The 57,671-nt window shown below is 72.7% G+C and carries 41 protein-coding genes and 1 tRNA gene (1 of these 42 running past the window's edge); 18 read left to right on the forward strand and 24 right to left on the reverse strand.

Features of this window, described 5'->3' with window-relative positions; genetic code table 11:
• The gene (gene dnaA, locus WMF43_RS00005; protein WP_437676414.1) at positions 1-1,419 is read left to right on the forward strand and encodes a chromosomal replication initiator protein DnaA; all 1,419 of its coding nucleotides are present in this window, start codon (positions 1-3) and stop codon (positions 1,417-1,419) included.
• Between the two features lie 96 nt (positions 1,420-1,515).
• On the opposite strand, the gene WMF43_RS00010 is transcribed toward dnaA, so the two are convergent.
• The 3 genes from WMF43_RS00010 to grpE form a co-directional block, all read right to left on the reverse strand.
• On the reverse strand, positions 1,516-5,445 hold the full coding sequence (locus WMF43_RS00010) for a serine/threonine-protein kinase (protein ID WP_437676416.1): 3,930 nt from the start codon (positions 5,443-5,445) through the stop codon (positions 1,516-1,518).
• A 123-nt stretch (positions 5,446-5,568) separates the two neighbouring features.
• On the reverse strand, positions 5,569-7,434 hold the full coding sequence (gene dnaK / locus WMF43_RS00015; protein ID WP_437676418.1) for a molecular chaperone DnaK: 1,866 nt from the start codon (positions 7,432-7,434) through the stop codon (positions 5,569-5,571).
• Positions 7,435-7,634: 200 nt separating this feature from the next.
• Entirely contained in the window at positions 7,635-8,219 is a 585-nt protein-coding gene (gene grpE / locus WMF43_RS00020) for a nucleotide exchange factor GrpE (RefSeq protein WP_437676420.1), read from the reverse strand.
• A gap of 194 nt (positions 8,220-8,413) precedes the next feature.
• Here grpE and WMF43_RS00025 point away from each other — a divergent pair, with 194 nt between their 5' ends.
• Positions 8,414-9,676 carry an aspartate aminotransferase family protein gene (locus WMF43_RS00025; RefSeq protein WP_437676422.1) on the forward strand — a complete coding sequence of 421 codons (1,263 nt, stop codon included), beginning with the start codon at positions 8,414-8,416 and terminating at the stop codon, positions 9,674-9,676.
• A gap of 1 nt (position 9,677) precedes the next feature.
• Entirely contained in the window at positions 9,678-12,092 is a 2,415-nt protein-coding gene (locus tag WMF43_RS00030; protein WP_437676424.1) for an HAD-IC family P-type ATPase, read from the forward strand.
• A gap of 45 nt (positions 12,093-12,137) precedes the next feature.
• On the opposite strand, the gene WMF43_RS00035 is transcribed toward WMF43_RS00030, so the two are convergent.
• The 3 genes from WMF43_RS00035 to WMF43_RS00045 all read right to left on the reverse strand — a co-directional run bounded on the left by WMF43_RS00035 (position 12,138) and on the right by WMF43_RS00045 (position 14,696).
• A complete protein-coding gene (locus WMF43_RS00035) occupies positions 12,138-12,653 on the reverse strand; it encodes a Fur family transcriptional regulator (RefSeq protein ID WP_437676426.1) in 516 nt (171 codons plus the stop codon).
• 110 nt (positions 12,654-12,763) lie between these two features.
• The gene (locus WMF43_RS00040; RefSeq protein WP_437676428.1) at positions 12,764-13,825 is read right to left on the reverse strand and encodes a hypothetical protein; all 1,062 of its coding nucleotides are present in this window, start codon (positions 13,823-13,825) and stop codon (positions 12,764-12,766) included.
• A gap of 70 nt (positions 13,826-13,895) precedes the next feature.
• The gene (locus WMF43_RS00045) at positions 13,896-14,696 is read right to left on the reverse strand and encodes a hypothetical protein (protein ID WP_437676429.1); all 801 of its coding nucleotides are present in this window, start codon (positions 14,694-14,696) and stop codon (positions 13,896-13,898) included.
• A gap of 396 nt (positions 14,697-15,092) precedes the next feature.
• On the opposite strand from WMF43_RS00045, the gene hrcA reads away from it, so the two are divergent.
• Complete coding sequence (hrcA, locus tag WMF43_RS00050) at positions 15,093-16,136, forward strand: heat-inducible transcriptional repressor HrcA (protein WP_437676431.1); 1,044 nt, start codon at positions 15,093-15,095, stop codon at positions 16,134-16,136.
• Here hrcA and WMF43_RS00055 read toward each other — a convergent pair.
• Positions 16,129-17,118 carry an RluA family pseudouridine synthase gene (locus WMF43_RS00055; protein WP_437676433.1) on the reverse strand — a complete coding sequence of 330 codons (990 nt, stop codon included), beginning with the start codon at positions 17,116-17,118 and terminating at the stop codon, positions 16,129-16,131. The genes hrcA and WMF43_RS00055 overlap by 8 nt on opposite strands.
• A gap of 279 nt (positions 17,119-17,397) precedes the next feature.
• Between WMF43_RS00055 and WMF43_RS00060 the strand changes: the two genes are divergently transcribed.
• Both WMF43_RS00060 and WMF43_RS00065 read left to right on the forward strand, forming a co-directional pair.
• Positions 17,398-18,294, forward strand: a complete 897-nt coding sequence (locus WMF43_RS00060; RefSeq protein WP_437676435.1) for a response regulator transcription factor — start codon at positions 17,398-17,400, stop codon at positions 18,292-18,294.
• Between the two features lie 106 nt (positions 18,295-18,400).
• Complete coding sequence (locus WMF43_RS00065; protein WP_437676437.1) at positions 18,401-21,166, forward strand: glycosyltransferase family 39 protein; 2,766 nt, start codon at positions 18,401-18,403, stop codon at positions 21,164-21,166.
• 427 nt (positions 21,167-21,593) lie between these two features.
• Here the strand turns inward: WMF43_RS00065 and cobA are convergent, their stop codons facing one another.
• Positions 21,594-23,285: a uroporphyrinogen-III C-methyltransferase gene (cobA, locus tag WMF43_RS00070; RefSeq protein ID WP_437676438.1), complete on the reverse strand. Its 1,692-nt coding sequence runs from the start codon at positions 23,283-23,285 to the stop codon at positions 21,594-21,596.
• Between the two features lie 110 nt (positions 23,286-23,395).
• On the opposite strand from cobA, the gene WMF43_RS00075 reads away from it, so the two are divergent.
• From WMF43_RS00075 to WMF43_RS00085, 3 genes are all read left to right on the forward strand, one after another.
• Positions 23,396-23,764: a DUF4339 domain-containing protein gene (locus WMF43_RS00075; RefSeq protein WP_437676440.1), complete on the forward strand. Its 369-nt coding sequence runs from the start codon at positions 23,396-23,398 to the stop codon at positions 23,762-23,764.
• 251 nt (positions 23,765-24,015) lie between these two features.
• Entirely contained in the window at positions 24,016-24,999 is a 984-nt protein-coding gene (gene hemB, locus WMF43_RS00080; protein ID WP_437676442.1) for a porphobilinogen synthase, read from the forward strand.
• A 141-nt stretch (positions 25,000-25,140) separates the two neighbouring features.
• A complete protein-coding gene (locus WMF43_RS00085) occupies positions 25,141-25,548 on the forward strand; it encodes a hypothetical protein (RefSeq protein WP_437676444.1) in 408 nt (135 codons plus the stop codon).
• Between the two features lie 43 nt (positions 25,549-25,591).
• Here WMF43_RS00085 and WMF43_RS00090 read toward each other — a convergent pair whose 3' ends face one another.
• Genes WMF43_RS00090 through WMF43_RS00100 form a run of 3 tightly spaced genes read right to left on the reverse strand, consistent with a single transcriptional unit; the run spans position 25,592 to position 30,847 of the window.
• On the reverse strand, positions 25,592-27,565 hold the full coding sequence (locus WMF43_RS00090) for an ABC transporter ATP-binding protein (protein WP_437676446.1): 1,974 nt from the start codon (positions 27,563-27,565) through the stop codon (positions 25,592-25,594).
• A 47-nt stretch (positions 27,566-27,612) separates the two neighbouring features.
• A complete protein-coding gene (locus tag WMF43_RS00095) occupies positions 27,613-29,409 on the reverse strand; it encodes an ABC transporter ATP-binding protein (RefSeq protein WP_437676447.1) in 1,797 nt (598 codons plus the stop codon).
• A 25-nt stretch (positions 29,410-29,434) separates the two neighbouring features.
• On the reverse strand, positions 29,435-30,847 hold the full coding sequence (locus WMF43_RS00100) for a hypothetical protein (RefSeq protein WP_437676448.1): 1,413 nt from the start codon (positions 30,845-30,847) through the stop codon (positions 29,435-29,437).
• A 398-nt stretch (positions 30,848-31,245) separates the two neighbouring features.
• Between WMF43_RS00100 and WMF43_RS00105 the strand changes: the two genes are divergently transcribed.
• Positions 31,246-31,851 (forward strand): zinc-ribbon domain containing protein, encoded by a 606-nt coding sequence (locus WMF43_RS00105; RefSeq protein ID WP_437676450.1) that lies wholly within the window; start codon positions 31,246-31,248, stop codon positions 31,849-31,851.
• A gap of 68 nt (positions 31,852-31,919) precedes the next feature.
• On the opposite strand, the gene WMF43_RS00110 is transcribed toward WMF43_RS00105, so the two are convergent.
• The 3 genes from WMF43_RS00110 to WMF43_RS00120 all read right to left on the reverse strand — a co-directional run bounded on the left by WMF43_RS00110 (position 31,920) and on the right by WMF43_RS00120 (position 36,071).
• A complete protein-coding gene (locus WMF43_RS00110; RefSeq protein WP_437676451.1) occupies positions 31,920-33,809 on the reverse strand; it encodes a serine/threonine-protein kinase in 1,890 nt (629 codons plus the stop codon).
• Positions 33,810-33,991: 182 nt separating this feature from the next.
• Positions 33,992-34,852 (reverse strand): HAD family hydrolase, encoded by an 861-nt coding sequence (locus WMF43_RS00115; RefSeq protein ID WP_437676453.1) that lies wholly within the window; start codon positions 34,850-34,852, stop codon positions 33,992-33,994.
• A gap of 19 nt (positions 34,853-34,871) precedes the next feature.
• Entirely contained in the window at positions 34,872-36,071 is a 1,200-nt protein-coding gene (locus WMF43_RS00120; RefSeq protein ID WP_437676455.1) for a class I SAM-dependent rRNA methyltransferase, read from the reverse strand.
• Positions 36,072-36,307: 236 nt separating this feature from the next.
• On the opposite strand from WMF43_RS00120, the gene WMF43_RS00125 reads away from it, so the two are divergent.
• The gene (locus WMF43_RS00125; RefSeq protein ID WP_437676456.1) at positions 36,308-37,240 is read left to right on the forward strand and encodes an outer membrane beta-barrel protein; all 933 of its coding nucleotides are present in this window, start codon (positions 36,308-36,310) and stop codon (positions 37,238-37,240) included.
• Between the two features lie 111 nt (positions 37,241-37,351).
• The gene (gene lnt, locus WMF43_RS00130) at positions 37,352-39,133 is read left to right on the forward strand and encodes an apolipoprotein N-acyltransferase (protein ID WP_437676458.1); all 1,782 of its coding nucleotides are present in this window, start codon (positions 37,352-37,354) and stop codon (positions 39,131-39,133) included.
• Here the strand turns inward: lnt and WMF43_RS00135 are convergent.
• From WMF43_RS00135 to WMF43_RS00155, 5 genes are all read right to left on the reverse strand, one after another.
• Positions 39,120-39,428 carry an HU family DNA-binding protein gene (locus WMF43_RS00135; protein WP_437676459.1) on the reverse strand — a complete coding sequence of 103 codons (309 nt, stop codon included), beginning with the start codon at positions 39,426-39,428 and terminating at the stop codon, positions 39,120-39,122. The genes lnt and WMF43_RS00135 overlap by 14 nt on opposite strands.
• 64 nt (positions 39,429-39,492) lie before the next feature.
• Positions 39,493-40,101, reverse strand: coding sequence for an rRNA maturation RNase YbeY (ybeY, locus tag WMF43_RS00140; RefSeq protein WP_437676461.1), 609 nt, complete (start codon positions 40,099-40,101; stop codon positions 39,493-39,495).
• Entirely contained in the window at positions 40,098-40,760 is a 663-nt protein-coding gene (gene fsa / locus WMF43_RS00145) for a fructose-6-phosphate aldolase (RefSeq protein WP_437676463.1), read from the reverse strand. Before fsa ends, ybeY begins: the two co-directional genes overlap by 4 nt.
• Positions 40,761-40,982: 222 nt before the next feature.
• Positions 40,983-44,018, reverse strand: a complete 3,036-nt coding sequence (secA, locus tag WMF43_RS00150; protein WP_437676465.1) for a preprotein translocase subunit SecA — start codon at positions 44,016-44,018, stop codon at positions 40,983-40,985.
• 354 nt (positions 44,019-44,372) lie between these two features.
• Positions 44,373-44,457, reverse strand: a tRNA-Leu gene (locus WMF43_RS00155).
• A 460-nt stretch (positions 44,458-44,917) separates the two neighbouring features.
• Between WMF43_RS00155 and WMF43_RS00160 the strand changes: the two genes are divergently transcribed.
• Positions 44,918-45,646 carry a response regulator gene (locus WMF43_RS00160; RefSeq protein WP_437676467.1) on the forward strand — a complete coding sequence of 243 codons (729 nt, stop codon included), beginning with the start codon at positions 44,918-44,920 and terminating at the stop codon, positions 45,644-45,646.
• On the opposite strand, the gene WMF43_RS00165 is transcribed toward WMF43_RS00160, so the two are convergent.
• The gene (locus tag WMF43_RS00165) at positions 45,600-46,349 is read right to left on the reverse strand and encodes a Crp/Fnr family transcriptional regulator (RefSeq protein WP_437676468.1); all 750 of its coding nucleotides are present in this window, start codon (positions 46,347-46,349) and stop codon (positions 45,600-45,602) included. The two genes, WMF43_RS00160 and WMF43_RS00165, sit on opposite strands and share 47 nt — an antisense overlap.
• 345 nt (positions 46,350-46,694) lie before the next feature.
• Between WMF43_RS00165 and rpoN the strand changes: the two genes are divergently transcribed.
• The 3 genes from rpoN (at position 46,695) to WMF43_RS00180 (ending at position 50,375) form a co-directional block, all read left to right on the forward strand.
• Positions 46,695-48,215, forward strand: a complete 1,521-nt coding sequence (gene rpoN / locus WMF43_RS00170) for an RNA polymerase factor sigma-54 (RefSeq protein WP_437676470.1) — start codon at positions 46,695-46,697, stop codon at positions 48,213-48,215.
• A gap of 109 nt (positions 48,216-48,324) precedes the next feature.
• Positions 48,325-49,299, forward strand: a complete 975-nt coding sequence (locus WMF43_RS00175; RefSeq protein ID WP_437676472.1) for a hypothetical protein — start codon at positions 48,325-48,327, stop codon at positions 49,297-49,299.
• Positions 49,300-49,367: 68 nt separating this feature from the next.
• Complete coding sequence (locus WMF43_RS00180) at positions 49,368-50,375, forward strand: hypothetical protein (protein ID WP_437676473.1); 1,008 nt, start codon at positions 49,368-49,370, stop codon at positions 50,373-50,375.
• 56 nt (positions 50,376-50,431) lie between these two features.
• Here the strand turns inward: WMF43_RS00180 and WMF43_RS00185 are convergent, their stop codons facing one another.
• Together WMF43_RS00185 and pgeF are read right to left on the reverse strand one after the other, a co-directional pair.
• The gene (locus WMF43_RS00185) at positions 50,432-51,694 is read right to left on the reverse strand and encodes a bifunctional nucleoside/nucleotide kinase/histidine phosphatase family protein (protein ID WP_437676475.1); all 1,263 of its coding nucleotides are present in this window, start codon (positions 51,692-51,694) and stop codon (positions 50,432-50,434) included.
• Positions 51,695-51,703: 9 nt separating this feature from the next.
• On the reverse strand, positions 51,704-52,519 hold the full coding sequence (gene pgeF / locus WMF43_RS00190) for a peptidoglycan editing factor PgeF (protein WP_437676477.1): 816 nt from the start codon (positions 52,517-52,519) through the stop codon (positions 51,704-51,706).
• 87 nt (positions 52,520-52,606) lie between these two features.
• Between pgeF and WMF43_RS00195 the strand changes: the two genes are divergently transcribed.
• On the forward strand, positions 52,607-53,806 hold the full coding sequence (locus WMF43_RS00195) for a serine/threonine-protein kinase (RefSeq protein ID WP_437676479.1): 1,200 nt from the start codon (positions 52,607-52,609) through the stop codon (positions 53,804-53,806).
• A 121-nt stretch (positions 53,807-53,927) separates the two neighbouring features.
• Positions 53,928-56,744, forward strand: coding sequence for a PBP1A family penicillin-binding protein (locus WMF43_RS00200; RefSeq protein WP_437676480.1), 2,817 nt, complete (start codon positions 53,928-53,930; stop codon positions 56,742-56,744).
• A gap of 18 nt (positions 56,745-56,762) precedes the next feature.
• Here WMF43_RS00200 and WMF43_RS00205 read toward each other — a convergent pair whose 3' ends face one another.
• Positions 56,763-57,482 carry a hypothetical protein gene (locus WMF43_RS00205; protein ID WP_437676482.1) on the reverse strand — a complete coding sequence of 240 codons (720 nt, stop codon included), beginning with the start codon at positions 57,480-57,482 and terminating at the stop codon, positions 56,763-56,765.
• Positions 57,483-57,568: 86 nt separating this feature from the next.
• Positions 57,569-57,671, reverse strand: partial view of a tetratricopeptide repeat protein gene (locus tag WMF43_RS00210; RefSeq protein WP_437676484.1) — the 3' end only. It continues 914 nt past the right edge of the window; only the last 103 of its 1,017 coding nucleotides appear in the window; its start codon lies beyond the right edge, outside the window — the gene reads right to left on this strand; the stop codon is at positions 57,569-57,571.

The raw sequence follows: 57,671 nt of genomic DNA on the forward strand, positions 1-57,671 counted from the left end.
ATGACGATTCCGAAACACGAGCCGCGCGCAATTTTCGATCAGGCGATCGAGCATACGCGGACGCTCTCCCCGGCGACGTTCGACCAGTGGTTCGGGGGGGTTCAGTTCGATGATCTGACCGACGGCGTGCTCACGCTGCGTGTCCAGAACGAGTTTGTCCTGGAGTGGGTCAGGGACAATTTCCTGCCGGCGCTGACGGACAAGATCCGCGAGCTCACCGGCTGGTCGGTCCAGGTGGCGTGGACGATCGATCAGAACCTCGAGTCCCCGATCGCGCGGCGTGTCGAGCTCACCCCGGTGCGTCCGCGGGCGCTCGTGGTGCGTCCGACGAGCGCGGCGCCGCCGGCCCCGCCGCCGCGCCCCGAGCCGTCGCTGCGGCGCATCCCGTCGCTGCCGGACGACCTCAACCCGAAGCACACCTTCGCGAGCTTCGTCGTGGGCCCGTCGAACCAGCTGGCGCACGCGGCCGCGATCGCGGCCGCGGGCGGCGGCGGCCGCCGGTACAACCCGCTCTTCATCTGCGGCGGCACCGGGCTCGGCAAGACCCACCTGATGCACGCGATCGCGCACCGGGTCTACGAGGGCCGTCCGGACGCGCGGATCATCTACGTCTCGGCGGAGAAGTTCACGAACGACTTCATCACGGCCATCCAGCACCACCGGATGGACGATTTCCGCGCGAGGTACCGGTCGAACTGCGACGTGCTGCTCGTGGACGACATCCAGTTCCTGGCCGGGCGCGAGCAGACGCAGGAGGAGTTCTTCCACACGTTCAACGCGCTCCACACGCTCGACCGGCAGATCGTGGTCACGAGCGACAAGTACCCCCAGAACCTCGAGCGCATGGAGGAGCGCCTCGTCTCGAGGTTCTCGTGGGGGCTCGTCGCCGACATCCAGGTCCCGGAGCTGGAGACGCGCGTCGCCATCGTGCGGAACAAGGCGGCGCTCGAGGGGATCGCGCTCACGGACGACGTGGCGCTCTACCTCGCGCAGATGGTCCGCTCCAACGTCCGGGAGCTCGAGGGGACGTTGATCCGCCTCGCCGCCAAGAGCTCGCTCACGGGCCGCCCCGTGGATCTGCCGTTCGCGCGCGCGGAGATCACGGCGACGTCGCCGCCGCGGGCGCAGATGATGAGCGTCGAGGACATCCAGCGCGCGGTGTGTCACCACTTCCACCTGCGCTCGATCGACCTCACCTCGAAGGACCGCCACAAGAGCGTGGCGTTCGCGCGGCACGTCGCGATGTACCTCTGCAAGCAGCGGCTGAAGTGCAGCTTCCCGGAGATCGGGCGCGCCTTCGGCAACCGCGATCACACGACCGTGATGAGCGCCGTCCGCAAGATCGAGGCGCAGCGGGACTCCGATCCCCAGGTCCGCGCGCACCTCGAGGCGCTCGAGAAGAAGCTCGCCGACGAGTAAGCCGAGCGGGACGAGCGGGACGAGCGGGACGAGCGGGACGAGCGGGACGAGCGGGACGAGCGGGACGAAGAAGGAGCGCGGGAGGCGGCCGGGCGATCAGAGCTCGGCGAGCGCGGCGCGGGCGTCGTCGGCGACGAGCTTGTTGCCGTACGCGGTGGCGAGCGTGAGCACCTCCGCGAGCGTGAGCCGCGCCTCCGCGCGTTGCCCCCGGTGCTTCAGGAGGGCGCCGAGCAGGTAACGGCTCTCCAGGGCGTCCGTCCGGTAGGAGCGCGCGTCGGCGTACCGCGCGAGCTCGCGCAGGAGGTCGCCGGCGCCGCTCGCGCCGCTCAGGCCGTCGAGGTAGGCGAGGTGCGCGCGGTTGATCGAGGCGAGGCGCTCGTGGCCGCTCTCCTCCGCGAGCTCCTTCGACTCGGTCAGCGAGGCGTAGGCGCGCGGCAGATCGCCGAGCCGCCGGCTCGCGTCGCCGAGGTTGTGCAGCGCGGCGGCGGTCTCGAAGCGCAGGCCCGCGGACCGGGCGAGATCGACCGCGCGGGCGGAGGCCTTCACGGCCGCATCGAAGTCGCGCAGGAAGACGTGCACGAGGACGCGCTGCTTCTCGCGCTCGCTCGCCGCCGCGAGATCGTCCGGATCGCCGAGCCGCTCGGCCCGATCGAGCGCGCGGAGCGCCGCGTCGACGTCGCCCATCGCCGCGCGGGTGTGGGCGATCGCGAGCAGCAGCCGGGCGTCGTCGACGTCGCCCATCGCGGCGAGCTGCTCAATGGCGCGGACCGCGCGGGCGAAGTCGCCGGTGCGCGCGCCGATCTCCGTCTCGCACGCGAGCGCCTTCCGGCGGAGGTCCTCGCGATCGCCGGTGAGGGCGTAGGCCTGCTCGAGCCGCGCGTAGGCCTCCTCGAACAGGTCGACCGCGCCGAGCGCGCGCGCCACGTCGACGCGGGCGGAGAGCTTCTCCTCGACGGTGCCGGCCTCGTCGATGCGCCGGAACGCGCGGGCCACGACGTCGCCGAGATCCGGGGCGGAGCGCACGCGCACCACGACGTCCGCGAGCGCGCCGAGCCACGCGGACAGCTCGGCGGGCGAGCGGCGGTCGTGATCGCCGAGATCGAGCGCCTGGAAGATGAGGCGGAGCGCCGGCTCGAGCTGGCTCGCGCGGATCTTGTGGAGCGCCGCCCGCGCGTAGAACGAGGCCGCGCGGTCGCGATCGCCGGCCTGGTAGAAGTGCTGGCCGATGCGCTCGGCGTGCTCGGCGCCGTCCTCGCCGACGACCGCCACGTAGGCCGCCGCGGCCGCGCCGTGCAGCTCGCGGCGGAGCTCGGGCGGGATCGCGTCGAGGACGATCTCGCCGTGCATGGGCGACGCGAAGCTCGCCTGCGCCGGGCCCTTGAGGCGCAAGAGATCGCGCGTGGCGAGGCCGGAGATCGCCCGGTTCACCTGCGAGAGCTTCTGCTGGAGCAGCGCCGCGAGCACCTCGGTCGGCACCGGATCGCCGAGGATCGCGGCCGCCTGGAGCACGGCGCGGTCGCTCGGGTCGAGCCGCCGCACCCGGGTGGCGATGAGCGTGCGCAGCGAGCGCGGCACCGCGGAGGCGCCGTCGAGGCGGGCCCTCACGGCGCCGCTGACGACGCTGAGCGCGCCGGAGTCGCTGAGCTCCTTGATGAGCTCCTCGAGGAAGAGCGGGTGACCGCCGGCGCGCTCGCGGCAGAAGGCGAGCAGCTCGGGCGGCAAGAGGCTCGCGCCGACGCGCGCCGAGATGAGGCGCGAGCTGTCGTTGTCCGAGAGCTCTCCGACCTCCAGCCGGTGGAAGTGGGGGTGCGCCGCGAGCAGCGGCGGCGGGTCGCTGCGCGTCGCCAGGATCAGCACGGCGCGCAGCCCGGCCGCGCGGCCGGCGGTGGCGGCGGTGGAGAGGAGCGTCTCGGCGGTGAGCTGGTCCATCGCCTGCGCGTCGTCCCAGGCGAAGCAGTGGAGCCGGTCCTCGCAGAGGCTCTGCACCATCCGCGGGAAGGCCGTGCGCAGGATCGCGGTCGTCCCCTGCGGCGCGCGCTGGTCGACGAGCGCGGCGCCGAGCTGCCCGAGCACCGCCGCCGACTCGTCCTCGCGCAGGCCGAGCGCGCGGAGGCGCGGCAGGACGGCGCGGATGCGCTCCTCGTCGTCGCCCTCCTGGATGCCGCAGAGCACCTGGAGCATCGCGGTCAGGCCGCTCCACGGCACGTCGGCGCCGTTGTGCGGGCACGAGGCGACGTAGAAGCCGACGTTGTAGTCGCCCTTCGAGAGCCGCCGATCCATCTCGGCGAGCAGCCGCGTCTTGCCGATGCCGCGCTCGCCCTGGATGACGACGATCTGCGCGCGCTTGCGCGTGGCGGCGGCGAGGATGTCGCCGAGCTGCCTGAGCTCGTCGCGGCGGCCGACGAAGCGGCCGTACGCGCCGGCCGGCGGGTGCGCGGACGTGATCACGCGCCCGCCCTCGGGCGCGGTGCGGCCCGCGCCGGGCAGCTCCTCGGTCGTGAACGCGCCGCGGAGGATGCGCCCGGTGACGTGCGAGACCGCGACCTGGGACTCGGTCGCGCGGGCGAGCGCCTGGGCGGAGGCGATGAGCGAGGCGAGCCGCTCGTCCCGGACGGGGACGCCGGCGTTGTCGACAAGGATGCGGGCGAGGTGGATGCCGGCGGAGACCGCCGCGCCGCCGCCGCGCGAGCGCAGGATCACGAGCGCGGCGCGCGCCGCGGCCTCCGTGTCGCGGCCGTCGGCGTCGCCGAGCCCGAAGACGGCGACGAGCTGCGACGCCTCCTCCTCGAGCAGCAGCGCGCCGTAACGCGCCAGCACCTCGCGGGCCTGCCCGATGCGCTTCGCCGCCTCCGCGGCGGGCCCCGTGAAGATGAGCACGAGCGCCGTGACCTCGCGCCGCTCGCCGAGCCCGCGCGCGGCCGGGCTGCTGTCGGCCTTCTCGAGCAGCTGGAGGAGCCCCGAGGCGGTGCGGCCGCGCGCGCTCGCGGCGTGCGGCACCTCGACGGGCGTGCGCTCGTTGGCCCCGAGCGGCTCCTCGTCGAGCACGGCGCTCCCCTCGAGCACGGCGCCCGCCTTCTCCTCGTGGAACGGCGCCAGGAACTCGGCGAGGTCGTTCGCCCCGAACCGCTCGCCGGTCGCGTAGAAGTAGCCGAGGAGCGCCTCGTGCAGCCGCCCGGCGTCGGGGTACCGATCCTCGGCGCTGCGCGCGAGCATCGTGCTCACGATGTCGACGAGCGGCCGGGGCACGTCCGGCCGCACGAGCGCGAGCGGCGGGTACTCGCTCGCCTGCAGCCGCCGCATCACCTCGAACGCGGTCGGCGCCGCGAACGGGTTCGAGCCGGCGAGCATCTCGTAGAGCACCGTGCCGAGCGAGAAGAGGTCGCTCCTGCCGTCGATCGCGCCGGCGCGCGACTGCTCGGGGCTCATGTAGGCGAGCTTCCCGCGGATCCTCCCCGCGCGCTTCTCGCCGACCTCCTCGTCGGTCATCGACTGCGTCGCCTTCGCGATGCCGAAGTCGGTGACCTTCACCTCGCCCTCCCAGGAGAGCAGGATGTTCTGGGGCGAGATGTCGCGGTGGACGATGCCGAGGGGGCGCGACTGCTCGTCGCGCCGCCGGTGGGCGTGGTCGAGCGCCTTCGCGATCTCGGCGGTCAGGAAGACGGCCATGCCGAGCGGGATCGGCCGCTTGGCGCGGCGGCAGCGGGCGAGCAGCGTCGCCAGGTCGAGCCCGGGGACGTACTCCATCGCGATGAAGTAGCTCGTGGGGTCGCCGTTCGGGTGGTCGACGCGGCCGAGGTCGAACACCTGCACGATGTTGGCGTGCGACAGGCGCACCGCGAGCTTGGCCTCGTGCACGAACATGTCGACGAAGCGCCCCTGCTCGGCGAGCTTCGGGAGGATGCGCTTGATGACGAGGACCTTCTCGAACCCCTCGACGCCGAAGCTCTTGGCCTTGAAGACCTCGGCCATGCCGCCTTCGCCCAAGCGCTCGAGCAAGCGATAGCGTCCGAAGGTCTCGTTCAGCATCGTCCCGCCTAAGCCCCGAGCAGCCCGACGTCTAGGTCGCGCGCGGCGCGCGCGGCGGGCCGGCGTGGCGCGCGTGCCGCGCGCGCCGGTCCTTCCTCCCGCGGCGAGCCGCCCGGCCGCGCGTCACGTCTCGACGGCCTTGGTGTCCGCGCCGGCGTCATCGTCGCCTCCATACATCGACTCCGCGATCCGGAAGGCCGCCCCCTCGAGGCGCGCGTACGCGGCGCGGAGCGCCTCGAGATCGCCGCCGCCGTCGAGCAGCTTCCGCAGCGCGGCGCACTCGGCGTGGACCTCGCCGAGGAGCTCGGCGTCGAGCAGATCCCCGTAGCCGTCGAGGGCCTGCTCGGTCGTGTAGCAGAGGGTCTCGGCCTGGTTGCGGAGCTCGGCGAGCTCGCGGCGGAGCGCGTCGGTCTCCTTGAACCGCTCGCCCTCGGAGACGAGCCGGTCGACCTCGTCCGGGGTGAGGCCGCTCGTGGGCGTCACGCGGACCTCCTGCACCCGCCCCGTCCCGAGATCCCGCGCCTCGACGCGGACGATCCCGTTCTCGTCGATGCGGAAGGTGACCTGGATCTTCGGCAGGCCGCGGGGCGCGGGCGGGATGCCGGTGAGCTCGAAGCGGGCGAGGCTCCGGCAGTCCGCGGCCATCTCGCGCTCGCCCTGGAGCACGTGCACGGGGACGAAGCTTTGGTTGTCGACGCTCGTCGTGAAGATCTCGCTCCGCTCGGTCGGGATCGTGGTGTTCCTCGGGATGAGCTTGAACATCACGCCGCCGCCGGTCTCGACGCCGATCGACAGCGGCGTCACGTCGAGGAGCAGCACCTCGTCGACGTGCCCCGAGAGGGCGGCGCCCTGCAGCGCCGCGCCGACCGCGACGACCTCGTCGGGGTTCACGCCCTTGTTCGGCTCCCGGCCGAAGAACTCGCGCACCGCCGCCTGCACGGCGGGCATCCGCGTCATGCCCCCGACGAGGACGACCGTGTTGACCGCGGAGACGGGGAGCTTGGCGTCGGCGAGCGTCGCGCGGCAGACGTCGACGGTGCGCCGGATGAGGCTCTCGCAGAGCATCTCCAGCTCGTTGCGCCGCATCGTCCGCTCGAGGTGGAGCGGCCCGCCGCCCGGGCCGACGGCGATGAAGGGGATGTTGATCTCGGTCTCGAGCGACGACGAGAGCTCGTGCTTCGCCTTCTCCGCCGCCTCCTTGAGGCGCTGGAGGGCCATGCGGTCGCGGCGCAGATCGATGCGGTGCTTACCCTCGAACTCGTCGGCGAGCAGATCGATGAGCCGCTGGTCGAAATCCTCGCCGCCGAGGTGGGTGTCGCCCCCGGTCGCCTTGACGCTGAAGACCCCGTTCGCGATCTCGAGGATCGAGATGTCGAACGTCCCGCCGCCGAGGTCGTAGACCGCGATCGTCTCGGCCTTCGACTTGTCGAGGCCGTACGCGAGCGCCGCGGCGGTCGGCTCGTTGATGATCCGGCGCACCTCCAGCCCGGCGATGCGCCCCGCGTCCTTCGTGGCCTGCCGCTGGGCGTCGTCGAAGTAGGCCGGGACGGTGACCACCGCCTCGGTCACCGGCTCGCCGAGGAACCGCTCGGCGACCTGCTTCATCTGGCCGAGGATCATCGCCGAGATCTCGGGGGGCGAGTAGCTGCGCCCCTTGACCTCGACCCACGCGTCGCTGTTCGGCGCCTCGACGATCTTGTACGGGGCGAGGTGGATCTGCTTGCTCACCTCGGGCGCGTTGAACTTGCGGCCCATCAGCCGCTTCACCGCGTAGATGGTGTTCTGCGGGTTCGTGACCGCCTGGCGCCGGGCGACCTGGCCGACCAGGCGCTCGCCGCTCGCCGGGAACCCGACCACGGAGGGGGTCGTGCGCGCGCCCTCGGCGTTCGGGATCACCCGCACGTCGCTCGCCGAGCCGGCGCCTGTCCCTTCGACGACAGCCACGCACGAGTTGGTCGTCCCGAGATCGATGCCGATCACCTTCCCCATATGCGGCGAAAGATACTACAGGCCTCGATGCGCGCTGGGTGGGGAGACGACCTCGACGTCCGCGATATTTGGGGAGGGCGTGCGACCAGGTGGCGGGGCGCAGCAGATCCCGGAGGGGTCCGCCGCCATGATGCGCAGGAGGCAGCGCGTGTGCGCCCGGGGGCGACGTGGCGCGACAGCGCGCGACGCCGCGAGCGGGCTCAGTTCGCCTCGGGCGCCTGCGCGCCGGGCGAGCCCTTCGAGACGACGACCATGGCCGCGCGGATGAGGTAGTCGCCGAGCATGTAGCCCGGCTGGACCTCCGCGATCACGACGCCGGCCGGGTGCTCGGTCGAGTCGATCTGCTGGATGGCCTCGTGGACGCTGGGATCGAACGGCTTGCCGACCGCGGCGATGCGCTTGATGCCCATCCGCTCGAGCGTGTCGACGAACTGCTTCAGCACGATCCGGATGCCGTCGGCGACCGACTTCACGTCGGGCGCGCCCTCGGCGTGGCTGGCCGCGCGCTCGAGGTTGTCGAAGACGGGGAGGAGATCCTTCAGGATCGTCTCCCGGCCGCGGCGCTGCGCGTCCTCGGCCTCGCGCCGCGAGCGCTTGCGGAAGTTGTCGAAATCCGCGGCGGTGCGCAGCAGCTGCTCGCGGAGCCGCGCGGCCTCCGCCTGCGCCTCGCCGAGCTTGTCTTCGGGGGTGGGGGCGCGCGCCGCTGCGGGCGCCGCCTGCTCCGCCGGCGTCTCCGCCGTCTCCCCGGCCTGGTAGTTCGACCCATTCTGTTCCGAATCGCTCATAGGACGGCGGCACTATAACCAGCCGTGATCTCCTGGCAATCTCCAGTCCTGGCAATCTCCAGGCCGACGGTCCCGGCCGGGTGCCGCGCTCGGGCGGCCCGACCGGACGCATTTCGTCCGGGTCTCCGGGATCCGCGCCCCGCGGCGCATGGACCGTTTGCTATGGCCCCCTGCCCGGCGTTAGATCCGGCCCCATGAGCATCGCCACCAGCCCCGCCGGCGAGACCCCGACGGCGAACGCCTCCGCCTCCTCCAGCGCGCCCCTCCTCGCGGCGCAGAAGCACCTGCTCGGCAACTACCGCCAGCCTCCGTTCGTCCTCGACCGCGGCAGGGGGTGCGAGCTCTTCGACACCGAGGGGCGCCGGTATCTCGACATGTTCGCCGGGGTCGCCGTGGCCTCGCTCGGCCACGCCCACCCGCGGCTCGTGGCGACCATCGCCGAGCAGGCGGGGCGGCTCATGCACGTCTCGAACTACTTCTTCAACGCGGAGAACCTCCGCCTCGCCGAGGAGCTCTGCGCGAAGACCGGCTTCGACCGCGCCTTCTTCTGCAACTCGGGCGCCGAGGCGAACGAGGCGATGCTCAAGCTCGCGCGCCGCCACTTCTTCAACCGCGGCGAGGCGTCGCGCTACCGGATCATCGCCTTCCACAACGCGTTCCACGGCCGCACCCTCGGCGCGGTCGCCCTGACCGGGACGCCGAAGTACCGCGAGGGCTTCGGCCCCTCGCTCGAGGGCGTGACCCACGTCCCCTACGGCGACGCGGCCGCCGTGCGCGCCGCCATGGGCCCGGACGTCGCGGGGATCCTCGTCGAGCCGGTGCAGGGGGAGGGCGGCGTCCTGCCGCCGCCGGCCGGGTTCCTCGCCGAGCTGCGGCGCATCGCGGACGAGCACGGCGCGCTGCTGCTCCTCGACGAGGTGCAGACCGGCATCGGGCGCACGGGGCGCTGGCTCGGATCGACGCACGACGGCGTCGAGGGCGACGCGGCGGCGCTCGCCAAGGGGCTCGGCGGCGGGTTCCCGATCGGCGCGCTCGTGCTGCGCGAGCGGCTCAACGGCGCGCTGCCCCCGGGCTCGCACGGCTCGACCTACGGCGGCAACGCGCTCGCGTCCGCCACGGCGCGCACCGTGCTCGCCGTGATCGAGGAGGAGAAGCTCTGCGAGGCCGCAGAGAAGCGGGGCGAGCAGCTCGGCCGCGGCCTCGCCGCGATCGCCGAGCGGCTGCCGAACGTGTGCGTCGGCGAGCGCGGGCGCGGCCTGCTCCGCGGGCTGATCCTCGCGCCGGGCGTCGATCCGCGCGTCGCGCTCGGCCGCGTGCGGGATCGGGGCGTGCTGCTCACCGTCGCGGGCAGCAACGTGCTCCGGTTCACGCCGCCGCTGATCATCTCCGAGGCCGAGATCCAGGAGGCCCTCGCCGAGGTCGAGGCCGCGCTCGCCGAGATCCCGGCTGCAGGTTGAGGTGGCCGCCTCGCGCGCAGCCGGCCCGGCCGTCGACCCGCTCCCGTGCTCGGGCTGCAGCAAGCTCATCGATCCGCTCCGCGCGGGGCACGTCGCGATCTTCGACCAGCGCTTCCATTACTTCTGCAACGCCCGTTGCCGCCGCACCTTCCTCGGTGAAACCCCGCCGGCGCCCGGCGAGGTCCGGCCTCTAGGCCTCGCCGGAGCGGGCGCGCCGATCCTCGGCGCGCCGATCCGGGGAGGGCGCTCGTCGACGCCGCCGCCCGGCGCGGCCGGGTCGACGCGGCCGGGCGGCGGCGCCGACGAGGGCGCGGCGCGCCTCGCCGAGCTCGACGCGCCGATCGTCGACGCCTTCCCGCCCGCGCCGCTCGACGAGCGGCTCCCGGAGCTGCCCAACCTCGACGACGATCGCGCGCTGCTCGAGCCCATCGGGAACACCATCCTCACCGAGGAGCCGCAGCGCTACGAGGCGGTCGAGCCGCGGGACATCGGCGCGCTGCTGCTCGTGCTCGCGATCATCGCGGGCACGCTCGCGGTCGCGCTGACCCTCGCCGGGGACGCGAAGCTCGTCATCGGCGCCCGCATCGTGCTCGCCACCGTGAGCGCGGGGATGCTCCTCGGCCGCGCCGCCACGACCCCGCGCGACGCCACGGATCCGCACCCGGCGCCGATGCTCGCCCCCGTCCTCGGCGGGCTCGTGGCCGCCGTGTGGGCCCTCTTCGGCGACGACCGCGCGCTGGCCGCGGAGGCGGCGTCGCTCGCGGGCGTCATCGCCACGGCCAGCGCCGTGAGCGCGTGGCTCATCGAGAGCGCGCGCCACCGCGTGTTCGCGGAGCGGTCCTGGATCGCGGCCGTGCTCTCGACGCCGGCGCGGCGCCCGCCCGGCGGCGCCTGGGCGCCCGGCGATCGGGGCGCCCCTCGGGGTGACGCCGGCGACGTCGGCGACGCCGGCGACGGGGAAGAGCTCTACGAGCTGCGGCCGGGGGAGCTCGTCCAGGTGGACGCAGGGGAGGTCGTCCCCGTCGACCTCACGGTCACGGGCGGCGACGTCGAGGTGCTCCCCTGGATCGGCGCGACCACGCCGGCCCGGCGCCGCGACGGCGACCCGGTCGTCGCGGGCGCCACCGTGGTCCGGGGCCGCCTGCTCGGCGCCTGCACCTTCGCCGGCGGCGACCGCGCGGTCGCGCGCGTGCTGCTCGATCCTCGCCGCCGCGCGGACGCCCTCGCGCCGATCGCGCAGGCCTCCCGCGCCCTGACCGAGCGCTGGGCGCTCGTCGCCGCGGCGATCGCCGCGCTGTCCGCCTTCGTCGCCGGGCGGGCGCCCGTCGAGATCGCGATGACCGCGGCCGCCGTGCTCGCCGCGCTCTCCACCGCGATCACGGCCGCCATCGCCTCGGTCCACGTCGCGCGGGGCATCCTGCTCGGGCTGCGCCGGGGCATCGTCTACAAGAGCGCCGACGCCTGGGACCGCGCCGGCCGGGTCTCGATCGCCGTGTTCTGCGCCCGCGGCACGCTGCTGCTCGGCGAGCCCGAGCTCGCGGAGCTCGAGGCGACCGGCCAGAAGCTCACCCCGAGCGACGTGCTCGCGCTCGCGGCCGGGGCGGAGCGCACCGAGGAGCACCCCGTCGCGACGGCGATCGTGCGCGCCGCGCGCGCCCGCGGCCTGCGCCCCGACGGCGTGCGCAACCCCAACTTCCACCCCGGCCTCGGCGTGACCGCCGTCACCTCGTCCGGCGAGGAGCTCTGCGTCGGCAACCGCGCGCTCATGCTCGAGCAGCGGATCTCGATCGCCGCGGCGGAGAGCCGCGTCGCGGAGCTCGAGGCGCTCGGCCGCACCGTGGTGCTCGTCGCCGTGGGCGCTCGCCTGGTCGGCCTCATCGGCCTGCAGGACGGGCTCCGCCCCGGGGCGCGGGCCGCGATCCAGCACCTGCTCGACGCGCAGATCGAGCCCGTGCTGATGTCGGGCGACGCGCGCGAGACGTGCGAGGCGATCGGCCGCTCGCTCGACATCGATCACATCCGCCCCGAGATCCTCCCTGCGGAGCGGGGCGCGGAGGTGCGCCGCCTGATCGACGCGGGGACGAGCGTCGCCGTGCTCGGCCACGCGGGCGTCGACGACGCCGCGCTCGGCGCGGCGGACGTCTCCGTGGCGCTCGGCGCCGCCGGCTCCGCGCCCGCCGATTTCGCCGTCGTGCTCGCGTCGGACGACGTCCGCGACGCCGCCCTCTCCCTCGCGCTCGCGCACCGCACGCGCCTGGAGGCGCGCGTCGGCCTGGCGCTGAGCGTCGCCCCGGCGCTCGTCGGCGCCGCGGTCATCTCCGCGTTCGTGCTCCCGCCGGCCTACGCGCCGATCGCCTCGCTGCTCGGCGGCATGATGGCCGTCGTCCACGCGCGCGCGCTCGACGCGAAGAGCTGACCGAGGTGGCCGCGGCGCCGCGCTGCGCGGCGGCCGCGCGCCTCGTCACGAGACGTCGGCGACCGAGCTCTCCTTGCTGTCGCGGCACTCCGTGCAGACGCCGTACATCTCGTGCTTGTGCGAGGTCACCTCGAACCCGTACTTCGCGGCGATCTCGTCCTGGAGCGCCTCGATGCGCGGCTCCTCGAACTCGATGATCTTCCCGCAGCTCAGGCAGATGAGGTGGTCGTGGTGCGTGCTGGCGTCGTCCGCCAGCTCGTAGCGGCTGAGCCCGTCGCCGAACCGGCGCTCGGAGGCCACGCCGCACTCGGCGAGCAGCTTGAGCGTCCGGTACACCGTGGCGTACCCGATGCCTCGATCCCGCGCGCGCACCTCGGTGAGCAGGTCCTCGATGGTCATGTGCGGGGCGCCCGAGAAGAACGTGTCGACGATGAGCCGGCGCTGCGCCGTCGACCGCAGCCCCTTCTTGGCCATGTAGGCCTGCAGGCGCGCGCGCAGCCGCTCGAGGGCAGCTTTGTCGACGTGGGTCACGCTGTCCCCCTCTCTCTCGGCCACGACCATGCGGAGTTTATCCCGTTCGCGGCGAACCGCGTCAAGGCCGGCGGCCACGCCCCCCGGCGCGCCCTGATCCGCGGAGCCGCCGGCGCGCGCGCGCCGCGCCCGCCGGCGGGTCACTCGCCGATCTGCGCCAGGTAGCTGACCTGCGCGGCCGAGCCCCCGAGGGGGCTGAGCAGCGTGACGGGCGGCGCGACGAGCCCAGCCGCCGCCGTGTTGTCGACGACGACGTAGTACAGGCCCGGGCGCAGCGCGTAGCGCCGCGTGTCGACCATGCCGGGCTGGAGAGGTCCGCCCGCCTGCACCGGGCCGGGCGGCAGGCCGAGCGGCTTGCCGGTCTGGTACGCCTCTCGCCACGCGTCGCCCGTCGGCTTGTCGACGATCATGATGTCCACGGGCGCGCCCTGAACGCTGATCTTGAGGTAGAGCGCCTGGTCCGGGTCGGCGATCTCGAACGGCCCGAGGTAGTCGCGCTGGTGCGCCTGCACCTCGACGACCTCGTTGGCGAACGTGTACCGCTCGTCGTCGCTCACCTCGAACGGGTGGTGCGGCCGCTGGGGCGGCATGAGGATCCCCAGCGTGAAGTCCTTCCCGGCGTCCTCGTTGTAGAGCACGGTGAACCCCCGGGTCATCTCGCCCGCGACGATCTGGTTGCCGAGGACGTTGGCGAGCCCCCCGAACGGCGGGACGTTCGCCATCACGTCGATGACGGGGTTCTCGACGTAGCCGAGCTGGAAGCTCGGGCCCTGCACGATCCGGTTCAGGCGCCCCCACACGTAGATGTCGTCGCCCGCGATCTGGAAGTCGGGCCGGTACTCGACGGACGTCGTGAGCGAGAAGCCCACCCGCTTCGCCGGCTGCATGTAGCCGTACCCCGTGCCGGTGATGTGCACGGTGACCGTCTGGGCGGTGTCGTTGACGTCGTACGTGCACTGCATCGGGAAGAACCGCCCGATGGCCGGCGCCCTGTCCTGCAGCCGCAGCGAGACGCCGCTCTTCAGCATCTCGGGGCAGATCCTGCTGGCGCCGAAGTTCGAGAACAGGAACCAGCGCAGGCCCGGGCTCGCGTTGACGGGGCCGCTCAGGCACGGGCAGCCGACGAACGTGAACGACAGCGCGAGCGCGGCGAGCCCCAGCGCGGCGGGCGCGTGGGGGCGGGAAGCTCTTCGTGCGGGCACGCGGGTTAACATAGCGGGTCGACCTCGGGGCGAGAGCGGGTTTGCGCCCGGGAGGGAGGCCTCTCCCGGATCAGCGCACGAGATGCCATTGGACGCCGGGGGTCACCTCGAGATGCAGGTGATTTTTGTGCGCTCGGTCGTAGTTGGGGGTCAGGATCGACGTGAAGATGTGCTGGTCCACGGCCTCGCAGACGATGGACCGCAGCTCCCGTGTCGCGGCGTCCGCGGCGGGGCCGCGCCCCCCGCGCCCCCCGCGGCCGGCCGCGCCGGACCTCCCGGCCGCGCCGGCGCGCTCCCCGCAGACCGGCGCGCCGCGCCTGCCGTCGAAGTCGCGCTCGATGTCGAGCCACTCCTCGGCGGGGCCGCCGCCCTCGCGCTCCTTGACGAGCCGGTAGACGTCGATGGCGAGCCCGCCGGGGTGCCTCGTGGCCAGCTTGCCTTCCGGCCACGTCTTGGGCGGCGGCCGCCAGGCCGAGTACATCAGCACCTCGTCGACGTCGTGCACGCGCAGGATCCGGCTGAAGTCCGACAGCGCGAGCGCGAGGCGGCAATCGAAGACGTCGTTCGGGTTCTGCGCGCGCCGGTGGGCCGGCTCCGCGGTCCGGTAGAGGACCCCGCCGACCCCCTGCGTCAGCCGCACCGGCGCGAGCACGCCGGGCGCGCGCGGCACCGGCTCGAACGCAATCTTTCGCTGGACGAGCGCCTCCCGGCACTGCCCCGCGCTCATGGCCGCGTACCGCGCCGACGGGTGCCTGGCCCAGTCCTGGTGGAACTTCACCTTGGGCCTGCCCTGCGCGCTCGGCGCCGCGGCGAGCGGGCCGAGCACCAGGGCGAGCGCGCAGGCGATGGCGACGTGACGTGCGGGCGGCATCGTGGCGGAAACCGTGGCGGAACAGTACGAAACAGCGCGAAACAGCGCAAAGCAGTGCGAAACAGCGTAAAACTGCGCGAAACAGAGTGAAACAGCGCGAAACAGCGGCGCGCGGGTGCTCCGAGGAAAGGGAAGCCCCGGTTCACCCGGGGGCGAGCGGGCACGCCAGGATCACCGCGAGGGGGATGCGCGGCGGCCGCGCCCATCCTATAGCGCGCCATTTGACCGGGCCGCGCGATCGCCTCAAAATAGGAGCCTATGCGCCTGTGGGCTCAGCGCCCGCTCGCGCGTCTTGACGTATGGGAGCGAAGGTCCGGTCCGAACGGCTTCCCGGTCCGGGCATGCCCTGGTCCAGGCAGCCACTGGCGGCGCGGTCGTGCGCCGCACGCAGTTGACATGGGTGATCTTTCCAATCGCGCTCGAAAGATCCTGTTCGCCGCGGTCACCGAGTTCATCGCGACGGGCGACCCTGTGGGCAGCAGGACGCTCGCGCGCAAGTACGGGCTCGATCTCTCCGCGGCCTCGATCCGCAACGTGCTCGCCGACCTCGAGGAGGCCGGCTACCTCCACCAGCCGCACACCTCGGCGGGGAGGATCCCGACCGATCGCGCGCTCCGGCTCTTCATCGACGCGCTCGTCGAGCTCCGGACGCTCTCGCCCGAGCAGCAGGCTGAGCTCAGCGCCCGCTTCGCCGAGATCTACGCGGTGGCGAGCGACCCGCTCCGCGAGACGGGGCGTTACCTCTCCGAGCTGTCCGGCGCCGCCGCGGTGGTCGCGGCGCCGCGGGCGGAGATCCGCGCGCTCGCGCAGCTGCGCTTCATTCCGACGAAGCCCGGGCAGCTGCTCGCCGTGCTCGTCTTCGCCGACGGCTCCGTCGAGAACCGCTTCATCTCGATCGACGGGCCGATCGACGAGGGCGAGCTCACCCGGATCCACAACCTGCTCACCGACGTCATCGAGGGGCGCACGCTCGGCGAGATCCGGGATCTCTTCGCCCGCCGCCTCGCGGACGAGCGCCTCCAGATCGACGCGCTGAGGCGCCGCGCCTTCGAGCTCGGCAGCAAGGCGATGGCCGACGTGACGCGGCGGAGCGAGGTCGTCATCGAGGGGCAGAACCGCCTGATCGACCTGCCGGAGTACGCCGACGTCGACCGGCTCAAGAAGCTGATGAAGGCGCTCGAGGAGCGCGAGGAGCTCGTCGATCTGCTCGACCGGACCCTCGCCGCCGGCACGGGCGAGGTCACCGTCTTCGTCGGCAGCGAGGCGGGCGATCTGGGCGGAGGGCAGCTCAGCCTCGTCGCCGCGCCCTACATGGAGAACGGGCGCATCGCCGGGACGGTGGGCGTGCTCGGCCCGACGCGGATGGACTACGCGAAGGTGATGCCGCTCGTCGACGCGACCGCCGCGGCCATGAGCGAGGCCCGCGGCAAGGTCAAGTAGCGCCCTGCCGCGCCGGCCTGCGGAGCCGCTCGAGCACGGCGTCGAAGTCGGGGGGCGGCGGCGCCTGGAACCGCATCGGCCGGTCGTCGGCGGGGTGGTCGAAGCCGAGCTCGGCGGCGTGGAGCATCAGCCGCGGCGCCGGGAGCCTCGGCCCGCGGTGGTCGCGCACGTAGACCGTCTCGCCGACGAGCGGGTGCCCGGCCTCCGCGAGGTGGATCCGGATCTGGTGCGTGCGCCCCGTCTCGAGGCGACAGGCGATCAGCGTCACGCCCGGGGCGCCGGCCTCGCCGTCGGGCCCCCGGAGCGTCTCGATCGGCTCGACGTGCGTCACCGCGAGCTGCCCCTCTCGCCGCCCCGCCCGCGCCGAGCCGCGCAGCCCGTCGCCCCGATCCTCGACGAGGTAGCTCCGGTAGGTGCCGCGCGGGACGGCGCCGTGCGCGAGCGCCAGGTACTGCCGGTGCATCGAGCGCACGCGGAGCTGCTGCGCGAGGTGCTTCTTCGCGGCGAGCGTCCGCGCGAAGACGAGCAGCCCGCTCGTGCCCTTGTCGAGGCGCTGCACCACGCCGAGCGGCGCCCGCCCGCGCAGCCGGTCGCGGTGGGCCAGCACCTCCCGCACGAGCGCGTCGAGCGTCGCGGCCTGCTCCGCCGGGTCCTCGTCGCCGTACGGGATGGTGCTCACCCCGGCGGGTTTGTTCACCACGACGACGCTCGCGTCCGCGTAGACCACGAGGTCGCCCTCGAGCTTCCGCCGCCGCACGGTCTCGGGCCGGGGCGCGCGCAGGCGGACCTCGATCCGCTCGCCGCCGAGCACCCGCCGCCTCGGGCTCGTCGCCACGGCGCTCCCGACCAGGACCTTGCCGGTCTCGATCAGCCGGCGCGCGTCCGACCAGGAGACGGACGCGAGCGCCCGGAGCGCGCCGTCGAGCGGCCGCCGGTCGAGCTCCGCCGGCACCGTCCAGCTGCCGTCCTGCGGCGGTCGCACCGGCGGCTCCGGGGTGGCGTCGGCCGGTTCAGCGTCGGTCGCAGGCGGGTGGGGCGGGCGGGGCGGGGGCGCGGCGGGTCGGGGCGGGCGCATGGGGGGTCACGGGGGGCGCCTCGCTCGACCCGCCAGCGCGGGACCGGGCTCTACCGCCGAGATCGCGCGCAGTTGCAGGGCCCTCGGGGCGAAACACACCGCGAATGTTGACACATCGCGCGACGGGGGCCGAAGATATCCAGCGCCGTCCTCGCTTTCTGGCGCCATCTGAGAGGAGACCCGTTCGTGGCCAGCACCCTTCTCGCCGTAGACGACAGCGTGACCATGCGCAAAGTGCTCGAAATCACCTTTGCGGGTCAGGATTTCCGCGTCGTGACGGCGAGCAGCGCCGACGCTGCGCTGCAGAAGCTCAAGAGCGACAAACCCGACCTGGTGATCGCCGATGTCACGCTCGAGCCGAAGAACGGCTACGAGCTGTGCAAGGCGATCAAGCAGGCCTCACCGGCGACGCCCGTCCTGATCCTGTCGTCCAAGCAGAACCCGTTCGACCCCGCGAAGGGGTCGAGCGCGCAAGCTGACGACCACATGGACAAGCCGTTCGACACGCAGCAGATGATCGACAAGGTCAAGAAGCTGCTCGCGTCGCGCGGCGAGGCGAAGCCGGCCGCGGCCGCGGCGGCCGCTCCCGCAGCGGCGCCCGCGGCCGCGCGCACGCCCGCGGCGCAGCCCGCCGCGGCGCAGCCTGCGGCAGCTCAGCCCGCCGCGGCAGCTCAGCCCGCTGCGGCAGCTCAGCCCGCCGCGGCGACGAGCCCGCTCCAGCGCGCGAAGACGCTCATCTACACCCCCAACGCGCCGGCCACCAACGCGGCCCCGGCTCAGGCCTCGGCCCGGACGGCGCCCAGCGCCTCGCCGAACGTCCCGGTGACGACGACGATGGCGTTCACGCCGACGCCGGTCTCCGGCGTGCCGAAGACGGCGGCGGGCGGGGCGGTCGCAGCCGCCACCGCCGCGCAGCTCAATGGCGGGGTCGCGAGCAAGCTCGAGGGCCTTGGCCTCACCGCGGAGCAGGTGGACGCCGTGATGGCGCTCTCCCGCGAGGTCGTGGAGCGCGTGGTCTGGGAGGTCGTGCCGGTCCTCGCGGAGACGATCATCAAGGAAGAGATCGCGCGCCTGACGAAGTAGCCGCGCGCCGCGGCGTGGATCGCCGCGCGGGGGGGCCCCGCGGCTTTTCCCGGCGACGCGGAGTTGCTAGGCCAGGGCTGCGCCCCGGTTCGCGATCGGCGCAGCCATGAGCGACACGCACGACAAGGGCAGCGGTGCGCCCGAGGGCAGCCGCGAGCAGGCGACCGCGATCGACGAGGCCGACGCCGAGGAAGCGCGGCTCGTCCCGCAGGGCAACCCGCTGCGCCTGCGCGGCGCAGCCGTGTTCGCCGCGGGCGCGCTCGCGGCGTTCGTCGTCATGGCGCTCGCGCCGCAGTACCGCTGGGGTGTCCCGCTCGGCGCGCTCGCGGTCGCCGTCGCGACGCTCGGGCTCCTCGACCTGCTCGGCACGTTCGACGATCCGCCCGAGCGCGTCGCCGCGAGCGTCGGCGTCCGCGCGCTGCTCGGTCCGCTCGTGTTGCTCGGGGGCGCGCTCGCGGCGCTCTTCGCCCTGATCGCGCTCAGCGTGGCGGGGTACCTCCCGCCGACCCCTTTCTCGGGTGACGGCGCGCCCCCGCTGGCCTCGCTGGCGGCGTCGGCCGTCGCGATCCCCGCCGCGTTCCTCGCGGCGGTGGTCGGCGCCTTCCGGCTGTTCGAGCGCCTCGGCCCGTACCGGGTCGACGAGTCGGGCGCGCCGCGCCCCCTGCACCGGCGGCACGGCTTCTGGCTCGTCACCCTCGTCACGTTGCTCTACCTGCCCATGCTCGGGAGCCACTCGCTCACCGATCCGTGGGAGACGCACTACGGCGAGGTCGCGCGCGAGATCCTGGCGAGGAACGACTGGATCTCCCTCTGGTGGGCGCAGGACGGCTGGTTCTGGTCGAAGCCGGTGCTCGACTTCTGGATGCAGGCGCTCGCCATGGCCGCGTTCGGGGTCCGCTACCGCTCCGGGGAGATGCTCTCGGCCGCCGCGGAGGGGCGCACGCCGTGGCCGGAGTGGGCGGTCAGGCTGCCCATCTTCGCGCTGACGCTCATCGCCGCGGTCCTGCTCTACAAGGCGATCGCGAGGACCTTCAGCCGCCGCGCGGGGCTGCTCGCCGGCGTCGTGCTCGCCACGATGCCGCAGTGGTTCCTCGTCTCTCACCAGACCATGACGGACATGCCGTTCGTCGCGACGATGTCCGCGGCGATGGCGCTGCTGCTGCTCGGCATCCACACCGACGAGGCCGAGGAGGCGCGCGTCTACCGGGTCGAGCTCGGCCGGCTCAAGGTGGGCCTCTCCGCCTACCACCTCGTGCTCGGGGCCATCATCGCCTGCGCGTTGCCGCAGATCCTCTACCTGCTCTCGCGCCACGTGGAGATCAGCCCGGCGCCCTTCGACGTGAAGCTCCACCGGGACGTCTTCAGCGCGGGCTCGCCGGGCAACTGCGAGCTCCCCGGCAACGAGGCCTGCCGCGCGTTCCTGCCCGTGTTGCCCGGCCTGCAGCCCGTGCTGCAGGCGCTCATCTGGGCGCAGACGCTCGGGATCGTCCTCTACGCCAGCTGGGGCGAGCGGCGCCTCCAGCGGCTCCTCTTCCTCGCGGCGTGGTTCTTCGCTGCCCTGTCCACGATGGCGAAGGGGCCGGCCGGCTTCGGTCTCCCGGTGCTCTGCGCGCTCGCCTACGTCGTCGTCTCCCGCCGGTACCGCGACCTGCTCAGGATGGAGATCCCCGTCGGCCTGCTCGTGCTCGCCTGCGTCGCGTTGCCCTGGTTCATCGCGATGTACGCGCGGCACGGCCAGCCCTTCACCGACCGGCTCCTGTTCCACGACATGTTCAAGCGCGCCTTCACCCACGTGCACGACACGAACGAGGGCGACGACGTGAGCTTCCGCTACTACGTGTGGCAGCTCGGCTACGCGATGTTCCCCTGGACGGGGCTCGTGCCCGCCGCGCTCGTAGGGTGGCTCCGGCGGCGCGAGGGGGGGATCACGACGGCGGGCGGCATGACGACGGCGGGGGGAGACACGAGCAGCTCCGGCTCGGCCGACGCCCGGAAGACCGACGCCTCGGTGTTTCTGGGGATGTGGTTCCTCTTCGGCTTTGCGCTCTTCTCGCTGATGCTGACGAAGTTCCACCACTACATCCTGCCGGCCATCCCGCCGGCGGCGATGCTCACGGGGATCCTGCTCGACGACATGCTGCGCCTGGAGGGCGCGGGGGGGCTCGTGCGTCGCCTCGACGGGGCCGCCTTGCCGGCGCTCTCGGCGCGCGCCCGCGCGGCGGTCGGCTACGAGCGCGCGATGCTCGGGGCCGTCGCGATCGCCGCCGCGATCCTGGTCTTCTTCGTCGGACGTGACCTCGCGATGGCGCGCGAGGGGCAGCCGAGCCAGGCGAGGCTGCTGCACCTGTTCACGTACAACTACAAGCGCCCCTGGCCGCCGTCGCTCGACTTCTCCGCGGCGCTGTGGGCCTTCACCGCCGGCGCTGCGGCGCTGACCTTCCTGCTGGGGGTCGCGCGGCTCCGCCGCCACGTCCTTTACGCCCTCCTCTCGCTCGCCGTCGTGTTCACGGCCTGGGGGCTGGACGTGTACTTCGTGCGCACGTCGCCGCACTGGGGCCAGCGCGAGACGTTGCTCGCCTACGTGCGCGCGAGCCGCGAGGTTCCGGGGCCGCTCGTCGCCTACCAGATGAACTGGAAGGGCGAGAACTTCTATGGCGGCAACAGGCTGGCGACCTTCGTGTCCACCGGAAAGAAATTCCAGGACTACATCAATGAGCAGAAGAAGAAGGGCGTGAAGACCTTCTACTTCGTCACCGAGCACGGGCGCACCAACTCGCTCTCGAACGAGCTCGGCGGCCCCCGCATTTTCGAGAAGCTCACTTCCCTGGAGCTCAACAACAAATTCCTCGTGGTTCGCGCAACCTTCGAGTGAGCCGGACGGCGGCTGTTCTCGCGCGCTCTCAGCCCACCGGGCTGTCCAGCTGTGCTGCTGTACACCTGCTCCGCCGTGAGGAGAGCTGTTGCGGCGTGCGACAGCTGCGCCGTCAGGAGGGGCCTTGCACGTCTGTCGTCGTGAACGCGCAATAACGCAAGGAGATCCCCGTATTGATGGTCCAAGTGTCCGAAATTATTGCAAGAAGGTGCGGGCACGCCTCCTGCTCTATCCGTGGGCGAGCGTCGCAGCGGAGACCTTCCCCCCCCCAGGTCCGCTGTGACGCTTTTTTGATTTCATAGGCCTCACAAGAGCTGCTCCGCGCAGCGCGAGCTTTTGCTGCGCTGGGTCGGCGGCGCCAGGCCTTCTGTCTCGGGATCTCGCTGCGCGGCGGGCTGGCCCCGCCGCGCGTCGCGCAGCGCCGGGGCTAACCGGCGGCGGCAGCGCCGGCCTGCTGGGCGGCAGCGAAATGGCGATCCAGCGCGTCCAGGAGCCCCGGCACGGTGCTCACCTCGGCGGTCACGCCGACCCGGAGCCCTCGCTTCTCGGCCGTCGCGGTCGTGATCGGTCCGATGCTCGCGACGAGCACGCGCTCGAGCCGCGCCGGGGCGACGTCGCCGAGCAGGTCGCAGAGGCTGTCGACGGTGCTGCTCGACGTGAGCAGCACGACGTCGATCTGCGCCGCGTCCAGCGCCTGGAGCAGCTCCTCCCGGCGCTCGGCCGACGCGGGGCGGGTCTCGTAGACGGGCACCACGTCGACCTCGCAGCCGGCCGCGCGCAGCCGCTCGGGGAGCACCTCGCGGGCCACGAGCGCGCGCGGGATCAGGACCCGGACCGGCGAGGACGCCCCCCGGCGGTCGGCCAGCACGGGGTCGGCGAGGATGGCCTGCGCGAGCTCCTCCCCGCGGAACTCCTTCGGGACGATGTCGGCCCGGACGCCGCGCCCGGCGAGCGCCGCGGCGGTCCCGACGCCGATCGCGGCGAGGCGCGCCGCGCCGAAGGCGCGCGCGTCGAGGCCGAGCCGGTCGAGCTCCGTGAAGAAGCAAGCCACCCCGTTCTCGCTCGTGAACACGACCGCGTCGTAGCGGCGCAGCCCGCGCGCCGCCTCGGTCACGCGCGCCGGGTCGGGCGGCGGGTGGATCTCGATGGTCGCGAGCTCCACCGCCTCGGCGCCCCGCAGGCGGAGCAGCCTCGACGTCGAGCGCGCCTGGTGGCGCGGCCGGGTCACGAGCACCCGCTTGCCGAACAGCGGCTTCCGGTCGAACCAGCGCAGCGCGTTGCGCAGGCCCGTGACGGCGCCGACCACGATCACCGCCGGGCTCGTCAGCCCCTCGTCCCGCGCGCGGCGGGGCAGCTCGTCGAGGCGGCCCGAGACCACGCGCTGCTCGGCGCGGGTGCCCCACTGGATCGCGGCGGTCGGCGTCGACGGGTCGCGGCGCCCCGGCCCGATCAGCCCCTCGACCACCGCCTCCAGCGCCTGCATGCCCATCAGGACGCAGATGGTTCCGCGCACCGAGGCGAGCTCGCTCCAGTCGAAGGGCCTGCCCGCCCGGGTGACGCCGCTGACGAACATCACGCTGGAGGCGATGTTCCGGTGCGTCACCGAGATGCCGGCGTACGCCGTCGCGCCGAGCGGAGAGCACACGCCCGGCACGACCTCGAAGGGCACCCCGGCCCGCGCGAGCGCCTCCGCCTCCTCCGAGCCGCGCCCGAACAGGAACGGATCGCCGCCCTTCAGGCGGACGACGCTGCGGCCCGCGAGCCCGAGCGCGACGAGCTCCGCGTCGATCTCGGCCTGCTTCGCGTCCTTCAGGACGCGATCGCCGCCGCGCTTGCCCACCGAGCGCACCTCGGCGCCCTCCCGCACCCCGCGCAGCAGCGCGGGATGGACGAGCTCGTCGTGCAGCACGACCTCGGCCGTGGCGAGGAGCTCCGCCCCGCGCAGCGTGAACAGCCCGGGATCCCCCGGGCCCGCGCCGACGAGGTACACGACGCCCCGCCTGGCCGCGCCCGGCGCGTCCCCAGCGAGCGACGCGGGCGCGACGCCGTGGCCGCCGTCGGAAGGGTCGAACCCCCCGGGCAGCGCCGTCAAACTGCCGTCGTTCTCTCGTTCATTCATGGCAGACGTTGATTGTCATAGCGATTCTGCGGTTAGGTTGACCCGGTGCGTTAGAGGTATAGAATCGCACCCGCTCGATTCAACGCCCGACGGTTTCTGGAGACCATTCGATGAGATCTGTGAAACTGTTCGATGAACTGCTGAGCGCGGAGCGCGGCTTTCCAGACCGGTGGTACGTCAGCAACGGGGAGCAATCGGTCGGGCCCGTCAGCCTCGACCAGCTCGCGCGCGGCATCGAAAGTGGAATGGTCCCGCTGGACAGCTTCGTCCGCAATGACGCATGGACCGTCTGGTGCCCGCTCTCCGACATTGCAATGGTCACGGTCGTGGCCTCCGGGGCGCCCGCGCAGCGGCCGGACGAGCCTTGTCCATCCGATGACGACGACGTGGATCCGCCATCGTCCACCCAGCCGTTGACCTCGACTCGCCACGCGCCGCCGGGGCACGCCGCCAGGCAACCTGGCGCAGCGCCGCGGTGAGCGAGGTCGGCGCGCTCGGCCGGCGTCCAGGGTGAGCGGCGTGAGCGGCGCGAGCGGCGTGAGCGGCGCGGGCGCGCTGGTGCGCCCGGCCCGGCGGAGCGGGGGCGGCCTGGCGAGGGGAGGGCGAAGGCCTGTTTCATACGGGCGATCGGGCGCACCCTAGCCGATTCGCGGCGCGCCGGCGATCCACGGCGTTCGCGCGTCGCCCGGGCCGGCCCCCAGCGGGCGACGGGCTGCTATGCTCCGCCGCCGTGTTCCCCACGAAGAGACCGCGCAGGCTCCGGCGTTCGCCCGCCATCCGCGCCCTGGTGCGCGAGACGTCCCTCAACCCGGGGGATTTCATCCTCCCCCTCTTCTTCAACGAGGTGCTCGACGCGCCTCGCCCGATCGGGACGATGCCGGGCGTCTCGCAGCTGCCGGTGAGCGCCGCTGCGGCGCAGGCGCGGCTCTGCAAGGAGCTCGGGGTCGGCGGCGCGCTCCTGTTCGGGCTCCCGCGGACCAAGGACGCCTCGGGCTCGAGCGCCTACGACGCGGACGGACCTGTCCCACGCGCGGTGAAGGCGATGAAGGACGCCGTGCCGGAGCTGCTCGTGATCACGGACGTCTGCGTGGACGAGTACACCGACCACGGCCACTGCGGCCTGCTCCGGCAAGACCCGTCAGGCGCGGTGGACGTCGACAACGACGCCACCCTGGGGGTGCTCGCGCGGGCGGCGGTGGTCCACGCCAAGGCGGGGGCCGACGTGGTCGCGCCGAGCGACATGATGGACGGCCGCGTCGCGGCCCTCCGGCGCGCCCTCGACGAGGAGTCGCTGACGGGGACGGCGATCCTCTCCTACGCCGTGAAGTACGCGTCCGGCTTCTACGGGCCGTTCCGCGAGGCGGCCGACTGCGCGCCCAAGTTCGGGGACCGGGCGGGCTACCAGATGGACCCCGCGAACGCCCGCGAGGGCCTGCGCGAGGCGGCGCTCGACGAGGAGGAGGGGGCCGACATGCTCATGGTCAAGCCGGCGCTCGCCTACCTGGACGTCATCGCCCGCGTGCGCGAGGCGACGACGCTGCCGCTCGGCGCCTACAACGTCAGCGGCGAGTACGCGATGATCAAGGCGGCCGCGGAGCGCGGGATGATCGACGAGAAGCGGGCGGTGCTCGAGCTGCTCACGTCGATCCGGCGCGCCGGGGCGGATTTCATCCTGACGTACCACGCGCTCGACGCGGCGCGCTGGCTCGGCTGAGCCATGCGGGGCCACGGCGCAGACGGCGCGGCTGCGCGGCGCGCGAGGTGGGCCGCCGCGTGTGCTGTGGGAGCGCTGGCCGCGCTCGCGACGGGGTGCGGGCCGAGCACGTGTGATCGATCGCTCGAGGCGAATCCACCCGTGACCTACACGGGCGGCGAGCCGGTCGGCGGCGAGTACATGAGCTCGGCGTGGGACGGCGACGACGACGGGGACGGGGAGGTCGGTCCCGAGGAGGGTCTCCTCTACTTCCCCGGCGGGATGCGGTACGACATCCGGCACAAGCTCGGCAGGGTCCCGCGCTCCGTGGAGATCTACCTCTCGTTCGATCGCGACGGCACGCGCTCGGGCACCGTGGCGCACGCGGCCGGCAACCAGGCGGAGGTGCGCTGCGTCGACGAGCAGTCGATCATCGTCGTGAACGGCAGCTGCTCGGAGTACTGGCTGCTGGTCGTCGCGTCCGCCGGCGACGACGGCGGCGGCGAGGAGGCGCCTCCCGCGGACGAGGGCGCGCCGGGGCGATGCCGCCAGGAGATCCCGTCGCCGTAGCGCGGCGCGCGGCGCGCGGCGTGCGGCGTCGCAACCCGCCGCGCTACGCCTGCGTCGCCGCGGCCTGGCGCGCGAACTGGAGGCGGTAGAGCTTGCTGTAGACGCCGTCGGCGGCGAGCAGGTCCTCGTGGGTGCCTTGCTCGACGACGCAGCCCTTGTGGAAGACGACGATCCGATCGACGGCGCGGATCGTCGAGAGGCGGTGGGCGATGATCAGCGCGGTGCGCCCCGCCATGGCGCCCTCGAGCGCGCGCTGGAGGCGGGCCTCGGTGTCGCTGTCGACGTTGGCCGTGGCCTCGTCCAGGATGAGGACCGGCGGGTCGCGGTAGAGGGCGCGGGCGAAGGCGATGAGCTGGCGCTCGCCCGCGCTGAAGTTGCTGCCGCGCTCGAGCACCACGGCGTCGAGCCCGTGCTCACGGCGCTCGAAGAGGTCGAGGGCGCCGATGCGGCTCAGGGCGCTCACCACCTTCGCGCGATCGGGCGTCGGATCGCCGGCCGCGATGTTGGTCAGCACCGTGCCGGGGAACAGGAACACGTCCTGCGGGACAACGGCGAACTTGCGGCGGAGCTCGTCGCGCGGGTACGCGCGGACGTCGCGGCCGAAGACCCGGACGCAGCCCTCCTCGACGTCGTAGAGGCGGAGCAGCAGCGACGCCACGGTGCTCTTGCCGGCGCCGGTCGCGCCGACCAGCGCGATCTTCTCGCCGCTCTTCGCCGCGATGGAGACGTGCCGCAGCACGTTCACGCTCGGCTTGTAGCCGAACACGACGTCATCGAGCTCGAACGCGACGGCCTCGTCCGCGGCCATCGCCGCGCCGGTACAGCTCGGGTCCGCCGGCGCCGCGGTCGCGTCCTCGTCCCGGTTGTCGAGCAGCTCGAAGATGCGCTCCGCGCCCGCCATCGCGGACTGCAGCAGCGTGTACCGCGCCGAGAGATCGCGGATCGGGACGAAGAACATGTCGATGTACGCGACGAAGGCGAAGAGCGTCCCGAACGAGATCTGATCCGAGATGCTCTTCACGCCGGCGTACCAGAGCACCGCGGCGATGCAGACGCTCGAGACCATCTCGATGGCGGCGTCGAGGGTCGCGTCGAGCACGATGGAGCGGTTGTTCGCGCTGCGGTAGGCCGCGTTGATCTCGTCGAACTCCTCGGCCGAGCGCTCTTCCCGGGCGTAGGCCTGCACGACGGCCATCCCGGACACCTGCTCGTTGAGGTACGCGTTCATCCTGGCCGTCTTCGCCCGCACCTCGCGGAAGGCGTCGCGGATCCGCCGCCGCGTCCAGTTGACGCCGAGGGCGACGGGGGGCACCGCGGCGAAGGCGAGCAGCGACATGCGCCAGTCCATCGACACCATGATCGCCACGATGACCGCGAGCCGGATGAGATCGCCGAAGGCGTTGAGCGCGCCGGACGCGAACATCTCGCCGACCGCGTCGACGTCGTTCGTCACCCGCGTCACGAGGCGGCCGACCGGCGTGCGATCGAAGAACCCGAGGCGGCGGGTGTGCAGGAAGGCGAAGACGCGCTCGCGCAGATCGGCCATCGCGCGCGCGCCGGCGAGCTGCATCAGGTAGAGCTGCGGGAACGCGAGCGACTGCTCGAGGAGCATGACGCCCGTGAGCAGGAGGCCGTAGCGCGTGAGGAGCTCGGCCCCGCCCGGCGCGCCGAAGGAGTCGAGCGCGTCGCGCATGATGAGCGGCCGCAGCAGCGCCAGGAGGGCGGTGACGATGAGCAGCGCGAGCGAGAGCGCGAGGTGCTTGCCCTGCGGCCGCACGAAGGGCCACAGCCGCAGCAGCATGCGCGCGTCGTACGCCTCCCCGAGCTGCGCCTCCTCGTGGAAGCGGTTCAGCACGTCCTCGGTGCGGCGTGAGCCCTTCGCCCCGGAGCCCCGCGCCGGCGCCGGCTTCGAGGGCCGCGGCGGGCTCCCGGCCGCCTCGCCCGCAGCCGCCGCGCCGCCGGGCTCCGCGCGCTGCGCGGCGCTTGGCCCCACGCTCGATCCCACGCTGGATTCCACGCTGGATTCCACGCTCGAGCTCACGCTCGGCCTCACGCTCGATTGCGTCACGAGATCCCCATCCGCTGCGAGGTCGGCAGCGCCTCGAAGGTCGCGAGGTCGTCTTCGAGCTGCTGCTCCTCGGCGAACGACGCGTAGAGCCCGCCGGCGCGGACGAGCTCGTCGTGCGTGCCGCGCTCCAAGACCTTGCCCTGATCGAGCACGATGATCGCGTCGCACCGCCGCGCGGCCGCGACCCTGTGCGTGATCAGGATGACGGTCCGCCGCGCGGCCTGCCGCTCGATCGCCGCGAGGATGGCCTGCTCCGTCTTCGCGTCGACGGCCGAGAGCGGATCGTCGAGGACGAGGACGCTCGGCTCGCGGATGAGCGCGCGCGCGAGCGCGACGCGCTGGCGTTGACCGCCGGACAGCTGCACGCCCCGCTCGCCGACCACGGTGTCGAAGCCGTCCGGCAGCGAGAGCACCTCGTTCAGCACCTCGGCCTCGGCCGCGGCGGCGCGGATGGCGTCGCACGACGCCGGCGAGTCGGGATCGTCGAGCGAGTAGCCGATGTTGCGCGCGACGGTGGTCGAGAACAGGAAGGCGTCCTGCTGCGCGTAGCCGATGCTCTCGCGCACCGTCTCCAGGGGCAGATCGCAGATGTCGACGCCGTCGAGGAACACGGCGCCGCGCGGCGTCGGCATGAGCCGGGCGAGCAGGGTGGCGATGGTGCTCTTGCCCGAGCCGGTGCGCCCCACGATCGCGAGCGAGCGGCCGGCCTCGATCTCGAAGCTCACCCCGTCGACCACCTTCCGGGCGCCGTAGGCGAACGCCAGATCCTTGACCGTGACGGCGCCGCGGACGACCTCGGGGCGGGGCAGCGGGCCGCTCACGACCTCGGGGATCGCCTCGAAGATCGTCTTGAGCCGCGCGTACCCGGCGCGGCCGCGCTGGACGATCGCGGCGACGAAGCCGAGGGCGAGCATCGGCCAGGTGAGCCGCAGCAGCGCGAGCCAGAACGAGACGAAGTCGCCCTTCGTCATCCGCCCGTCCAGCACGAGCTGGCCGCCGTACCAGAAGACGACGAGCACGCCGACCGAGCTGATCGCCCCCATGAGCGGCCCCATCGAGCCGCGCAGCTTGGCGAGGGAGAGGCTCTTCTCGAGGTAGGCCTTGTTCGTGCCGGCGAACGCGGCCATCTCGGACGCCTCGAGCGCGAACGAGCGGACGACCCTGACCCCGGCGAGGCTCGCGAGGACGCGGTCGCTCATCGCGCCGATCGCCTCCTGGTTCTCGCGCGTGCGCACGAAGAGCCTGGTCGAGAACGACCGGGTGACGAGCATCAGCAGGGGCATCGTGACGACCGCCGCCACCGTGAGCTCCCTCGAGATGTTGAGCATGACGTACAGGGCGCTCGAGAAGGCGAAGAGCGAGCCGACGACGTTCAGCAGGCCGAAGCCGAGCAGCAGCCGGACCTGCGTCAGATCGTTCGTCGCCCGGCTCATGATCTCGCCGGTCGCCATCTTGCGGAAGAAGGCGGGCCCCAGCTTGTGCAGGCGCGCGAGCAGGATCGCCCGGAGCTCGTACTCGACGTTGCGGCCGGCCGTGAAGATGGTGACCCGCGAGAAGACCCGCATGACCGCGGCGCTCACGCTCACCCCGAGCATGATGAGCGCCGCCCGCGACGCCTCGCCCGACTGGAGCTTCACGGCGGCGTCGACGGCGTCCTTCACGAGGAAGTCTCGCTTCGCCATGAGGAGCTGCTGCGCCGCGAGCAGCGCAGCGCCGGCGAGGTAGAACGGGAGCTTGTCGCGGAACTGAGCGCCGAGCTCGACGGGGTAGGTTGAGGGATCGCGCTTGGCCATTGCAGGGGAGCCGCGCGGACGACGCTCAGCGCGCCTTGCGCGGCGTCGGGGCGAGCGGCTTGCGGTGCGATGTGGAGAGGGCAGGGCGTTCTTTGCCGTCGATCACGAGCTCGAGATCATCGAGCTCGAGCCGCGTCGAGAGCAGGCCGAGCAGGACCCTCGCCCCCCCTCGACCGTCGAGCTCGCTCACGACGCCGACCTTGTCGCCGAAGGGCCCTCGCCGGACGCGGACGCGGCTGCCCTTCTCGATCACGCCGCCCTTCGCGGGCTCCGTCGCGGCCTTCGCGGCGGCGTCCGGCTCGCCCGACGGCGCTCGTTGCGCCCGCTGCGCGGGCTCGGCCGAGGGCCTCTGGGGGGCGTCGGCCTTCGCGTGCTGATCCGCGTCGGCGTGCTGCGCCCGCCGGACCGGCGCGCCGACGTCGCCGGCGTGCTTCGGCCCGGGCCGCGGCTCGCCGCGACCGCCGCCGGGGCCGCTCGTCGACTTGAACAACGTCGCCAGCGTCGGCCGGCGCGCGGGGAGCGCGGCCTCGACGCGCTCGTCGCCGCGCGCCCTGGCCTGCTCCATCGAGCGCTCGCGCGCCCTGGCCTGCTCGGAGCGCCACCGCTCGTTCTCGGCCTCGAGCTCGGCGTGGGCGCGCGCCCGCTCCTGCTCGATGCCCTCGAGCTTGCGGTCGAGCGCGATGTGATCGTTCGCGCGCGACCACGCGACCAGCCGGTAGATGGGGGCGAGCGCGACGATCGCGTCCTCGAGCTGCTCGTCGAGGATGTCGGCGTGCTCGATCGCAGTCTCGCGCGCGACGGACCAGCCGATCCAGAGCGGCACCTGCCCGTCGGCGGCGCGGCGGAGCATCTCCGCGATCGCGTCGGGCGTGGCCGCGCTGCAGGCCACGCGATCGCCGCCGCCGGCGCCGAAGGAGAACTGCTCCGGCAGCGCGTGCAGCGCGCTCGCCAGCTCGGCCGCGAGCGGCGAGGCGTGCTCGCCCGTCGCCGCCTCGGCCGCCGCGAGGCGCGCCCGGAGGTTGTCGACGTCGACCTTCGCGTCCGGGTGCACCGCGAAGCACACCTCGACCTCGCCCTCGGAGAGGCGCAGCGCCAGGAAGGCGTGCCGCGTGAACGGGCTCGGATCGTCGATGGCCTCGGAGATCGAGCGGCCTCGATCGAGGAGGCGATCGAGCTCGTCGCGCGCCGCCTGGTCGCGCCAGAAGAAGACCCACTGGCAGTCGGCCCGGTGCTTGTTGCGGATCGACGGGTGCTCGTCGGAGCCGTGCACGTCGACCGAGATGCCGAGCTCGGCGAGCCGGGCGACGACGCCGCGCGCCCAGGCGAGCGCGCGCTGCTTCACCTCGAGCCGGGGGCGCGAGTAGGCCTTCGAGGTCGCTTTCTCCGCGGCGTACGCGTCGAAGTCACGAGCGGTGAGGTGCAGGGAGGGATGGCTCATTGCTTCGACTGGTCGCGAGGCGCGGCGTGGGCGGGTGTGGCCGTTGGTCCGTGGCGGGAGGCGCAGCGCTCCCGGTGAAAGTCGCGCGGATGGTATCTTGAGGAGGCTCGAAATCAAATCCTCCACACGGCGCGATGGACCCCGGGATCGATCCCGGAGACGCGCGGTCGGGGCACGCTTGACCGCCCAGACAACCATGTCACCGTAGGCACTCCCGTGCCCCATGAAGAGGGCGATCCCACCGAGTTCATCCAGATCCCCGCATAATACGCGCTGCTCCGGCGCAGCGGGGGCGGCTCCCGGGCGCTCTGGTCGCCTTCTCCAACCTAGGCCACCCGAGCACCAAGCACCCGAGCCCGTGAGCCTGCGAGGCCCGTCGGCCTGACGAAAGAGGAATCATGGAACAGCATCGAGACGAGCACATTGTCTGCGCGAGCTGCGGCACGTCGTTCCTGTTCTCGGCCGCAGAAGCCGCCGTGTACGCCGAACGGAAGCTCGCGGCCCCGCCGAAGCGGTGCCGGACTTGCCGCCGCGCACGGAAGGACAATCGAGGGGATCACGAGGGCGCGCCGGCCCGCGCCGCCCAGCCCCACCGCGCTGGCCCGGCCCGGAGCGCCGGGGGGTTCCGCGGCGCCGCGCGCGGCGATGGACGGCCGCAGAAGCCCCGCTACACCGGCGACGTGAACGAGTACCGGAGCCCGATGCAGGACGCGTACTCGGGGCTGACGCCCGCCTGGACGGTGCCGAGCCACTACCACCAGCGGCCGCGCGGCGGCGCGCCCGCCCGCGACGACGGCAACTACCGCGCGCCGTCGTTCGCCGGCGAGCGCCGCGCCGTCGCGCCGAGCCGCGCCGCGGCGCCGCAGCCGCGCGCGCCGCGCACCCGTCCGATGTTCTCGATCACCTGCAAGTCGTGCGGCTCCGAGGGCGAGGTCCCGTTCAAGCCGGTCGAGGGCCGCGACGTGTTCTGCCAGGCGTGTTACCGCGCGCGCAAACCTTCCTGAGCTCCCCGCCATGACGCACGGCGCGCGCGCCGTGCGCGGCGTGAGCACCAGGCGCCGCGCGCGCCTCCTCAGAGGCTGATCTCGCAGGCGAGCTCGGAGGTGAAGCCGAGCTCGCCGAGCGTGATCGTGACCTTCACGCCGCCGCCGGACGCGCGCCGCGCCGTCTCCTCGACCATCCCCACGACCCACAGCCGGAGCGGCAGCGACGCGGGGTCGAAGTCGCCGATGTGCAGCGTGACCCTGCCCGTCGGCCCGGTCGCGACGCGCCACGAGCCGAACGTGAAGAGCCGCGACCAGATCGAGGTCCCGCGGCGCATGAGCGACGCGATGTCGGTCAGCGGGCGGGCGAACAGCGTGCGCACGAGGCTGTGCAGCTCGCCGCCGACGGCGAGCCGGCCGATGTCGCGCCAGCGCTCGAGATCGCGCAGCACGAGCGAGGTCGCGAGCTCCATGTACGCGTCGAGCGCCTCGAGGTCGTACCCGACGAGCGCGTTGATCGAGTCGTGCCGGAAGTCGTCGGCGTAGCGGAGCGGCATCTGCGACACGACCTCGTCGCGCGCGCTCCTCCCGTACTCGTCGACGATGGTGCGATCGACGCTCCGCAGGACGGGGCCGCGCACATGGTACTGGCCCGCGAAGCGCGCCGGCAGCGGCCGCACCGGGGTGACGTTGGGCCGCCTCGTCTCGCGCTGGCGGTTCATCAGGCCGCCCAGGTCGGCGCTGCGCACCGTGGGCTCGGACCTGATGCTGATGTCGGCGCTGCGCACGGTCGGGAGCGACTCGCCGCGCTGCGAGAGCAGCGTGGGCTCGGGGCTCCGGCTCCGCAGCACGCTCGAGAGCGTCACGCCGGGCGCGGGCTTCGCCGGCTCCGACGGCCGCATGCCGGGCGGCGCCTCGGTGGGGCGCGCGCCCGAGACGACCGGCGGCGGGATGCGCATCGGCGGCGAGGCGTTCACGTCGAACGACGTGCCGCCGCGCGATCGATCGCGCGACGACGACTGGCGGTCGCGCTCGTTGTCCGGGATGGAGCCCTGGCTCATGGCCATCCGCCGCTGCACGTTGATGAGCCGGCCGAGGGCCATCGTGCGCCGCGGCGGATCCGGCGCGACGCGCTCGAGCTCGCGGACGACGTCGCCCGCGGTCGGGAAGCGCTTCGCGGGATCCTTCTGCAAGAGCCGCTGCACGATCGCCTCGAGCCGCGGGTCGACCGTCACCCCCGCCGAGGCGAGCGTGGGCACCTCCGCGTGCACGACGCGGAACGCCGTCGCCACGGCCGTCGGCGCGCGGAACGGCCGCGTGCCCGTGAGCACCTCGTAGAGCAGGACGCCGACCGAGAAGAGATCGCTGCGCCCGTCGAGCGGCGACTCCCCGGTCGCCTGCTCCGGCGACAGGTAGTCCGGCGTGCCGAACACGACGCCCGTGCGCGTCCGCGGCGACGGGCCGTCGGAGTCGAGCACCTTGGCGATGCCGAAATCGAGCAGGCGGACGACGGCCGAGTTCCGGCTCGGATCGAAGGCGATGAAGATGTTCTCGGGCTTGAGATCGCGGTGGATGATCCCCGCGCGGTGCGCGGCGTCGAGCGCCTCGAGCACGGGGATCGCGACCCCGACGGCGGCCTCCATGTCGAGGCGGCCGAAGCGCGCGAGCGCCATGCCGAGCGACTCGCCGTCGAGGTGCTCCATCACGATGTAGGGGCCGAGCTCGCCGACGCCCGCGTCGATCACGTCGACGATGTTCGGGTGGCGGATCCGGTTGACCGCCTGCGCTTCCTGGAAGAACCGGTGGGACAGCTCCGAGTTGTCCGCCAGCTCGGGGTGCAGGAATTTGATCGCAACGGCGCGCCCTGCGAGCACGTGCTCCGCCCGGAACACGTCGCCCATGCCGCCCCCGCCGATGCGCTCCGCGAGGCGGTACTTGTTGTCGACGAGGAGGCCGGGGGTCGGGGGTCGAAACGCCATCTGCTGCCGCGGGCGGGCGAGGGACCAAGGTCATGGTCCCCGAGAACCCGCGCCCCTGTAAAGGGTTGGGAGGGATTGCCCTCCCGAAAGACTGATCCTATTCCGCCTGTGCGTGCCGCGGCTAGGCTACGCGCTCCAGGTGTGGGGCGGATCGCAGCGATTGTGCACGCTGCGCGAGGGGCTCACGGCTCGGGCCCGTTCCCCCGCAGCGCGGCGATCCGGCCGGCGATCTCGGCGAACCCGCGCCCCATGGGGTGGGAGGCCACGAACCGCGGCGGCACCGAGAGCTTGCCGAGGTGGGCGCGCACGTTGGCCACCCCGAAGGTCCACGCGAACGCGGCGAAGGCGACGCCGTCGTTGCCGCTGTCGCCCACGAAGGCGTAGCGGTAACGTGCCCGGGTCGGATCCTCTCCGAACCGCTCCGAGAGCAGCCGCACGACGCCCGTGGCCTTGTCGGAAGGGTCGCGGGTGAGGTGGAGGTGGACGCTCGAGAGCAGCGTCCTCACGCCGCGAGCGCGCAGATCGGCGCGCATCCGCGCCACGTCGCCGGACGGTACACGCCGGTGCTCTCCGATGTCGATGGTAACGTCGGTCACTCGCTGATCGTTGTCGTCCGCGAGCGCCGCCGCAGGAAATCGACGCACCATGTCATCGGCGAGCGCGACGAGCTCGGCGCGGCGGGCGCGCCGGACCTCGCGATCCAGCCCGTCGAGCGCGACGATGCGGCCCGCGCTGGCCCCCTTCGGGGGCCCGCCTCGATGCTCGGCCCCGGCGACGGGGGCGGCCGCCTCGCGCACCAGCGCGACGGCGCCGTTCTCGGCGATCGCCGCGTCGAGCGGCCACTGCCGCAGGATCACCTCGCCCCATCCGGCGGGGCGCCCGGTGCAGGCGATCAACGTGAGCCCTGCCTCGCGAAGACGGAAGAGCGCGCGGTACGCGGCCTCGGTGAGCGCGCCGTGATCCAGCACGGTGTCGTCGAGGTCGAAGATCACCCCGGCGAGGGCGCGGGCGGCGTCGTGGGGCAGCAGCGACAGGGGTTCCATGGGCGGTCGGCCTCGGCCGTCAGAGCGCGTCGAGGCGCGCGATCAGGCTCTTCAGGTAGAGCCCTTCGGGGAAGGCGGCGGGGACGGGGTGGTCCCCGCCCTGGAATTGCCGATCGAACACCGCGGCCTGCATGCGCGCCTCGCGCGCGCCGAGCGCGAGCACCCGGGTGAGGTCGTCGAGGCTCACGGCGCTCGAGCAGGAGCAGAGCACGAGGATGCCGCCCGGGCGCGTGGCGCGGCACGCGCTCGCCGCGAGGCGCCGGTACGCGGTGAGCGCCGCGTCCTTCGACGCGCGCGTGCCCGCGAGCTTCGGAGGATCGCAGAGGACGAGGTCGAAGCCCCCGTCCTTCGACGCGCGCTGCAGCGCCTTGCGGGCGTCGTCGCGCGTGAAGGTGATCCGGTCGAGCAGCCCGTTCTCCCGCGCGCACTCTGCCCCGACCTCGATCGCCGTCGCGCTCTCGTCCACGGCGACCACCTCGGTCGCCCCGCCGCGGGCGGCCGCCATGGCGAACGTGCCGACGAAGCAGAACGCGTCGAGCACGCGCCGGTTGTGGGCGAGCTGCTCGACGCGGGTCCGCAGCGTGCGCTGGTCCAGGTAGAAGCCGGTCTTGTGGCCGAGCGCGAGCGGGATCGCGTAGCGCAGCCCTCGCTCCATGAACCGGAGCTGCTCGAGCCCGGCGTCGCCGCGCACCACGCCGGCGTCGGCGGTGAACCCCTCGAGCTTCGCGAGCGCCTCCGGGGTCCTGTCCACGATCGCGCGGGGCGAGAGCGCCGCCTGGAGCGCGTCGAAGATCACCCCCTCGCGGCGCTTGACCCCGATCGTCCCGAGCTGCACGACCACCACGTCGCCGAACACATCGACGATCAGCCCCGGCAGGCCGTCCCCCTCCGCGTGGACGAGCCGGAAGGCGTCGGTCTCGTGGCCGGGCGAGCGCGAGGGCAGGCCGAGCTCGCGGCGGTGGGCGATGGCGCGCTCGATCCGCTGCCGGAACAGGGCCGCGTCGATCGGCCGGTCCTCGCGCGTGTACATGCGCACCGGGATGGCCGAGCGCGGGGTGTAGAGCCCACGACCGAGCACGCTGCCGTAGGGGTCGGTGACCACGACCTCGTCGCCGGCCACCGCGCCGCCCTCGATGCGCGCGATCGCCTGCGCGAACACCCAGGGATGCCCCGACCACACGGGCCGAACATGACCGGGCTTCAACGTAACGATGGGCATGATGGAATCCGATCGCTTTCGATGTGGGCAGGGCCGCCCGCGGAGGCGGCCCTGCCGTGACGTTTGCCGCCGGAGCTAGTACCCTGCGGAACGGCGCGCGTGTGAACCTTCCGCCACAGCGCGCCGTGGCGGCCGATGCACGGCGGCGTGCTTCGTGGCCATGGTGACGACAATCCAGCGAGATGGTCGATGGCATCCCGGTTGCTAACTTCCCTGCACCGAAGAGGAGTCGTCCGATGCGCCGTTGCTTGACCCATGCCCTTGTTGCGGTGGCGATGACCGTGCCGCTGAGCGCGCTCGCGCAGGAGAACCCCAACTGTCCTCCCGGCGCGTGGTTTTGCGAGGAAGTGGAGCCGCCTCGCGACGGCGCCGGGGAGCCGCCGCCCGCCCCCGCCCCCGAGGAGGATGCCCCGGCCGAGGTGCTGCCCCCGCCTCCGGCCCCTCCGGCCCCGCCGCCCCGCCCCCGTGCAGGCCGGCGGGCTCAGCCGCCGGTCGTCATTTACCAGACACCGTCGGGGCCGCCGCCGCAGGTAATCGTCGTGACGCCCGGGGCCACGCCGCCGCCCCGCGTGATCGTCCGTCGCATGGCCCCGCCTGTTCCGCCGGCGCCTCCGAAGAAGCGCTGGCGGCGTCAGTGGGGCGTCAACCTCCGGATGGAGGGCCTCATGCTGGGCGAGGAGCACGGCGGGGCCGAGAACGCCGGGATGGGCGGCTTCGGGATCAGCCTGCGTTACCGGCCGATCCCTGCGTTTGCGTTCGACCTCGGCGCCGACTTCCTCGGAGGCACCGACTACAACGGCCACGAGCGGACGGAGGTGCCGCTCTCGTTGAGCGGCATCCTGTTCGTGAACCCGCGCAGCCGCACCCAGTTCTACTTCACGGGGGGCCTGCACGTAGCGCACGCCGACGTCGAGCAGACTTGGAGCAACGCTGCGGCCGGCGAGGAGTTCTCTCCGAACGCGGAGTACGACTACTTCGGCGCGCACGGCGGCATCGGCCTCGAGTTCCGGCTCTCCCGCCGGCTCGCCCTGAACATCGACGCGCTCGGCTTCGTGCGCAGCCGCACGGATGACGGCGTCGTTCCCGAGTTCAGGGATCCCGACACCGGTCGCACGACCGACACCTCGGGGGGTGGGCTCTTCCGGGGTGGGCTCACCGTCTACTGGTGAGCGGTTCGCCGTCGCCGGCTGTGCGCCCTGGCCGGTCGGGGCGCGCGGTTTCTTCTTCCTGAGGGCTCCCATCGCGGTCCGGGTCGGCTCCAGGCGGTATAACGCCGCGTCGTGCCCCACGCCTTGACCCTGCGCGCGCTCCGCGGTCGCGCCCCGCTGCTCCTCTCCGTCGCCGGCGGAGCGACGTTCGCCCTCACCGCCCCGCCCACCGACCTCTACCCCGCCGTCATCGTGGGCCTCGCCCTGCTGGCGGCCGCGGTCCACGACGCGCCGACGTTCTGGCGCGCCTTCGGGCGCGGCGCCGCGTGGGGAACGGCCGCCGGGGTCGTGGGCCTGCGCTTCGTCCCGGAGGTCATCCAGCGCTTCACGCCGCTCGGCTCGGCCGCCTCGTACCTCGCGCTCGTGCTGCTCGCGGCGGCTCAGTCGCTGGTCTGGGCGATCTGCGCCGGCATCACGAGCGCGCTCCTCCGGCGCGCGCGCGCTCCGCTCGAGCTCGCGTTCGCGGCCGGCGTGCTCGTCGCCGTGGCGATCCCGACCGTGTTCGCCTGGACGCCGGCGGGCCTGCTCAGCCCCTGGCCGGCGCTCGTCCAGCTCGCCGACGTGATCGGCGAGCGGGGCGTCTCCGCGCTGTTCGCCGTGGGCGCGGCCCTGCTCGCCCGCGCGGGGCTCGCGGCCTTCGGACGGGCGCCGGGCGGGCGCCCGCTCGCCCGCGACGCCGCGCCGGCGCCGGCACCGCTGACGGTCCGCGGGCGCCTCTCCCGCGCGGCGGTCCTCCCGGCGCTCGCGAGCGCGGCGTTGTTCGGGTTGCTCGCGGTGTACGGCGCGCTGCGCATGGCCGCGGTGGAGCGCGCGAGCGCCGGCCTGCCGACGGCGCGGGTCGCGCTGGTCAACCAGGCCGTCGGGCCGCACGAGCGCTGGCAGGTGAAGAACCACCCGCGGATCCTGCGGACCTTGCACGAGCTCACCCGGCGGGCCGAGGCCGACGGCGCCGAGCTCACGGTCTGGCCGGAGGCGGCGTACCCCTACGCGCTCTCGCACGACGCCCGGCAAGCGCCGCGCGGCGGTCGGGCGATCCTGGGGCCCGGTGTCCGCGGCCCGATCCTGGCCGGGTTGATCAGCCATGCGCCGCCCGTGAGGGGCCCCGACGGGGTCGAGGAGCGGAACAGCTACAACTCCGCGACCCTCGTGCTCCGTGACGGGAGCATGCAACCGATGCAGGACAAGCTGCAGCTGCTCTGGTTCGGCGAGACGGTCCCGGGAGGCGCCTACCTGCCGTGGCTACGGCGCATCTTCCAGAAGAGCGGCGGGCTCATCGCCGGGGCGGAGCCGCGCGCCCTCACGCTCCCACGGGAGCAGGGGCCGGAGATCCGGATCGGGGTGCTCAACTGCTACGAGGACACGCTCACCGGCGTCGGGCGGTGGGTCACCGGGGCGCTCGTCCCGAACCTGCTCGTCAACATCACGAACGACGCCTGGTTCACCGGGAGCGCCGAACCCGAGCTGCACGCGCGGCTCGCCGTGATGCGTGCCATCGAGCTGCGCCGCGATCTCGTGCGCGCCGTCAACCAGGGCGTCGCGTCTTGGGTCGACGCCCGCGGCGTGGTGCGCAGCCGCGACGAGAGCGCCGCGCCGGCGGTGATCTTCGCCACCCCGGCGATCCGGGACACGCCGCTGACGCTCTACACCCGCCTCGGCGACGCGCCGCTCGCCTCGCTGATCGCCCTCGCGATCGTCGCGTGCGCGATCCGGGCAAGGCGCTCCACGCCGAAGATCTCGCTCGACGCGGGAGGTTCCACCACGGAGCCGCGTCCGGTCCCGAGGGATCCGGAGCTCGAGTCGCCCGATGCCGCCGCGCAACCGGCGGCCGGCGAGGTGCCGCTCAGCCGTCCTTGAGGGCCTTCACGGGCGCCGCGCGGAGCTTGCGGCTCGCCGGCTTGCCCTTGATGGTCATCGGCTGCTTCGTGAAGGGGTTGATGCCCTCACGGTCCTGCGTGGCCGGGATCTCCTTCGCCTTGATCTTCACGAGGCCCGGCACGGTGACCTCGCCCGGTCCCTCCGGCCCCAGCTCTCTCTTAACGAGCTCGCCAAGCGCATCGAGCACGCTGGCCACGGACTTCTTGTCGAGGTTGGTGGCCTCAGCAAGGCCAACGATCATCTGCGCCTTGGTCAGCTTGTTCGAACCGGGCATGTTTCCTCCAAGTCGAAAGGGGGCGTCCGTTTAACAAGCGAGGTTTCGCATCGCAAGCGATAAGTCACTGCGCCCTCGTCTTATTCGACCGCGCGGCGCCGCCTCGGGCCCCGATTCCAGTGGGACTGCTCCCCCGAGACGCCGCGGCGGCCTCGAGCTCCCCGGTCAAGGTCGTCATTTCGCGCTCTTCTGCGTCGGTTTTGTGGTCGTAGCCGAGCAGGTGGAGCAGGCCATGCCCGAGCAGCATCGTGATCTCGTCGAGCAAGGGCCTGCCGCGCTCCGCGGCCTGCCGTGCCGCGGTATCGACCGAGACGATCACATCGCCGAGCAGCCCTTGCCACGCCGACGGATCCACAGGACCGCGCCGGCCGCGCTTGCGGGAGCCGGCGCCGTTCTCGTCGATCATGGGGAAGGCGAGCACGTCCGTCGGCTTGTCCTTGCGGCGGTACGTGCGGTTCAGCTCGTGGATGGCCGGATCGTCCACCAGGGCCACGGAGAGCTCCACGCCTTGCAGCGCCAGGTGGGCGAGCATCTTGAGGGCCCGGCGGCGCACGACCGCCGCCGACACCCCCTTGAACGGCCCGCCCTGCGTCGTGATGGAGACGACGGTGGGGGCAGCCAGGCGGCTGCCTCGTCGCTTCGTCCCCGAGCTCTCCTTGCGCTGTTCGGTCACGGCGCCCGCGATGCCAGCTCGGGGATCTTCTTCGCGTCGGCCAGGAACTGCGCGAGCCCGACGTCGGTCAGCGGGTGCTTGGCGAGCTGCTTGATGACCTTGAGCGGCAGCGTCGCCGCGTGTGAGCCCGCCATGGCCGCCTGCACGAAGTGGACGGGGTGCCGCACGCTCGCGGTGAGCACCTGCGTCGGGAAGCCGTAGTTCCTGTAGATGGTCACGATCTGCAGCACGAGCTCGATCCCGTCGCCCGCCGCGTCGTCAACCCGGCCGACGAACGGCGAGATGTACGTGGCCCCGGCCTTGGCCGCGAGGAGCGCCTGGGCGGCCGAGAAGCAGAGGGTCACGTTCGTCTTGACGCCCTCGGCGGCGAAGATCCGGACGGCCTTGAGCCCCTCGTCGATGAGCGGGACCTTGACCACCACGTTCCGGTGAATCCTCGCGAGCTCGCGCCCCTCGCGGAGGATCGCGTCCCGCTCGACCGCCACCACCTCGGCCGAGATGGGCCCGTCGACCACCTCGCAGATCTCGGCGATCACCTGCTTCGTCGGCCTGCCGCCCTTGGCGAGCAGCGACGGGTTCGTGGTCACGCCGTCGATGACCCCCATCGACTGCGCCTCCCTGATCTCCGCGATGTCCCCTGAGTCGATGAAAATTTTCATGGTCCTGCCTCCCCCGGCCGCCGCGTCGACCCCCCGGGCTGCCGGGCCGCTGCGGCGGTCCACGGCTACCCGGGCCGGCGCGGCGGCCCATCGCTGCCCGGGCCGCTGCAGCGGCCCCTTGTTGACAGTGTTCATGTGGGGGTCAGGCGCAGGAGCAAGGGCCCCGCGGGGCCTCGGTTGCGGCGACGCAGCCTGCCCGGCGAGCGGGCGGGGTGCGCAGGCTCAGACCGTCACCTCGTCCTCGGCGCCGTGGCACAGGTGGAACGGCTTGCCGCTGCCGCAGGGGCACTCCTGGTCCTGCGTGACCGCCGGCTGCGGCAGCGCCGGCGCCGGGTTCGCGCCGATCGGGAGGGACTCGTCGTGCTGCGCGACCGCGTCGAGCAACGCCGCCGCGTGCCGCGCCCGATCGGCCGCCTCGATCTGCTCCTCCTCTTGCTCGGCGCGCCTGACGTTCACGCTGAAGAGCTTGGTGACCACGTTCGAGGAGACGCGGGCCACCATGTTCACGAACATGTTGTAGCCCTCCTTCTTGTACTCCTGCTTCGGGTCCTTCTGCCCGTAGCCGCGCAGGCCGATGCCGTCGCGGAGGTGATCCATGTCGGTCAGGTGGTCGACCCAGGCCTTGTCGAGCTCCTCCAGGTAGAGGTGGCGGAAGATGCGCAGCGACAGCTCGACCCCGATCTCCTCCTCGCGCTTCACGAACGCGCCCTCGGCGCGATCGTAGAGCTCCCGGGCCAGCGTCTCCTGATCGCCGATGTGCGAGACCTCGTCCGGCAGCTCGACGCCGAAGTGCTCGCGGAACCCCTGGAAGATGCCGCCCCAGTCCCAGTCCTCGGGCGGCTTGCGCGCGGGGCACGACTCCTCGACCATCGCGCCGATGATCCGGTCCATCAGGTCGAGCAGCCGCTCGCGCTGCTCCGTGAGGGCCAGGGGCACGAGCGCGGCGCACTCGTCATAGATCTCGAGGACCTTGTCGGCGCGCGACTCGAGCTCCACCTTCACGCCCCACCGCGTGTAGATCTCGCGCTGCAGGTTCTCGAGCTCGACGAACCGCTCCGTCTTCTCGAAGTCCTTCCGCTCGATCTCGCGGCGGTTGCCGTCCTTGTCGAGCGGCATCACCGGATCGTTCGCGAACATCCCGAGCAGGTAGCCGACGTCCGGCCGGACCAGCTCCACGATCGACGGGAGCGGCTTGATGGCCCGCTTCTCTCCGGTCGGCTTGCCCTCCTCGTCGAGGACCTCGGGCTGGTAACGACCGACGAGCAGCGACTGGCGCATGTCGTAGATCGTCCGGCGCTGCGCGCTCATCACGTCGTCGTACTCGAGCAGGTTCTTGCGGATGTCGAAGTTGCGCTCCTCGACCTTCTTCTGCGCGTTCTCGACGCTCTTCGTGACCCACGGGTGCTCGATGGGCTCGTCGTCCGGCATGCCCATCCGCTCCATCAGGTTCTTCACCCGGTCCCCGGCGAAGATGCGCATGAGGTCGTCCTCGAGGGACAGGTAGAACTTCGACGTCCCGGGGTCGCCCTGGCGGCCGGCGCGGCCGCGCAGCTGGTTGTCGATGCGGCGCGACTCGTGCCGCTCGGTGCCCAGGATGTACAGCCCGCCGAGCTCGCGGACCTCGGCGCCCTCGGCGGAGCACTCCTTCCGGATCTCCTCGACCAGCGCCTCGAACGCCTCGGGCTCCGCCTCGGCGCTGCGGTTCTCCTCCTTGAACTTGAGCTTCGCGAGCATCTCCGGGTTGCCGCCCAGGATGATGTCCGTGCCGCGCCCGGCCATGTTGGTCGACACCGTGATGGCGCCCTTGCGGCCCGCCTGCGCGACCACGTACGCCTCGTTCTCGTGGTGCTTCGCGTTGAGCACGTTGTGCTTCACGCCGCGCTTCGTCAGGATCCGGCTGATCGCGGTGCTCTTCTCGACGCTCGTCGTGCCCACCAGGATCGGCTGGCCGATCTCGTGCTTCTCGAGGATCTCGTTGATGACCGCGGTGAACTTCTCCTTCTCGGTCTTGTAGACGAGATCCTCGTAGTCGACGCGGACGACCGGCTTGTTCGTGGGGATGATTGTGACGTCGAGCTTGTACGTGCTGTGGAACTCCGCGGCTTCCGTGTCCGCGGTGCCCGTCATCCCGGAGAGCTTCTTGTAGAGCCGGAAGAGGTTCTGGAAGGTGATCGTCGCCATCGTCCGGCTCTCCTCCTGGATCCGGACGTTCTCCTTCGCCTCGACCGCCTGGTGCAGGCCGTCCGACCAGCGCCGGCCGGCGAGGACGCGGCCGGTGAACTCGTCGATGATGAGCACCTTGCCCTCGCGCACCATGTAGTTGACGTCGCGCTTGTAGAGCGTGTGCGCGCGCAGGCACTGGTTCAGGATGTGCAGCGTCTCGAGGTTCACCGGATCGTAGAGGTTCGTGCCCTTCAGCACCTTGAGCGCGGAGAGCAGCCGCTCCGCCGTCTCGACCCCCTCGTCCGTCAGCGTCACCGAGTGCGCCTTCTCGTCGACGGCGTAATGCTCCTCGTTCCGGAGCTGGGGGATGACCTCGTTGATCTGCTTGTACTTGTCGCTCGAGCGCTCGCCCTGGCCGCTGATGATGAGCGGAGTCCGCGCCTCGTCGATGAGGATGGAGTCGACCTCGTCGACGATCGCGTAGTGCAGCGGGCGCTGCGCGTACTCGAGCGCCGAGAACTTCATGTTGTCACGCAGGTAGTCGAAGCCGAACTCGTTGTTCTGGCCGTACGTGATGTCACAGCGGTAGGCGTGGCGCTTCTCCGCGTCGCCCTGCTGGTTGACCACCACGCCCGTCGAGAGGCCGAGGAAGCCGTAGAGCTTGCCCATCCACTCGGCGTCGCGCCGCGCCAGGTAATCGTTCACCGTGACGACGTGGACGCCCTTGCCCTCGAGGGCGTTCAGGTAGCAGGGGAGCGTCGCGACCAGGGTCTTGCCCTCGCCGGTGCGCATCTCCGCGATGCTGCCGTTGTGGAGCACCATGCCGCCGATGAGCTGCACGTCGTAATGGCGCATCCTGAGCGCGCGCCGCGACGCCTCCCGGCACACCGCGAACGCCGGGACCAGGATGTCGTCCAGCGTCGCACCGTTCGCGAGCTTCTCCTTGAACTCCGCCGTCTTGCCCCGGAGCTCGGCGTCCGAGAGCTTCTGCAGCTCCGGCTCCATCCTGCCGATCGCCTCGACCCGGGGTCGCATGCGGCGAATGGCACGCTCGTGGGAGGTGCCGAAAATCTTCTTCATCGCCCAGGTGAACATCTTTACGTGCCTTGGCTCCGCGGCGGTCGGGTTAGGAAGAGGGGTCCGGCCGAGGAACGCGAACGTAGTCGCGCCGCGGGCGCCGCGCAATTCCGGGACCGCGCGCGGCGTCGACAACGCCGCCGGCGCGATCCGCCCGAGCCCCGCAGGCCGGGCGCCGTCAAGCGCGAGGGCGGCCCTGTCGGTCGACGCCGCGGCCGCGCGCGTGCCGTCCCCCGGAGGCCCCCGGCCCGGTCACGGCTTCCTGCCCGCGCGCGGCCCTCGGCGGTTCCCGCTCGAGCGCGAGCCGCCTCCGACGGAGGCCCCACGGTGCGCCGCGCCGCGAGGCGGCCGCGCCCTCCAGGAGGGATGCCGTGGTGCACGAGGCGGGACTCGAACCCGCAAGCCTCGCGGCGCCGGAACCTAAACCCGGTGCGTATACCAATTCCGCCACTCGTGCGCGCGGACGCTTGTGGCACCCCACGCCAGCCTCATCAAGCTGGAAAATGAGTTTGCCGCGGTGCGCCGATCGCGTCAGCGCGGTGTGGGCGGGATGACCCGGACGGGAGGTGCGGGCGGCAGGTCGAACCTGGACCCGCCGGCGGATCGGCCGACATCGCCGCCGCTGCGGTGCCCCAAACCTGGGCTGGCCCGTGCGCACGAAGCGCGCACCGGCGGCGGGCGGCGCGGTAGGGGAGCCGACAGCGTGGGGGCTCCGTCGTCGCCGGGGCGGAGAGGCCGCCGCGAGGGAGCGCGAAATGGGCACAGCGGCGGCCGACGGCGCGGCGGGGCGATCTCACCCGCGGCGCCGCGCGAACGACAGCGTTGAGGCCGGGATCCTGGGCCGGCGAGCGCCGGGCGCCGGCGCGGGCGCGCCGTCGGCACGTGCGTTGCGAAGGGGGCACCGTCCGCGGACGCGGATGCTGCCGCTGGAAGACGGGGAGTGCCTCGGGGCCGTCCTCGTCGATGCGGCGCACCTCGACATCCAAGCCGCAGGGATACCGATGACGTACCAACCGAACGTTCTCCTCCTCGATCAGGACCATGTCCTGCGCAGGGCCACCGCGCTCTTGCTCTGCAACCGCGGCGCGCTCGTCAGCCAGGCCGCGACGCTGGAAGAAGCGATTTCTCTGTCTCTCGAGTGCGCTTACGACGTCGCGCTGATCGATCTCGCCCCCGGGTTGCCAGGCGCCCGGGAGATCCTGGCCCGCCTGCGGCGCGAGGGCGCGGCGCCCCGGCGGACCGTGTTCTGCGCCGACGAGCCGATCTCGTCCGACAGCGCGAGCGACGCGAGCGAGGTCCTGCTCAAGCCGTACGCCTTCGGCCGGCTGCTCAGCACGATCTTCGTCGATGCCGGCCCGCGCTCCTCGGAGAGGTCCGGGGTCTTCCCGCGGCTGCGGCTGATCAGGGGCGACCTCGGCAGGCCGCAGCCCGGGGCGGCGCACGAGCAGGGCGCAGACGCCGCCGGGGGGGTCGCGCCGGAGGGCGACGCGGCGGAGACCCGCGCGGCCGCGTCGCGCGGGGGCGCCGCGGTCGAGGCGCGCGGCGCCGCCGTCGTCCGGCTCCAGCGCAGGGCGCGGAGCGGCCCCTCCGGGCGGGCGATCAGGTCGACGCGGCGCGCGCCGCGAGGTGCGCGTCATCCAGGATGACGATCCGCCGGCGGTCGAACGAGATCAGCCCGGCGCGCCTCAGCTTGCCGAGCAGCAGGGTGACCGTCTCGCGGGTGGAGCCGATGAGCAGCGCGATGTCGGCGTGCGTGAAGGGGGCCGACACCAGCTGGCCGTCCGCGTGCGGCTGCCCCCAGCGCCGCGCGGCGGCGCGGAGGAACTCCAGGAGGCGCGCCTCCACGCTGCGCAGGAGCAGCGAGCCGAGGCGCGCCTCGGTCTCGAGCTTGCGCGCCACGAGCGCGGCCGTGAGCGCGGCCCGGAGCCCTGCGTCGACGGCGAGGAGCCGCTCGAGCCCGGCGAGCGGCACCACCAGCGCCTCCCCCTCGTCGAGCACCGTCGCGTTCTCGGCCGCGTTCGGGCCGCCCGCGAGCGCGCCCTCGCCCACGAGATCGCCGGGCCCGCGGTGCCCGAGCGGAAAGACCCGCCCTTCGGTCACCCGCTCGACCTTGACGCGCCCCGCCCCGAGGAGGACGACATGCCGCGGCGGCGCGCCCTGCTGAACGAGGCGCTGCCTGCGCGCGAGCCGCTCGACGCCGCCGAGGTCGAGCAGCGCATGCCGGCTCGGCGCGGCCAAGTCGGCGAACGGCGAGCAAGCGAGGATCCGCTCCTTCGCCGCGTCCAGCGAGGCCCCGCCGATCACCTCCCCGCCCGCGCGCGTCAGCGCGCGCACCTTCGGCCGATCCATCGCCCCCTCGCCCAGCCTTTCGGGATTTCAAGCCTCCCGATCGGACGCCGATAGTGCAACGATCCAGGAAGAGGGCCAATCCAAACCCGCTGACGATCCGGCTTCCCGGGAAGAACGAAAAATCCAGCGGCAGTACAGCGCCTGACGGGTGTTCAGCGCGGTAGATGCAGGCCCCGTGCTAATTTTTGGTACAGACGTGAAAGCAAGACCCGGGCCGCGGCCCGGTTCGATGCTACGTTGGGGGTGAGGCCACCAATGAAACAGTCGATGGCACGAACCTCGCGCAATGCCCCGGCCCCCCTTCGGCGGGTGGCGCAGGCGGCGAACTGAGAGAAGGAGCTCCTCATGGGCATGGAGATGAAGCTCCAGTTCAAGCTGTCCCAGCAGCTTGTGATGACCCCGCAGCTGGTGCAGGCCATCCGGCTGCTGCAGCTCTCCCGGCTAGAGCTGGTGGACGAAATCAGGAAGGAGCTGGACGGCAACCCGGTCCTCGCGGACGACATGACCGACCCCAAGGCCCGCGACGGGGAGAAGGGGGATCAGAGGGGAAGGAACGCCGAGCTGCCGACCGAGCAGCGGCTCGAGAACGGCGAGCGGTTCGACCGAGACACCGACATCGCTGCGCGCGAGACGGAAAAGCGGGTCAAGGAGGTGGACTGGGAGCAATTCCTGGAAAACCGCCAGCTCCAGCAGGCGATGCCCGCGAGCCGGGGCGGCTTCGAGGAGCTGCCGCCGATCGATCAGAACCTGACGAAGCCGTCGAACCTGCGCGACCACCTGCTCTGGCAGCTGCAGATGAGCGATTTCGTCGAGAACGAGCGGCAGTTCGCGCTGCTCGTCATCGGCAACCTCGACGAGAAGGGCTACCTCGACCTGAAGGGCGGCGAGCGCCCCGACGGGACGAGGGACGCCGACCTGAGCCTCGCGGACCTGGCGCGGGAAGCGGAGCTGCACCCCGAGGACGCCGAGGAGGTGCTGGCGATGATCCAGCGCTTCGACCCGGTCGGGGTCGCGGCGCGCGACCTCTCGGAGTGCCTGCGGGTGCAGGCCGAGGTGCTCGGCTTCGACGAGATCGAGATGGCGATCATCAAGGACCACCTCCACAACGTGGAGCGGCGCAACTTCGGCGCGATCGCGAAGGCGCTGAAGATCCCGCTGGAGGACGTGTACGACGCGGTCCAGGAGATCCAGAAGCTGGAGAGCGTGCCGGCGCGCAACTTCGCGGAGGTCGACGAGAAGACCATCGCGATCACCCCGGACGTCTACGTCATCAAGGACGGCACCCAGTTCGTCGTCACCGACAACGACAAGGGGCTCCAGCGGCTCTACATCAACGAGAACCTCGCCCAGCGGATGCTCAAGGACCCGAAGGCGAAGGAGTTCATCAGCGAGAAGCTCCGGAGCGCCCAGTGGCTGATCCGGGCCATCGAGCAGCGGCGGCGCACGATCATCAAGGTGACCGAGTGCATCGTCGAGAAGCAGCGCGAGTTCCTGGAGCGCGGCGTGGGCTACCTGAAGCCCATGATCCTGAGGGACGTCGCCGAGTCCGTGGGCATGCACGAGTCGACCATCTCCCGCGTGACCTCGAACAAGTACGTGCACACCCCCCAGGGGCTCTTCGAGCTCAAGTACTTCTTCAACTCGTCGATCCACAGGGTGGCTGACGAGGACATCGCCTCGGAGAGCGTGAAGCAGGCGATCAAGAAGATCATCCTGGCAGAGGACAAGTCGAACCCCTACAGCGACCAGGCGATCGTCAAGATCCTGGAGGAGACGGACGGCATCAAGATCGCCCGCCGCACCGTCGCCAAGTACCGCGAGATGCTCGGGATCCTGAGCTCGTCGAAGCGCAAGAAGATGTTCTGATGCACGCCGCGCGCGCCGCGCGCTGCGTCCACGGCGCGCCGCGCGCCGCGCGCCGCTACGTTGACCACGACCGCGACCGCGACCGCGACCGCGAACGCCACCACCAGCCATGCACGCCGAACCGCTGACGGCCGCCAAGCTCTTCGAGCGCTACTTCGCGCCCTACTACCCCGCCGACGCGCTGGCCGACCTGGCGGGCGCGCGCGCCACGGACGCGAACCCGGCCGGAAACCCGTCGATCCTGGCCCAGATCGAGCACGCGGCGGCGGTGTTCGCCCGGCTTGCGCCCGAGGCGTTCGGCCTGCCCGACCTCGAGCTCGATCTCTCCGACGCCTCCGTCCACCGGCTCGGCGCGGCGTTGACGCGCGAGCGACGCGACGCCTGGCTCGCGCCGGGGGCAAGCCCGACCGGCGGCTCGCCGGAGCAGGGGGCAGGCGCGCCGTCGATGCTGGTCACGCTCGTGACGCACGGGGCGCTCTATGTCGGGGCGTGCGTGGTCAAGAACCACGGGGGGAAGTGGCAGGTCCGGAGGCCGCTCTGGGAGTCGCTGGTCCGGCTCGAGTCGATGGCGGGCACGGGCGATCTCGCGATCTTCCAGTGGTGGCTCAAGTCGCTCAGCGACGAGGAGATCGACCGGGGGAGGCTCGCCGACCGGTACCGGACCCACGTGGAGGTGCCGACGTTCGACGCCGCGAGCCTGCCGGTGATCGCCCCGGACGACCGGCGAATCCCGAGGCTCGCGAAGGTGCGTTACGACACGCTGTACAAGCACCTCCGCGCGCACGTGCCGGAGCTGAAGACCGTGGGTGAGGACTTCCCCTCCCCGGAGCGCTTCGAGGAGATGGCCTTCAAGAGCATGGAGTTCGTGCTGCTCGGCGGCGGACGGATGCTCCTCCTGCACGGCGCGACCGCGGAAGGGGTGCACCTGTTCTGGCTGGACGCGCGCGGGTTCGTGAAATCCGCGTACTACCCGGCCGACAGCTTCCCCGCCCACGTGGTCCAGGTCGACGGCCAGAAGATCCGGGTGATCGTGCCCGTCCGCGGAGAGACCCAGGCGCACGAGATGCTCTGGTGGGGAGCGTGAGCGACCGCGCCGCCGCGCGCGCGGGGCTCGGGCTCGCGCACGGGGCGCGCCGGGGGTAGGCTCGCCCCGTGCTGTCGCCCGACGTCCGCTTCGAGGGGTTCACCGCGACCGACTGGGTCCGCGTGCTGTCGCTGTTCCGGCCCCGGCGCGCGGCCGGCGGCGCGCGCGACGCGCGCGACGGAGGCCAGGCGCGCGGCGGCGTCGTCGCGGTCCGCGCGGGCGGCAAGCTGAGGAAGCTCGTGCACACGGACGCGGGCCGGCTCCGGATCGACGAGGGGCCGCGCGCCGCGCCGATCTCGGCGGAGGAGCTCGCCGCGCGCCACCACGCGAGCTGGGCCGCCGTGATCGAGGCGGGCAGCCTCGAGGCGATCGTGGAGCGGTTCGGGGCGCGGGTGCGGCGCGGCGACGACCTCATCGCGCAGTCGATCCTGCTCTTGCAGCTCGCGCGCGAGGAGCACCTCGCCGGCAAGATCGATCTCTGGCCGGCGCGGCTGCGCGGCGTGCCGATCCCGTCGCCCGGCGTCGTGCGCGGCACGATGGAGTCGCTGGCGGGGGTCGGCAAGACGATGGTGGTCGGCCTCTTCGAGGGCGGGGAGCTCTGGACGAGCGTGGCGCTCCGCCGCGACGCGCGCGGGATCAACCTGATCCTCGGGCCGGACGAGGTGCGGGAGGACATGGGGCTGCTCGCCGGCGACTGGCGCCGCGACTACCGCCACCTCTCGCGCGCGATCGAGGAGCGGGCAGGGGAGCTGTCGCTCGGGTGCTTCGCGGAGGCGGAGACGATCCGCAAGCTCGAGGTCGATCCGAGCCCGGGCGCCTGGGCGCGGGCCGTGGCCGTGCGGGACGTGATCCTCGCGCCGGTGCCGGCGGCCCTCGCCATCCCGCTCGGGATCGACGCGGGGCGCGCGGCGCTCGCCGCCCTCCGGTCGATCGCGGAGCGGATCGATCCCATGGGGGTCGTGGGGCCCGCGGTGCGCGCGGTGCTCGAGCGGGCCGGGACCGACAGCGACATGGCCGCGATGCTGCCGTTCCACCCGCTGGAGCTCCTGCGCAAGCTGCTCAGCCGGGAGCGCTGAGCCGGCGCGGCAGCGCGGCGCGCCGGCGGATCAAGGGCGCGCGGCGCGCCGGCGGATCAGGGGTGCGCGGTGCTCGAGTCGCCGCCCTGGACCGCGGGCGCGAGCTGGAACCGGCGCTCCTCGCAGGCATAGGCGGTCGGGGTCAGCTCGATCACGGTGTGCAGCGGGATCGGCAGCGTCGGGCACGAGGGCGCGGGGCGGTCCACGAGGTAGGCGTACAGGGCGCGCAGCACGGCCTGGTGGCCGATCACGAGCACGGGCGAGCGCTGGCGCTCGAGCTGGATGATCAGCGGGTCGAGCCGCTGGATGACGTCCTCGTACGACTCGCCGCGCGGGTAGCGGTAGCGGAACTTGTCGGCCGCGCGCGCGTGGAAGACCTCCGGCATCTTCTGGCGGATCTCCTCGTAGGTCATGCCCTCGCAGACGCCGGCGTCGATCTCGTCGAGGGCGCGCCAGGCGACGTGGTTCTGCGAGATCGGGCGCGCGGTCTGGATCGTGCGGCGCAGGGTGCTCGTCCAGACGTTGACGTGCTCGTCGCCGGCCCGCTCGCGGATGAAGACGGAGAGGTTCTTCGCGTACTCCTCGCCGCGCGCGCTGAGATCCGAGTCGCCGCCGAGCAGGCCCTTCTCGTTGAACACGCTCTCGCCGTGGCGCGTCAGCCAGATCGGGTGCGGCGTGAGGTGCATGTTCATGAGGAGCGGGACGAGCCGCGCCGGCAGGTAGCCGTGGATGCGGTTCAGCACGACCTGGCGGCCGACGTCGATGATCTTGATGTAGCTCCGCTCCGGCTCGCCGAGCGGCTCGTAGGCGCGGGCGTAGTGCGCGATGCGCGCGCGGAAGTCGCCGAGCGCCGCCTCGGGATCGACCCCCTGGTAGTCCGGCGAGCGGAGCTTCGTCTCGCGGACGTTGGTCTCGATGATCGACTCGTCGTTGCAGATCGACTCGATGAAGACGACCGGGAAGCCGTGCGCCTGGCACCGCTCGGTGACGAGGTTCCTGCGGGCGCGGGTGCTGTTCGTGGCGTCGTAGATCGCCACCTCGCCGCCCGAGCTGAGCCAGCCGAGGAGGTCGTCGAGCGCCGTCATCGCCATGCCGAGCAGCGCCTGCCGGCCCTCGTTGTTGTCCGGGTCGAAGAACTGGTGCGGCTGCGCGGTGCCGAGGTGCGCGCGGCGGTAGTTGCCGACGTTGAAGAGCCGCGTGGGGTGGCCGAGCCACGAGAGGTACCGCGCGATCTTGCGGGCGATGGATGTCTTCCCGCGCGCAGGCAGGCCCACCATGGCGAGGACGATCGGCGACGAGTCGCGCCCGAGCGAGACCATGAAGGCGTTCTAGCTGATGACGGTACGGCCGGCGACGATCGCGGAGAGGAGCCGGCCGCTCCGCTGTCCGTCGCGCCGGTACGAGAAGAAGCGAGCAGGGTCACACGCGGTGCACCCCCGGACGTCATCGATCGCGCCGTGGTCGAGGCCGGCCTCGGCGAGCTGGGCCCTGAGGATGCGGCGGATGTCGGCGCGCGGGCGCGGGCCGGAGGCGCCGCGGACGATGGCGGCGCCGCCGGCGCTGGAGCAGGCGGCGAGGTCGGCGGCGACGTCCTCGCCGATCTCGAAGCAGCAGGCCTCGATGTGCGGGCCGATCGCCGCGACGAGCTCCGCGCCGGCGCCGGCGAGCGACCTGAGCGCGCGGACCGCCTCGACGACGACCCGGAGCACGGTGCCGCGCCAGCCGCTGTGCACCGCGGCGACGGCGCCGCTCCGGCGATCCGCGACGAGGATCGGGGCGCAGTCGGCGCTGCGGACGCCGCAGCCGACCCCGTTCGCCCGCGATAGTGTGATGTCTCCCACCTCGCGGACGACGTCGTCGCGATCCTCGTCGCCGGCGAGCACCCGCGCCGCGACGCCGTGGACCTGGCTGAGGTAGTAGAGCCGCGCGGCCGGGATGCCGAGGCGACGCGCGGCGCGCTCCAGGTTCTGCCGCACGGCGGCGGGGTCGTCGCCGAGGGCGACGGCGAAGCTGAGGGTGTCCCACGGGGGCGCGCTGACGCCGCCGCGGCGGGTGAAGAAGGCGTGGGAGAAGCCGGCGGCGGCGAGGAGCGGGCTCTCGAGCGCCTCGGCCGCCTCCCCGGGGGCGTGCACTTTTGCGGTCATTTTGGCTGTCACGGCAGGATCCGATGCGTCCGCTGCTTCGGTCATAGACGATACGGGTGGGTTGCGTGGTATTTTCCCGCTCCACGCATGGCTGCCGGTCCGGACCCGAACATCGGTCGAGATCTGCTCGGGGGGCAGTTCCAGATCCTTCAAAAGATCGGCTCCGGCGGAATGGGGTCGGTCTACAAGGCCGCACAGCCGGCGATGAACCGGATGGTGGCGGTGAAGATCCTCCACCCGAAGCTCGCCAACCGAAAGGATCTCGTCTCCCGCTTCCGCCGCGAGGCGCGGGCGATGAGCCACCTCACGCACCCGAACACGGTGAAGGTGCTGCTCTACGGCGAGCTCGAGGACGGCTCGCTGTACATCGTGATGGAGTACCTGGAGGGGAAGAACCTGAACCAGGTGGTCCGCAAGGAAGGGCCGCTGCCGGTCGAGCGCGCGATCCCGATCCTCATCCAGGTCTGCGGCGCGCTGCAGGAGGCGCACATGCAGGGGATCGTGCACCGCGATCTCAAGCCCGAGAACATCTTCCTGTCGACCAACGGCGGGCTGAAGGACTACCCGAAGGTGCTCGACTTCGGCCTCGCGAAGGTGACGGAGCGCGAGCTCAGGCCGGGGTCGGTGATGCTCACGCAGGAGGGCATGGTCTTCGGGACGCCGGAGTTCATGTCGCCCGAGCAGGCGCAGGGCAAGGTGCTCGACGCGCGCAGCGACATCTACTCGCTCGCGACCATCCTCTACGAGGTGCTCACGGGGAAGCTGCCGTTCGAGGCGCGGACGCCGATGGAGTACATCCAGCACCACGTGACGAAGTCGCCGATCCCGCTCGACGAGCGCGTGCCGGGGAAGCAGTTCCCGCCGGGGCTCGGGCTGGTGCTCGCCAAGGCGCTCGAGAAGCGGCCCGAGGACCGCTTCGAGTCGGCGGCCGAGTTCGCGGACGCGCTCAAGCCGTTCGCGGGCGGCGCGGGCAAGGGCTACACGGCGATGATGCCGAAGAACCAGAGCGCGGTGCTCGAGCAGGCGGCGAAGCAGCACGCCGCCGCGCTCCAGGCGAACAAGGCGCCCGCGTCGTCGCCGTTCAAGTCGCCGGCGAAGACGGTGAAGATGGCCCAGGCGCCGCAGGCAGCGTCCCTGGCGGCGCCGAAGCCGCCGCCGGCGCCGCTCGCCAAGGCGGCGGCGAAGCCCGCCGAGGCCAAGCCGCTGCTGCTCGTGGGGATCGCGGCGGGGTGCCTGATCGCGGGCATCCTGATCACCATCGTGGCGATGAAGCTGTTCCAGGGCTGATCCTCGCCCGGATCGCCGCCGGATCGCGGCGAGCCTCCGCGGGCGTGCTAGCGTCGCCGCTCCGGCGCGCCGGGCGCTCTGGATGCGCATCGCGGGCGCCAGCGTTCACGGGGACGGCGTCATGGCCTCGGAGCAATCAGGGAACCCTGGGGGAAACGAGAACGATCCGGCCGGGAAGGCCGGCCCGCAGCAGCACGGGGCAGAGCCGCAAGCGCGGCGGTCCGGTGTGCCAGGGCGAGGGAGCGAGCCGCCGGCGCGAGCGAGCGCGGCGGCGCGGCCAGCGAGCTCGCCGCGGCTCGAGAGCGCGCCGCACATCGCGGGGGCGCCGCGGCTCGAGAGCGCGCCGCACATCGCGGGAGCGCCGCAACCGCCGGACGGCGGGGCCGATCCCGGGCGGCGCGCCAGGATCGCGACCTGGGCGAAGCGCATCGGGATCGCGCTCGCGGCGCTGCTCGTCCTCGCCGCCGTCGCGGTCGTGCTCGTCGTCCAGCACTACGAGGCCGATCTCCCCTCGACCGTCGAGCTCAAGGACTACCGGCCCCCGCAGGTGACGCGCATCCTGGCGCGCGACGGGACCCGCCTCGGCGAGCTCTTCACGGAGCGGCGCACCGTCGTGCGCATCGGCGAGATCCCGAACCAGGTGAAGCTGGCCGCGCTCGCCGCCGAGGACGCGGGCTTCTACGAGCACGCGGGGCTGAACTACCTCGGCATGCTCCGCGCGCTCGCGGTGAACCTCCGGTCGACCCAGACCCGGCAAGGGGCGAGCACGATCACGCAGCAGGTCGTGAAGAACGTCCTGCTCACGCCGGACCGGACCTACAAGCGGAAGGCGCGCGAGATCATCCTCGCCCGCAGGATCGAGCAGGAGCTCACGAAGGACGAGATCCTGGAGCTCTACCTCAACAAGATCTACTTCGGCCACGGCCGCTACGGGGTCGAGGAGGCGAGCCGGTACTACTTCGGCAAGAGCGTGCGCGACGTGACGCTCGCCGAGGCGGCGCTGCTCGCCGCCGTCGTGAAGGGGCCGTCGGTGTACTCGCCCCGGGTCAACCTCGAGCGCGCGGTCGCGCGGCGCGCCTTCGTGCTCGATCAGATGCAGAAGAAGGGCTTCGCGGACGAGGTCCAGGTCGAGCAGGCCAAGCGGGAGCCGGTGGTGCTCGCCATCGAGACCGAGACGCTCGCGGAGCTCGCGCCCGAGGTGGTCGGCGAGGCGCAGCGGATGCTGCGCGAGATCGTCGGGCCGGCCGCGCAGCTCGGCGGCTACACGATCACGACCACGATCGATCCGGCGCTGCAGGCGGCGGCGCGCGCGGCCGTCCGCAAGAACCTCGACGCGTACGCGAAGCGGCACAAGCTGCTCGGGCCGCTCGCGCGGACCAAGAAGGAGCCGCCGCCGTTCGAGGGGACGCCGAGCGGCCACAAGGTGTTCCGGGGGCTCGTCACCGGCGCGGACGACGCCCGGGGGACGCTCTCGGTGCAGGTCGGCTCGCTGCACGGCGCCGTCTCGCTCCGCGGCGCGGAGCGGTACAACCCGAGCGGGCTCGCGCCGAGCAAGTTCGCCGAGCTGAACAAGGTGGTGCGCGTCAGCCTGATCGGCCCCGCGCCGGAGCCCGTCGTCGAGGCGCCCACGCCGGGGCAGGAAGCGGACGAGGCCGCCGCCGGCGAGGCGGCGAAGCGCGCCGCAGGCGGCGCGGCGAAGCCGGCGGCGCCGGTGCCGCTGCGGCTCGAGCTCGGGCCGGAGGGGGCGCTCGTCGCGATCGACGTGCGGACGCGCGAGATCGCCGCGCTCGTCGGCGGCTACGAGGCGGTGCGCGGCGGGCTCGACCGGGCGACGTACGCGCGGCGGCAGCCGGGGTCGACGTTCAAGGCGTTCGTCTACGGCTACGGGATCCACGCGCGCACGCTGACGCCGGCGACGATCCTCGAGACCAACCCGCTCGCCGTCGCCGGGTACAAGCCGCAGAACCACGACGAGAGCGAGGGGCAGTCGCCGGCGCGGCTGCGCGAGGCGGTGGCGCACAGCGTGAACGTGGCCGCGGTGTCGGCGCTGTCGCGCGTCGGCGCCTCGAACGTGGTCGCGTTCGCGAACGCGCTCGGGATCCAGTCGAAGCTCGGCACGGACCTGTCGCTCGCGCTCGGCTCGTACGAGGTGACGCCGCGCGAGATGGCGGCGGCGTACGCGAGCATCGCCGCGGGGGGCGTCCACGAGCAGCCGGTCCTGATCACGAAGATCGTGGGCCCCGACGGGGCGGAGCTGCCGCTGCCGCGGCGCCCGCCCGCGCACCGCGTGATGGAGGAGGCGGAGGCCTACGTGCTCACGAGCGTGCTGACGTCCGTCGTGCAGAGCGGGACCGCCAGGCAGGCGCGCTCGCTCGGGCGGCCGATCGCCGGCAAGACGGGGACGACGAACCAGTCGAAGGACGCCTGGTTCGTCGGCTACTCGACCGACATCGCCTGCGCGGTGTGGACCGGCTACGACGACGCCGCGCCGCTCGGCGCGGGCGAGGTGGGCGCGACGGCGGCGCTGCCGGCGTTCGTGGAGTTCATGAAGCAGGCGCATGCGAAGCGCCCCGCGGCCGACTTCCCCGTGCCGAACGGGATCGTGCGCGTGAAGATCGATCCGCAGACAGGCCTGCTCGCGCGCGAGGGGCAGGAAGACGCGATCGAGGAGGTGTTCGTCGCCGGCACGGAGCCGGCCGAGGAGGCGTCGGTCCCCGAGGCGGACGCGGGCGCGGAGGGCGCCGACGCGGGGGCGCCGGGAGAGCTCCAGGGCGCCGCGGAAGCGCCGGCGCCTGGTGAGAAGCCCGCCGAGCCGACGCGTCCGGCGCAGCCCGGGGCGGCGCCGGGCGAGCCGGAGCACGCGCCGGAGCCGGGGACGCTGCCGACCCCGGAGCCGGGGACGCTGCCGGCCGGCGACATGGCGCCGCCGCCGTTCTGAGCGGCGGCGGTCGACCCGTCACGGCGTGGGCGCCGGGATCTCCTCGCCGTCGCGGCGCTGCTCGACCTGGCCTCCGTCGGGGACGACACGGACGAGGGCCTTCGACGTGGCGCGCGCGACGAGGCGCCGCAGGAGCTGCTTGGCGCCGATCGCCCCGCCTGCGCCCACCGCGAAGACGATCGGCGCGGCGGCGCCGCCCGTCACCGCGACGAGGCCCGCCGCGAGCAGCACGCCGGCGCCCGTCGCCACCGCGCCCGTCGAGGCCTCCTGGGCCGTGTGCACGAGCGCCTGCTGCTTCGTCATCTCGCCGCGCTGGTAGGCGGTGAGCCCCGCGTACGCGCCGAACGCGCCGTCGACGACGAACCCGATCCCGGCCGCCTTGCCGGCGCCCTTCAGCACCTCCCGGCCCGCGGCCTTCATCACCTCGCGGGTGAGCGCCCTGGCCGCGGCCACCGGAGCCCCCTCGGCGAGCGCCGCCTGGCCCACCTGCCGCGCCGCCTCCGTGACGCCGAGCGCGCCCGCTTGTGCTCCGCCCTCGCGCGCCAGCGAGAGGCCCGGCGCGAGCGCGTCCACCACCGCCGTGGTGTTGTCGACCAGCACGCGCCGCAGGCCCTCCCGCGCGCCCTCGTCGAGCAGCCCCTTGCCGGCCCCGGCGAACAGCGCCTCCGCCGACCCGCGGACGGCGACGGCGCCGCTCCCTGCCACCGAACCCAGGATCTTGTTTCGCAGCGAGCTCATCTCGACCTCCGCCGTGTTCGCGACGCCTCCCAGGGGGTAGCGCTCCAGGCTGGAAAAACAAGCTCGGCCGCGCCCGCGCGCCGGCATCAGAACCGCACGAGCAGCCGCGAGCCGAGGCCCCCCGGCGACGGCGAGAGCGAGAGCTCCGCCGCCGGCTGCTTGTTGCCGGTCGCGGGCGGCGTCTGCCCG

This window comes from Sorangium sp. So ce131, assembly GCF_051519095.1.
In the GTDB taxonomy this organism is placed as follows: Bacteria; Myxococcota_A; Polyangia; order Polyangiales; family Polyangiaceae; genus Sorangium.

What these genes read in the sequence shown, in the direction of transcription:
- pgeF (WP_437676477.1), bottom strand. Translation starts at nt 52,519, where the DNA reads ATGACCGCAAAAGTGCACGCCCCCGGGGAGGCGGCCGAGGCGCTCGAG.
- WMF43_RS00105 (WP_437676450.1), top strand. Translation starts at nt 31,246, where the DNA reads ATGGAACAGCATCGAGACGAGCACATTGTCTGCGCGAGCTGCGGCACG.
- dnaK (WP_437676418.1), bottom strand. Translation starts at nt 7,434, where the DNA reads ATGGGGAAGGTGATCGGCATCGATCTCGGGACGACCAACTCGTGCGTG.
- WMF43_RS00175 (WP_437676472.1), top strand. Translation starts at nt 48,325, where the DNA reads ATGCACGCCGAACCGCTGACGGCCGCCAAGCTCTTCGAGCGCTACTTC.
- WMF43_RS00025 (WP_437676422.1), top strand. Translation starts at nt 8,414, where the DNA reads ATGAGCATCGCCACCAGCCCCGCCGGCGAGACCCCGACGGCGAACGCC.
- grpE (WP_437676420.1), bottom strand. Translation starts at nt 8,219, where the DNA reads ATGAGCGATTCGGAACAGAATGGGTCGAACTACCAGGCCGGGGAGACG.
- WMF43_RS00045 (WP_437676429.1), bottom strand. Translation starts at nt 14,696, where the DNA reads ATGCCGCCCGCACGTCACGTCGCCATCGCCTGCGCGCTCGCCCTGGTG.
- WMF43_RS00010 (WP_437676416.1), bottom strand. Translation starts at nt 5,445, where the DNA reads ATGCTGAACGAGACCTTCGGACGCTATCGCTTGCTCGAGCGCTTGGGC.
- WMF43_RS00110 (WP_437676451.1), bottom strand. Translation starts at nt 33,809, where the DNA reads ATGGCGTTTCGACCCCCGACCCCCGGCCTCCTCGTCGACAACAAGTAC.
- WMF43_RS00075 (WP_437676440.1), top strand. Translation starts at nt 23,396, where the DNA reads ATGAGATCTGTGAAACTGTTCGATGAACTGCTGAGCGCGGAGCGCGGC.
- rpoN (WP_437676470.1), top strand. Translation starts at nt 46,695, where the DNA reads ATGGGCATGGAGATGAAGCTCCAGTTCAAGCTGTCCCAGCAGCTTGTG.
- WMF43_RS00135 (WP_437676459.1), bottom strand. Translation starts at nt 39,428, where the DNA reads ATGCCCGGTTCGAACAAGCTGACCAAGGCGCAGATGATCGTTGGCCTT.
- fsa (WP_437676463.1), bottom strand. Translation starts at nt 40,760, where the DNA reads ATGAAAATTTTCATCGACTCAGGGGACATCGCGGAGATCAGGGAGGCG.
- WMF43_RS00125 (WP_437676456.1), top strand. Translation starts at nt 36,308, where the DNA reads ATGCGCCGTTGCTTGACCCATGCCCTTGTTGCGGTGGCGATGACCGTG.
- WMF43_RS00185 (WP_437676475.1), bottom strand. Translation starts at nt 51,694, where the DNA reads ATGGTCTCGCTCGGGCGCGACTCGTCGCCGATCGTCCTCGCCATGGTG.
- secA (WP_437676465.1), bottom strand. Translation starts at nt 44,018, where the DNA reads ATGTTCACCTGGGCGATGAAGAAGATTTTCGGCACCTCCCACGAGCGT.
- WMF43_RS00035 (WP_437676426.1), bottom strand. Translation starts at nt 12,653, where the DNA reads ATGGTCGTGGCCGAGAGAGAGGGGGACAGCGTGACCCACGTCGACAAA.
- WMF43_RS00065 (WP_437676437.1), top strand. Translation starts at nt 18,401, where the DNA reads ATGAGCGACACGCACGACAAGGGCAGCGGTGCGCCCGAGGGCAGCCGC.
- WMF43_RS00120 (WP_437676455.1), bottom strand. Translation starts at nt 36,071, where the DNA reads ATGCCCATCGTTACGTTGAAGCCCGGTCATGTTCGGCCCGTGTGGTCG.
- WMF43_RS00100 (WP_437676448.1), bottom strand. Translation starts at nt 30,847, where the DNA reads ATGAGCCATCCCTCCCTGCACCTCACCGCTCGTGACTTCGACGCGTAC.
- WMF43_RS00160 (WP_437676467.1), top strand. Translation starts at nt 44,918, where the DNA reads ATGCTGCCGCTGGAAGACGGGGAGTGCCTCGGGGCCGTCCTCGTCGAT.
- cobA (WP_437676438.1), bottom strand. Translation starts at nt 23,285, where the DNA reads ATGAATGAACGAGAGAACGACGGCAGTTTGACGGCGCTGCCCGGGGGG.
- dnaA (WP_437676414.1), top strand. Translation starts at nt 1, where the DNA reads ATGACGATTCCGAAACACGAGCCGCGCGCAATTTTCGATCAGGCGATC.
- WMF43_RS00200 (WP_437676480.1), top strand. Translation starts at nt 53,928, where the DNA reads ATGGCCTCGGAGCAATCAGGGAACCCTGGGGGAAACGAGAACGATCCG.
- WMF43_RS00095 (WP_437676447.1), bottom strand. Translation starts at nt 29,409, where the DNA reads ATGGCCAAGCGCGATCCCTCAACCTACCCCGTCGAGCTCGGCGCTCAG.
- WMF43_RS00205 (WP_437676482.1), bottom strand. Translation starts at nt 57,482, where the DNA reads ATGAGCTCGCTGCGAAACAAGATCCTGGGTTCGGTGGCAGGGAGCGGC.
- WMF43_RS00195 (WP_437676479.1), top strand. Translation starts at nt 52,607, where the DNA reads ATGGCTGCCGGTCCGGACCCGAACATCGGTCGAGATCTGCTCGGGGGG.
- hrcA (WP_437676431.1), top strand. Translation starts at nt 15,093, where the DNA reads ATGGGTGATCTTTCCAATCGCGCTCGAAAGATCCTGTTCGCCGCGGTC.
- WMF43_RS00165 (WP_437676468.1), bottom strand. Translation starts at nt 46,349, where the DNA reads ATGGATCGGCCGAAGGTGCGCGCGCTGACGCGCGCGGGCGGGGAGGTG.
- WMF43_RS00115 (WP_437676453.1), bottom strand. Translation starts at nt 34,852, where the DNA reads ATGGAACCCCTGTCGCTGCTGCCCCACGACGCCGCCCGCGCCCTCGCC.